Below are 57,523 nucleotides of genomic sequence, written 5' to 3' on the forward strand. Positions count from 1 at the left end.
CGCCAGCCGCTCTACGACCTTGTGGCCGAAGCCGGTTCGCCCCGGCTCCGACACTTCCGGGCCGCCGGACTCTTCCCAGGAGATGTGGAACCGCCGCGCGTCGCTGTCCCGGGGGTCGATCGACCACGTGATGGCGATCCGTCCGGACAGGTCCGACAGGGCGCCGAAGCGCGAAGCATTGCTGGCCAGCTCGTTGAAGGCAAGGCCGATATTCTGGGCCGCCTCCGGGTTGAGGTAGAGGTCCGGCCCCGCGATCGCGATGCGCGATCCCGCCGTGTCGAGGGCGGGCCCGAGCTGCCACCGGACGAGTTCGCCGACGGCGGCGCCGTGCCAGTCCCGCGCCGCGAGCAGGTCGTGCGACGCCGCGAGCCCGCGCAGCCGGGCCGAGAAGCGCTGCTCGAATTCAGCCGCCGTGATGCTGTCCTTCACGGTCTGCCGCGCCATGGCCTGGATGATGGCCAGGAGGTTCTTCGAGCGATGCGTCACCTCCCGCATGAGGAGGTGCATGTGGGTTTCGCGCTGCTTGCGCGACGTCACGTCCCGCGCCGTGCCGATGATCTCGAGCAACCCGTCCCCGTCGGGGCCGGTCCCGTAGCGGCGGCCGTTCAGGGCGATCCAGCGTTCGGCACCGTCGCTGAGGCGTCGGATGCGGAACTCCAGCGCGCATTGGTCGGGACCGGAGGGGCTGGAAGCGCGGCGGAGTTCGTCGAAGATCCGGTCCCGGTCCTCGGGCAGGAGCGACTGCTCCAGCACCTGCGACGTCAAGGCCTCGCCCTGGCGAAGCCCCCACAGGATCGAGGCGCCCCGGTCCCCCACGAAGGCCTGAGCCGGCCCGTCCCAACTCCAGATCCCGGTGCCGCCCACGTCGAGGGCGAAGCGGATGCGGTCGGCGCGCAGGCGGATGTCGTCCATCTCCGGATCGAGGTTGCGCTCCTCGTCCGTCCTGGCCCCGTTCATGCTGCACCCATCGCGGGGTCTGTCGAACCTGGCTCCGGATTGACGAACGCGAGGCCGACCCGATCGTGTCGATCAATCATTCGCGGAACTCGCACTGTCACCCCTGGGGAGGGATGAGGTTGGCGCCGAATTCTCCGGATCCGCGAAGTCCCGGTCGCCACGGGGGCGCCGGGATCACCGGAGAACTCGCATCGCTTCGGTTCGTGTGAACGCCAGACCGGAGCGTAGGTTCCCCGGGGCCGGCGACGGCGCCCGGGACGACAGGTGCATTCGGCTTCAGCTCGCCATCGGCAGGAACATGTTCTTCAACTTCTTGACGCGGGTCGCGAAGGCGTGGCGGCGCTGCTCGTTGGCGACGACGTCGACGCCCGTCACCCAGTTGAGCTGTATGGCGCGGCGTTGTCCCTTGAAGGTCTTGTGGCCATGCCACGAATTGTCCGACCGGCGGAAGACCAGCAGCGTGCCGCCGTTGGGCGACACTTCGGCGACGGGGTTGTCGAGGCTGTCGTTCGAGCGCAGCAGGCGCAGGCGGCCGCCCTCTTCTTCCCAACCCTCGTTCAGGTAGAGCAGGACGGTGATGATCTTGGTCTTCGAGTCGGTATGGATATGCCCGTCGCGGTCCGAAACGAAGCCCCGCACCGTGTACATGGTGGGCCGGCCCGACAGGTCGATGTCGAACTTGCGCTCGACGGCGGACCGGAAGGCCGGTCCCTCCATCTCCTCCATCAGGGTCTTGAACCGGCCCTTGATGGAGAGTTCCGCGGGCGGATGGGACCCGGGACCGGGGATGCGGGGGAAGTCGGCGAGGACCGGCTTGAATTCCGCGGGCCGGATGAAGTTCTCGACGATGGTGAAGTCGAACGGGTCGCGGGTCAGCGGTGTGGCGTCGAAGGCAGCAAGGTCGAGAAGGCTCACATGGGTCTCCTGGGTCGAGGGCCTGGGGGCGAAGGTCTGGGGGCGAGGGTCTGGGGATCGAGGGTCGGGCCGCGCGGGCGGCGCCATCTCTGTCGCCGCCGACCATGGCCGAACCGGGGCGCGAAGGCAACGCGAGGCGCCGCGGGGGGAGCGGGGTGCCGGCCTGGCGCCGGACGGGCGGCCCGGACGTGGCCGGGGCTATCGTCAAAGGCATGCGGCCCCGCGGCAGGCCGGATTCACCAACCCGCACAGGCGGATGACGCGATCGGCGGTGGACAGCCGCGCCGGCTCCCCGGTCGCGATTGACAATCCGTGGTTCCGTCTCGCAAAGTCCGGCAACGGCTTCGGACAAGGCAAGCCGCGAAGCGTCGGGGGATGACGAATGACAGAGGCGCGAGCCCGCACCCCTGATGGCGTGCCGATCCTCGAGATGCGCAACATCTCGAAGACGTTTCCGGGCGTCAAGGCGCTGTCGAACGTCAACCTCACCATCTATCCGGGCGAGGTTCACGCCCTGATGGGCGAGAACGGCGCCGGCAAGTCGACCCTCATGAAGACCCTGTCGGGCGCCTACCAGGCCGACCCCGGCGGCGAGATCCGGGTGGGCGGCGTGCCGCTCAAGGCCAGCGGCCCCATCGAGGCGCGGGCCGCGGGCGTGTCCATCATCTACCAGGAGTTGGCGCTGTCGCCGAACCTGACGGTGGCGGAGAACATCTACCTCAACCGCGAACCGCGCCGGGGTGGGCTGATCGACCGCGGCGCCATGCTGAGGGGCTCCGAAGGCGTGCTGCAGCGCCTCGGGGCGGCCTTCACGCCGGCGACGCTGGTCGGCACGCTGTCCATCGCCGAACAGCAGATGGTCGAGATCGCCCGCGCCGTGCATGCCGAGTCGCGCATCCTCGTCATGGACGAGCCCACCACGGCGCTGTCGTCCCGCGAGTCCGAGAAGCTCTTCGAGATCGTGCGCCAGCTGCGCCGCGACGGCCTGGCCATCATCTACATCTCCCACCGCATGGCCGAGGTCTACGAGCTCAGCGACCGCGTGTCGGTGCTGCGCGACGGCACCTATGTCGGCACCATCCTGCGGGACGAGATGACACCCGAACTCGTCGTCAAGATGATGGTGGGGCGCGACCTGTCCTCCTTCTACAAGAAGAGCCACCGCTTCAGCCCCGACGCCCCTCCGGTGCTCGAAGTGCGCGGCCTCGGCGACGGCCGGCGCGTCCACGACGTGTCATTCGATCTCCATCCGGGCGAGGTGCTGGGCCTCGCCGGCCTCGTCGGGGCGGGGCGGACCGAGATGGCGCGCATGCTGTTCGGCGCGGACCCGCGCAGCACCGGCGAGGTGCGCCTGGCCGGAAAATCCGTGCAGATCCGCTCGCCGCAGGACGCCATCGACGTCGGCATCGTCTACCTGACCGAGGACCGCAAGGCCGAGGGCGTGTTGCTCGACATGTCGGCCAAGGACAACATCAACCTGATGATCTGCGGCAAGGATTCGCGGGCAGGGATCCTCGACCTGCGCAAGGCCCTGCAGCGCTGCCGCGACGCCATCGCCGCCATGAAGATCCGGGTGGCGGGCCCGGAGATCACCGTCGGGTCGCTGTCGGGCGGCAACCAGCAGAAGTGCCTGCTGTCGCGCCTGCTCGAGACGCGGCCGATGGTGCTGATTCTCGACGAGCCGACCCGCGGCGTCGACGTCGGGGCGAAGTCCGAGATCTACCGCATCATCGACGACCTCGCGAAGTCCGGCGCCGGCGTGCTGGTGATCTCCTCGGAACTGGCCGAGGTCGTCGGCGTGGCGGATCGCGTCATCGTGATGCGCGAGGGCCACCTCGAGGGCGAGGTGACGGGCGACGACATCGACCAGGAGAACATCATCGCCCTGGCGACGGCTGCCACCCGGGTGTCGCCCGTCGCCGGAGCAGCGGGTGGCTTCGACCTCGGCGACGCGGCTCCGGCCGGGCAGGTGGCGGTGGGCCACAACCCCGGCGCGTCCCGTCCGACGGCGCACTGACGTCCCGACCAACGAGACCAAGAATCAACAAGGGGTAGGAATCGTGAGCACCGCCACTCCCGCCAAGACCGAGGCGCGCTCCTCGGCCGTCGCCAAGCAGCGCATGCGATCCTTCATGCAGACGGCCGGCATGCTGCCGGTGCTGGTGCTGCTCGCCATCCTGTTCCAGTTCCTGAGCGCCTACGGCGATACCGGCAGCTTGCATTGGGAGGCCGGCCGTTTCCTCACCTCGGCGAACCTGCCGGTGGTGGCGCAGCTGGCCTCGATCAACGCCGTCCTGGCGACCGGCATGACCTTCGTGATCCTGACCGGCGGCATCGACCTGTCGGTCGGCTCGATCCTGGCGGTCTCGGCGATGTCGGCCCTCATCGTGGCGACCGGCGTGAACTACAGCGTCGTCACCATCCCGGTCGGCCTCCTGGTCGGGGCCGGCTTCGGCCTCGTCAACGGCACGCTGATCGCGGCCCTGAAGCTGCCGCCCTTCATCGTGACGCTGGGCTCGCTGACGGCGGTGCGCGGCCTCGCGCGGCTGTTCGGCAACGACACGACGGTGTTCAACTCCGACCTGTCCTTCGCCGGGATCGCGAGCAACTTCAGCACGCCCATCGGCGACATCTCCTGGCTGACGGTGATCGCGCTGGCCGTGGTGGCGCTGGCCTGGTTCATCCTGCGCCGCACGGTGCTGGGCATTCACATCTATGCCGTCGGCGGCAACCCGGCGGCGGCCCGGCTCAGCGGCATCAAGGTGTGGTTCATCCTGCTCTTCGCCTACGGCACGTCGGGCCTTCTGTCCGGCCTCGCCGGCTTGATGCAGGCCGCGCAGCTGCAGTCGGCCAACGGGCTGCAGCTCGGCACCGGCTACGAGCTCGACGCCATCGCGGCCGTCATCCTCGGCGGCACCAGCTTCGTCGGCGGCGTCGGCTCGGTGATCGGCACGCTGATCGGCGCCCTCATCATCGCGGTCCTGGCCAACGGCCTCATCCTGGCCGGCGTGTCGGATGTTTGGCAGTACATCATCAAGGGCCTCGTCATCATCGGCGCGGTGGCGCTCGACCGGCTGCGGAACCAGGGCGGCGCCCGCACCTGAGGCCGTGGCGTCCACAGGCTCGGGCCCTCGCCTCTCCCCCAGGCCTTTCGCCTGGGGGAAGCGCGTGCCATCACGGCAGTTCCACCGGCTTCCGGCCGGTCAGGAAGGAACGGTGCCTGCCGGGCGCCGGCAACGACACATCTTTAGGGAGTCACCATGTTGAAGAAGATCCTCCTCGCAGGCGCCGCGCTGGCGCTCGTGGCCGGCACCGCCCAGGCCAAGGAGCTCAAGTCGATCGGCATCTCGCTCGGCTCTCTCGGCAACCCCTTCTTCCAGGCGCTCGCCAAGGGCGCGGAGTTCGAGGCCAAGAAGACCAACCCGAACGTCAAGCTGCTGACTTTCGGCTACGAGTACGACCTCGGCAAGCAGGTTCAGCAGATCGACAACTTCATCGCGGCGGGCGTCGACCTCATCCTGCTCAACCCCGGTGACCCCCACGCCCTCAAGCCCGCCATCGAGAAGGCCCAGAAGGCCGGCATCAAGGTGATCGCGGTCGATACCTACGCGGACGGCGCCGACGCCGCCGTGACGACCGACAACGTCCAGGCCGGCACCATCGCGTGCCAGTATTTCATCGACAAGCTCGGCGGCAAGGGCAACGTCATCATCGAGAACGGCCCGCACGTGTCGTCGGTGATCGACCGCGTCGACGGCTGCAAGGCCGCCATCGCCAAGGCTCCGGGCATGAAGATCCTGTCGTCCGACCAGGACGGCAAGGGCCAGCGCGACGCCGGCCTCAACGTGATGAAGAGCCTGCTGACCCGCTTCCCCGACGTCCAGGCCATCTTCGCCATCAACGACCCGCAGACGCTCGGCTCCGAACTCGCCGCCAAGCAGCTCAATCGCACCAACATCATCATCACCTCGGTCGACGGCGCGCCCGACATCGAGGCGGCGCTGAAGGACCCGAAGACCCCGATGATCCAGGCCTCGGCCAGCCAGGACCCCTATGCCCTGGCGCGCAAGGGCGTCGACATCGGCGTCGACCTTCTGAACGGCAAGGCCCCGAGCCAGAAGATCACCCTGGTGCCGTCGACCCTCGTCACCCGCGACAACGTCAAGGACTACAAGGGCTGGCAGGCCGACCGCACCGGCGGCTGATCCCGCCCGCGGTCTTCACGGCACCGTCGCAGGCCCGTCCCGCTCCCGGCGGGGCGGGCCTGTCGCTTTGCGGGCTCCCGCCCGTTCAGCCGCGACGGCCGTAGCTGCGCGCCACGGCGAGGCCGCGGCGCAGGTCGTCGCCACCCGCCAAGCCCTGGGGCAGCGCGGAGGCGGCGGCCGCGAAGGCACGGCCGACGTCGGAGGCCGGGTCCGCCGGCGACCGGCCCCGGCCGAGGTCATGGTCGAGCGTCGAGAGTTCGCTGCCCCCACCCGTCCCGTCGAGCGCCAGGCCGAGCGCCAGCATGGCGAAGCTGGCGGGCGGCGCCCCGTCGAGGCGCGGATCGGCACGCGCCACCCGGTAGCCCTGCACGAAACGCTCGACCGCTCGCGGCATCCCGCCCGTGAAGGGCGCCAACCGACCGACGACCTCGGCCTCGAAAGGCTCGAAGGGCCGGTCGAGCGACGAGCGGGCGGGATCGGCCGTCCGCGCGCCGCGGGTCTCCGCCGGGCCCTGGACGAGCAGCCGCTGGGCCAGCGGGCCGGCCTCGGGCGTGACGGCGCCGAGGTCGTAGGAGATCTGCACCATGCGGTCGAGCCGGGCCGCGGCGGCCGCGGGGTCGAACTCGCCGAGCGCGGCCGCGGCGGCGTCGCGCTCCAACCCCGCCACCCACACGAAGCCGGGCCGGGCCAGCAGCCGATGTGCCGTGGCCAGGAACCCCGCCAACTCGGCCGGAGCCAGGCCGTCGAGCCCGTCCACCGCCACCACGATGCGCTGCGGCGCGTCCTCCCGGCCCGCCGAGATGCCGGCGCTCAGCGTGGCGAAGAAACGCTCCGCCGCCTCGGCCGGGCTGCGGACGAGGCCGAACAGGTCGGCCGCCAATGCCGCCCCGTGGTCCGACAGCCCGGCGCTGCGATGGCCCTCGGCCCGGCGTTGGGCCGCCTCGGCGCCGCGCCCCGCCGTTTCGACGTCGGTCGCCAAGGCGTCGACCCGGCGGGTCTGGTGCGCCAGCAGGCCGTCGAGGTCGCGGCGCCGCGCCCCGAGGTCGCCCTTCAGCAGCGCGATGCCGCGGTAGACCGGCCCGAGGAAGCGTGCCGCGCGCACCAGCACGGCCAGGAGAGCCAGGACGGCGAGGGCCAGCGCGATGCGGCTCACCGGCTGGAGCAGGTCGAGATGGCCCCGGGCCCAGTCCGTGACGGTGGTGAAGTGGTCGCCGAAGCCGGACAGCCACGCCGACACGGTCGCGGGATCGTCCGCCCAGCTGCCCGCCGCCCAGCCGACGGCCGCCAGCAGCACGGCGACGGCGATGAGCGAGCCCTGGCCCTTGAAGCGCCAGATGGCCCCGAGCGTCAGGCCGAGGCGCGAGCGCGGCCCTCCGGGCTCGGCGGCGTCCCGCACCAGCTCCTTGAAGGACCGGATGGGATCGGACGCCGGCAGGCCGAAGGCGCGGAGCCGGCCCTCGATCCGCGCCCGGTTGGCGCGGACGAAGGCGTCCACCCGCGACCCGGCGCCGTCGAAGAGCACGGATTCGGTGAGGCGGGCGCGGCGCGCCGTCACGTCGTCGAGCGCCTGCCGCTCGCCGTCGAGCTTGCGCCGCAGGGCGTTCACCCGCTCGCCGGCGAGGCGCTCGGCTTCGCGCGGGTCGCCGCCGGCATGGACGGCATCCTCGGCGAAGCCGGCATGGCCCGCGCCGAGGGCGTCGAGCAGGCCGCCGACCAGGCTGGCGGCCGGCTCGCGGCCCGGCATGGGGGAGACGCGCGCCACCACGACGTCGGCCACGAAGGGACCCGCCGCCGCCCGGTTCCGCGCGCCCTCGGCCAGCCGGGTCGCGGTGTCGAGCATGTCGGCGATGAAGCGGCTCTTGCCCGAGCCCGCCGGCCCGAAGATGCCGACGGCGAGGGGCGTGGCGGCCCGCCGGTGCAGGGCCGCCTCGGTCAGCACGGTGGCGGCGCCGCGGGGTTCGACTCCGTCGGCGGCGTCGGTGTCGGCGGGGAGGACCGGCAGGGCATCCGCGGCACCTCTGGCCTGGCGCGGGGCCGACCCGGGCGGGGGCGGCTGGAGGGATGCGGTGGCGGTCGAGGTCACGAGCGTCTCCTGACAAGATGACGGGCGAGCCGATAGGGCCGGAGCAAGACCGATGTAAGGCGGGTGAGCGGGCGCCGTCTCACCCGCCGAGGGGGCGCGTCGTGCTGCGCTTGAACCGGCGCCGGGGGGCTGCTACCTGTCGCGCCAATTCCTCATCCTCCTCGCGCGCGACGGCCCATCTCCCATGGCAGCCAATCAATTCGTCTATCACATGCAGGGCCTGACCAAGGCCTATCCGGGCGGCAAGAAGGTGTTGGACAACGTTCATCTGTCCTTCTACCCGACGGCCAAGATCGGCGTCCTCGGCATCAACGGCTCGGGCAAGTCGACGCTGCTGCGCATCATGGCGGGGATCGACAAGGAATTCGCCGGCGAGGGCTTCGTCGCGGAGGGCGCGCGCGTCGGGTACCTGCCGCAGGAGCCGCACCTCGACCCGGAGATCGGCGTGCGCGGCAACGTCATGCTCGGCGTCGCCAAGAAGCAGGCTATCCTCGACCGCTACAACGAACTCGCCATGAACTACTCGGAGGAGACCGCCGACGAGATGACGGCGCTCCAGGACGAGATCGAGGCGCAGAACCTGTGGGACCTCGACGCCCAGGTCGACCAGGCGATGGACGCGCTCGGCTGCCCGCCCGAGGATGCCGACGTCGACAGCCTGTCGGGCGGCGAGCGCCGCCGCGTGGCGCTCTGCCGGCTGTTGCTCGAGAAGCCCGAGATGCTGCTGCTCGACGAGCCCACCAACCATCTCGACGCCGAGACGGTGTCGTGGCTCGAGGGGCACCTGCGCGCCTACCCGGGCGCCATCCTGATCGTGACCCACGATCGCTACTTCCTCGACAACGTCACGGGCTGGATCCTCGAGCTCGACCGCGGCCGCGGCATCCCCTACGAGGGCAACTATTCGAGCTGGCTGAAGCAGAAACAGAAGCGCCTGCTGCAGGAGGGCCGCGAGGACGAGGCCCGCCAGCGCGCGCTGGAGCAGGAGAGCGAGTGGATCGCCTCCTCGCCCAAGGCCCGCCAGTCGAAGTCCAAGGCCCGCATCCAGCGCTACGAAGATCTCGTGGCGAAGAGCGAGGAGCGCGTGCCCTCGATCACCCAGATCGTGATCCCGGTGGCGGAGCGTCTCGGCCAGAACGTCATCGAGTTCGAGGGGCTGAAGAAGGGCTTCGGTGACCGGCTGCTCATCGACGATCTGTCGTTCAAGCTGCCGCCCGGCGGCATCGTGGGCATCATCGGGCCGAACGGCGCCGGCAAGACCACGCTGTTCAAGATGATCACCGGCCAGGACAAGCCCGACGCCGGCACGATGAAGATCGGCGAGTCGGTCCAGCTCGGCTACGTCGACCAGTCGCGCGACACGCTCGACGGCAAGAAGAATGTCTGGGAGGAGATCTCGGACGGCAACGAGATCATCTACCTCGGCAAGAAGGAGATCAATTCCCGCGCCTATTGCTCGGCCTTCAACTTCAAGGGGGGTGACCAGCAGAAGAAGGTCGGCATGCTGTCGGGCGGTGAGCGCAACCGCGTGCACCTCGCCAAGATGCTGAAGCAGGGCGCCAACGTCCTGCTGCTCGACGAGCCCACCAACGACCTCGACGTCGACACGCTGCGGGTGCTGGAAGACGCGCTCCTGGCCTTCGCGGGCTGCGCCGTCATCATCAGCCACGATCGCTTCTTCCTCGATCGCATCGCCACCCACATGCTGGCCTTCGAGGGCGACAGCCACGTCGAGTGGTTCGAGGGCAACTTCGCCGACTACGAGGAGGACAAGAAGCGTCGCCTCGGCGTCGACAAGCTCGTCCCGCACCGGATGAAGTACAAGAAGTTCTCGCGCTAACCCGCAGGGACAGATTGCCTTTTCCGTCTCGGGACTGATGGCAGCCCCCGAGGCAGTCTCCCGTACTGCTCCCGGCCCTGGCCGGTCTAAACGCCCTTCTGTCGCCAGAAGGGCGTTTCGCGTCTTCGGCACGGGCCGGGTATATCTCTGAAGATTGTACAATCCATACACCACACGTCAAACGTGCAAAACGCCGCGTGTAAGCTAGATCACGTCGCATCGTCAGCTTCCACGGTCATGCCTGTCACTACCATGAATCGTTATGAGCAACGATTCGCACGCAAAACGAGCAAAGCCACTCGACGCCTTCATCCGCCGCTGGCAGGGCAGGCAGGGAGGGCAAGAGCGGGCCAACTACGGTCTCTTCCTGGTGGAGCTCTGCGACGCGCTCGACCTGCAGCGGCCAGAGCCGGCCGAAGCCGGGGCGCGGGCCAACGACTACGTCTTCGAACGCGTTCTCAGCAAAAGGGACCGGGACGGCGTCGTCAGCCATCCGCGGATCGACCTCTACAAGCGAGGTTGCTTCATCCTCGAAGCGAAGCAGTCCCGGTTCAAGGGCGCCCGCAACGAGATCCTCGGGCAGCTGGCGCTCCCGGCCATGCCGACACCGAGCCAGGGACGGCGCAGTGCGGACCGGGCCTGGGACGTGCTGATGGTCAATGCCCGCCAGCAGGCCGAGGCCTATGTCCCGCTGCTGCCGGTGGACCATGAACCGCCGCCGTTCCTCATCGTCTGCGACGTCGGCCATTGTTTCGAGATCTACGCCAATTTTCGGCGTGACGGGAAGGTTTACGACCAGTTTCCCGACCGGCGCAGCTTCCGCATCTACCTCGACGAACTGCGTCAGCCCGAGATCCAGGCGCGGCTGAGCGCGATCTGGGAGGACCCGTCCTCGCAAGATCCGGCGCGCCACGCCGCGCGCGTGTCCCGCGCCATCGCGGAGCGCCTCGCCGCCGTCACCAAGGCGCTGGAAACCGCCGGCCACGCGGCCGACGACGTGGCCATGTTCCTGATGCGCTGCCTGTTCACTATGTTCGCGTCCGACGTGGGCCTGCTGCCGCCGGCCTCCTTCAAGATCGCGCTGGAGCGCTGCGAGGCCGATCCCACCCGTTTCGTGCCGATGATCGAGCAGCTCTGGGCCGCCATGGATGCGGGCGGCTACGCGCACGCCGTCGAGGGCCACGTCCGTCGGTTCAACGGCGCCTTCTTTAAGCAGCGCAGCGTTCTGCCGCTGGGGCGCGAGGAGATCGGCGAACTGCGCCGCGCCGCCAGCCACGATTGGCGGGATGTCGACCCCTCGATCTTCGGGACGCTGCTGGAGCAGGCTCTCGAGCGGGACGAGCGCCGCCGCCTCGGTGCCCATTATACGCCGCGCGCCTACGTTGAGCGCCTCGTCGTCGCGACGGTCATCGAGCCGCTGCGGGCCGAATGGCTCGCCGCCTATTCCACCGCCGAGCGCCAGAAGACCGAGGGGCGGACCGCGGAGGCCCGCCGCACCGTGGCGGCCTTTCACGATCGGCTCTGCGCGACGCGCGTCCTCGACCCCGCCTGCGGCACCGGTAATTTCCTCTACGTGGCCCTGGAATTGATGAAGCGGCTCGAGGACGAGGTGCTCGAAGCCCTGGCGGCCCTCGGGGGCCAGGAGGCGCTGTCGGGCCTCGAAGGCCACACGGTGGATCCGCACCAGTTCCTCGGTCTGGAGATCAACCCGCGGGCCGCCGCCATCGCCGAACTGGTGCTCTGGATCGGGCACCTGCAGTGTCACCTGCGCACCCGGGGCGGGTTGCCCAACGATCCGGTGTTGAAGGACTTCCACAACATCCGGGTCCGGGACGCCGTGCTCGACGGCGACGCCCCCCGACCCCGCAGGCCCGATTGGCCCGTCGCGGAATTCATCGTCGGCAATCCGCCCTTCATGGGCGGCAAGGACGTCCGGGCGAGATTGGGCGACCGCTATGCCGAAGCGCTCCGGGCGGCCCACCCGGCGATGAACGAGAGCGCCGACTACGTCATGTATTGGTGGGACCACGCCGCCTCCCTCCTGACCCAGCCCGGCACGGTGCTGCGGCGCTTCGGCTTCGTCACCACGAACTCCATCGGCCAGGTCTTCCAGCGTCGAGTCATCCACCGCCACCTGTCGGCAGCGCGCCCGGTTTCCATCGTCATGGCGGTGCCCGACCATCCCTGGACCAAGGTGTCGCGAGACGCGGCGGCAGTGCGCATCGCCATGACGGTCGGGGAGGCCGGCGTCGTGCAAGGCTCGCGTCGCACGGTGGTCAGCGAGGCCGGGCTCGACACCGACACGCCGCTGCTCGTGCTCGACGAGCGCCAGGGCCGCATCAACGCCGACCTGACCGTCGGGGTGGACGTCACCATCGCCCAGCCACTGCGGGCCACCCAGGGCCTGTGCTCACCCGGCGTCAAGCTGCACGGGGCCGGCTTCATCGTGACGGACGCCGAGACGCGCCACCTGGGGCTCGGGCGCCGAGCGGGGCTCGACCGCCACATCCGGCCCTACCGCAACGGACGCGACCTGACCTCCCGGCCGCGCGGCGTATCGGTGATCGACCTGCACGGCCTCGACATCGACGACGTGCGGAGGCGGTTTCCCGAGGTGTACCAGCACCTGTTGCTGTGCGTCGCGCCCGAGCGTGCGGACAACAACCGGGCCGTCTACCGCGACGCCTGGTGGATCTTCGGCGAGCCACGGCGGGAATTGCGCCCCGCCCTTGAGGAACTGCCGAGGTTCATCGCCACCGTCGAGACGGCGAAGCACCGTGTATTCCAGTTCCTCGACCGCGAGATCCTGCCTGACAACATGCTGGTGGTGGTGGCCTCCGCCGACCCCTTCGTGCTCGGGGTCCTGTCGTCGCGGCTGCATGGCCTTTGGTCGGCGGCGAGCGGCGGCACGCTGGAGGACAGGCCCCGCTATTCGAAGTCCCGCACCTTCGATCCCTTCCCGTTCCCGGCGGCCGAGGAAGCCGGGCGGCGCGGCATCGGCGCCATCGCCGAGGAGATCGACCGGCATCGCAAGGCCGTCCTCGCCGACGGTCCTCATCTGACCCTGACCGGCCTCTACAATGTCCGCGACCGCCTCCGGGCCGGCACGTTGCCGGCAGAGCTGACGGCCGGCGAGCGCCGCATCTTCGACGATGGGCTCGTGCTGATCCTGGCCGAGCTGCACGACCGGCTCGACCGCGCCGTGGCTGCCGCCTACGGCTGGCCGGCGGAACTGGACGACGAGGGCGCCCTCGACCGGCTCGTGGCCTTGAACGCCGAACGGATCCGCGAGGAGGCACGGGGCGTCGTGCGCTGGCTCCGGCCGGACTACCAGGTGCCGCGCTTCGCCATGCCGAACGACCGCGCCGACCTCGCGCTCGTCGGCGGCATGCCGCGGGCACCCGCCGTCGCGGCGGCCCCGAAGCCCTCCTATCCGTCCGAGGACGCCGCCCAGACGGCTGTCGTCATGGCGGCGCTGATGCGGGCCTCGGGAGCGCTCGACGCCGGCAGCATCGCCACCAGCTTCAAGCAGGGGCGACGCGTCGCCCCCAAGGTCGCCGCGGTGCTGCTGTCGCTCTACCGCATGGGGCTCGTCGCCACGGTGGACGGCGGGGACAGCTTCAGGCTGCAGCGGTATGGCTGAGCCGCATGCGCTTGGCGCCGCAGCCTGCGACCCTATAACCCATGTGTGGCCGGCCTGATCGGCCACGCAGGGAGGACGACAATGCGTTCCACGATGTTCCTGGCCGGGATGGCTTTCGCGAGTTCCATCGTCCTGTGCCTGGCCGCCGCGCCGGCCGACGCCGAGACGGTCCACTACAAGGCCATGATCATGCCGGCCAGCGAAGTGCCGCCGGTCAAGGACAGCAAGGCCACCGGCCAGCTCGCCGCCACCTTCGACACCGTCACCAAGGTGCTGAGCTACGACGTGACCTATGCGGACCTGACCGGCCCGGCTTCGGCGGCCCATTTCCACGGCCCGGCCCCGGTCGGCACCAACGCCGGCGTGATGGTGCCGATCAAGGGCGAACTCGCCAGCCCCATCAAGGGCGAGGCGACGCTGACCGACGCGCAGGCGAAAGCGCTGACCGACGGCGACATGTACTTCAACATCCACACGGCCGCCAACAAGGGCGGCGAGATGCGGGGCCAGGTGCTGAAGGGGATGTGACGGGGGCCGCCCGCGCGGCGCACCCGGCCCTCGGCGGGGCCGAGGGTCGCCTCCGGATCAGAATCGACCGGGTCCCGCCGAGCCGGGGCCCGCGCCGGCTGGTCAACTCGCCGGGCAGCCTTCGACGGGACCCATGACAGACCGACAGCCCAATATCCTGATCGTGATGGTGGATCAGCTGGCGCCGCGCTTCCTGCCCATCCACGGCCATCCGCTGGTCCGGGCGCCGAACCTCCAGCGGCTGGCGGCCCGGGGCACGGTCTTCGAGCGCGCCTATTGCAACAGCCCGCTCTGCTCGCCCTCGCGCACCGCCTTCATGACCGGGGCCTTGCCGTCGCGCACCGGCGGCTACGACAACGCGGCCGAGTTCCGGGCCGACATCCCGACCTTCGCGCATTACCTGAGGCGGCTCGGCTATCGCACGGTCCTGTCGGGCAAGATGCACTTTTGCGGACCGGACCAGCTGCACGGCTTCGAGGAGCGGCTCACCACCGACATCTATCCGGCCGACTACGGCTGGACGCCCGATTGGGACAGGCCGGACGAGCGTCCGAGCTGGTACCACAACATGTCCTCCGTGACGGAGGCCGGCCTGTGCATCCGCACCAACCAGATGGACTTCGATGAGGAGGTCGCCTTCGCGGCCGAGCGGGCGATCTACGACCACGTCCGCGGCAAGGACCGCCGCCCGTTCCTCATGGTGGCGTCCCTCACCCACCCCCACGACCCCTTCGCCATCACGCGGCCCTTCTGGGACCTCTACCCCGAGACGGCGATCGACATGCCGCGGGTCGGCCTCGGCGACGTCCCGCTCGACCCGCATTCCGCCCGCATCCGGCACGTCTGCGCCATGGATGCCCAGCCGGTGTCGGACGCGCAGGTCCGCGACGCCCGGCACGCCTATTACGGCGCCATCTCCTTCTGCGACGCGCAGCTCGGCCGCCTGCTGGACGCGCTCGACGCCACCGGCCTCGACGACACCGCGGTGCTGTTCCTCGGGGACCACGGCGAGATGCTGGGCGAGCGCGGCCTCTGGTACAAGATGAGCTTCTTCGAGGGCGCCTGCCGGGTGCCGCTGGTCGTCTCGGTGCCGGGGCGCTTCCCCGCCGGCCGCAGCGCCGCCGCCGTGTCGCTGGTCGACGTGTTGCCGACCTTGGTCGAACTCGCCGGCGGCGACGTCGCCCGGCTCGCCAGCCCCGTCGATGGGCGCAGCCTGCTGCCGCACCTCGCCGGGCAGGGCGGCCACGACGAGGTCCTGGGCGAATATCTGGCCGAGGGCGCGGTGGCGCCGCTCGTCATGGTGCGGCGCGACCGCTGGAAGTTCGTGCACAGCCCGGCCGATCCGGACCAGCTCTACGACCTCGATGCGGACCCCGAGGAACTGACCAACCTCGCCGCCGCGCCCGACCAGGCCGACCGCGTCGCGGCTTTTCGCGCCGAAGTGGCGGCCCGCTGGGACCTGTCGGCCCTCGACGGCGCGGTGCGCGAAAGCCAGCGCCGGCGCCGGCTCGTCGACGCCGCGCTGATGACCGGCTCGACCAAGCCCTGGGACTACCAGCCGTTCCGCGACGCCACCCGGCAGTACATGCGCAACACGATGGATCTCGACGACCTCGAGGCCATGGCGCGTTTCCCGCGCGTGGCGGCCGGCACCGGAGGCACGGACCCCTGAAGCGGCCGTCCGGCCGGCAGCGGGCTGCCCGCGCTTCCGGTCCGGCCGCGCCCCGCGGAGCCCGCGTGCCGCGTCAGGCCTTGCCGGACTTGCACTTGCGCATGAAGGCCGAACGCGGCTTGCCGTGCACGTTGGCGGCATCGGCCTTCTTCGAGCATTCGAGCGACTGGGCCGTGCGGGGCTTCGGCGCCTTCTTGGCCATGGGGGCCATCGGGGCGGCGCTCATCGGGGCGGCGGGGGCGGGCGCCGACGGCGCGGCGGCCGTCTGGGCGAAGGCGCCGCCGGACGCGAGGGCGATCGCCAAGACGGCGAGGAGCGGGAGTCTGCTGGTCATGACCTGTCCATCCGTGGTTTCGTCGATCCGGCGCCGACCTCGAATCGCCGAGCGGCGTCACCGGAAGGGTAGGGTGGTGCATGTCCCCCACAAGCCACGCGTTGCAACCGGCGCATGTCCGGCTGTGGATTGTGATGCGAACGTGGCGCGCCGGCCACAGCGGTGAGCGGCACTCCCGCCCGCGCCTGGCCGGGCGGTCGCGGCGCGGCGCCGCTGCTCTCGTCCTCCTCCTGGCGGCGGGGCCCGACCTGGTAGCGGGCTCCGACCTGGCGTCGGCCCGCCCCCGGCCCAAGGCCGAGCCCGCCCCGCCGGTGCGGGCCTGCCCCGAGATGGGCGACGGCTTCGTGCGGCTGCCGGGATCAGACACCTGCGTGAAGCTGGGCGGCAGCGTGCGGGTCGAGTTCATGAAGCAGGGCGGCGGCGCTGCCGACCGCTGACAGGGCGTCGACGGGCTGTTAACGCTCGTCGCCGAAAGTGCCCCGCCGAAACAGGGAAACGCGATGCTCCACCGTCAAGCCTGCCGCGTGTTGGCGCTGCTCATCGTCGCTGCGGCGTTGAGCGGCTGCGACAAGTGCGCCGATTACTTCATCGCCAACCCCTTCGGCACCAAGCCGCCCGGCACCTGCCCGTCCGGAGCGCTGCCGAGCAACCGATAGGACGGGGACGGGCCCCGTCGCAAGGAGAGCCCGCGCGAGGGTTCTCGAACGCCGGCACGGTCCGCGGTATCGCTCGAACGTGAGATCTTGCAACGGGTTGCCCGGAAGCGCGAAAGCGGTTCCGAGCGAGCCGGTCCTGCCCGAGACGGCGCCTCGCCTCAGTAGGCGCAGTCGCGGAAGGCCGGGTCGACGCTGCCGTTCCAGTCGCCGTGGAAGCGCTCCAGCAACAGGTCGGCCCGGGTCTGCCCCCGGTCGACCAGCGCTTCGAGCGGCGCGAGGTAGACGGTCTCGTCCTGTCCGGCGGCGTCGCGCCGCGCGCGCCGCGCGAGGCCGCCCCGCGCGATGGCGAGCATGTCGCGCGCGATGTCGCGGAAGCTGCGGCCCGCCACGACGGTGCGGAAGCCCTGGGTCGGCACGGCGTCCCGCATCGCCTGGCGAACCCCCGCCTGGTCGGCGCCCGACCAGGGCGCGGCGAGGTCGGCGGCGGCGTCGAGCGCCACCGGATCGTAGAGCAGGCCACCGAACAGGGCGCCGAGCGCCACGATCATGTCGGCCGAGCCGACGTCCTCGCCCCGCATCTCGAGGTAGCGCTTGAGGCGGACCTCGGGGAAGATGGTCGACAGGTGGTTGGCCCAGTCCGACAGCGTGGCGCGCTCGCCGGGCAGGGCGGCGAGGCGCCCGTCGAGCAGGTCCCTGAAGCTCGCGCCGCTGACGTCGTGGTAGCGCTCGCCCCGCTTGACGAAATACAGCGGCACGTCGAGCGCGTAATCGACGTAGCGCTCGAAGCCCATGCCGGATTCGAAGGCGAAGGGCATCATGCCCGAGCGGGCCACATCGGTGTCGAGCCAGATGTGGGCCCGCTCGGACAGGAAGCCGCTGGGACGGCCGTCCTTGAAGGGCGAATTGGCGAAGAGCGCCGTCGCGACCGGCTGCAGGGCGAGCGACACGCGCAGCTTGCGCACCATGTCGGCCTCGCTGGCGAAGTCGAGGTTGGCCTGGACCGTCGAGGTCCGGAACATCATGTCGAGGCCGCGCGACCCCACCTTCGGCATGTAGCCCGCCATGATGCGATAGCGCCCCTTGGGCATCATGGGCGTGTCGGACAGGCTCCATTTCGGGCTCGAGCCCAGCGCCAGGAAGCCGATGCCGAGCGGCTCGGCGACGGCCTTCAGGGCGCCGAGGTGGGACGCGAGCTCGTCGCGGGATTCGTGCAACGAGGTCAGCGGGGCGCCCGAAAGCTCGAACTGCCCGCCGGGTTCGAGCGAGATCGCCCCGCCCGTCCCGGCATCGTCGGCGAGGCCGATCGGACAGCCTTCCTCGACGATCCGCTCCCATCCCTGCAGCTCAGCCAGGCCGTCGAGCAGGGCCCTGATGCCGCCGCGCCCGCCCGCCGGGTCGCCCTCGTAGGGGACGGGGCTCAGCGTGTCGCGGTAGAACGGCAGCTTCTCGTTCTCGATGCCGATGGCCTGGCCAGGCTTGCAGCCGGCCTCGAACCAGCCGACGAGATCGTCCCGCGTCTCGATCGGCGTCGTGTCGGTGGTGTCGCGGGCCATGCAGTGCTTTCACGCCTGGGACCGCCCCGCCGGGGGCGGCTGGAATGGCCGTGCGGCCGTGCCATCAGTTAGGCAAGAGCGATCGAACTGGCAACGTGCTGCTTTTGCATCACGGCGGCGGAATCGCCCGCAGCCTGGGGACGGAATCGCCCCGGCGTCGGAACTTACGGGAAACTAACCTGAGTCCGATGCGTTTCATGCCAGTCGAGCCATGCCCGGCACCATGCGCGCCGGGTCCGGTCGACGAAGAAAGGGAGACATCATGAATTCGCTCAAGAAGACCATCGCCCTGGCCTGCGCCGCCTCCGTGCTCGGCTTCGGCGTCGCCGTCGCCCAGACCGCCCCGGCCGCTCCCGACGCCGCTGCCCCTGCCGCCGGCGATACGGCCGCTCCGGCCGCCGATGCGCCCGCGACGAAGCCGATGAAGCCGATGAAGAGCATGAAGATGTCCAAGAAGACGTCGCACAAGGCGTCGACTCACAAGAAGAAGACCATGTGAGTCGACGGCGGCCTCGTCCCGCCGCTGCCGCCCCAGGTGATCGCCCCGGGGATGCTGCGGGCGGAGCCGACGATCTCGGCGGGTCGCCGCCGAAACTGCTGCCTCCGCCCCGCGCTGGCGCGGGACGGGGGCATGGGAGTCGCACACGGATGTGGCGCCCGAATGTGGCGCTGGGCACGGCGCCTGGGCTCGGGACGGGGTCGGCGCCATCGCGTGATGCCGGTTGCAGCCGATCACGATTTCCCGGCTGGGTGAGGATATCGGTGGCTTGCCGCGGTTCCCGCCGCCCATAGGGCCGAATCGTTAAGGGTCTATCGTCATCCTGCGGTCTTCATCGAGGGGGACCGCGCCCGTGTTGATCCGCTTTTGGCTGAACCGGCGCGGCGCCACCGCGATCGAATATTGCTTGATCGCCGGCGTGGTCTCCATCGCCGTGGTGGTGGGCGCCACCAGCATCGGAACGAAGTTGCAGAGCCGCTTCTTCGTCCCCGTGGCCGCCGGCCTCAGCTGACCGCCGCCTCGGACGGGCCGCCCTTGTCGCCGGCGGCCGAAAGGTTGTCGAGGCTCGACACGATGTGCCCGGCGAGGGCGTCGCAGAGCGGGGACGGGTCGGCGCGGTTGCGCACCAGGGCGATCTTGCAGGAGGGCAGGGTGGGGAAGTCGTCCGCCGGTCCCAGCACCCGCATGCCGGACCGCAGTGCGCTTTCGGGCAGCACCGAGACCGCCAGGCCGGCGAGCACGGCCGCCCCGACGGCCGTCGAATTCCAGGACGAATAGAGCACCCGGTAGGGTTTGGTCCGGCCGTCGAGCGCCGCAGTCGCGGCCTGGCGCCAGGTGCAGAAGGTCCGGCCCAACGCGAGCGGCAAGGGCGTCTGCTCGTGAACGGCGTGGCGCGCCGACGTCACCCAGAGCAGGCGCTCGCGCCGGATCACCGAGGCCGACCCGCGGGACGAGACGTGGGTGATGATGGCGAGATCGAGGTCGGCATGCTCGATCCGCTCCATGAGCATGGGGGTCGGCTCGCACACGACCGTGACCTCGACCCGGGGATTGGACTGCGAGAACCGCGCCAGGATCTCCGGCAGGTAGCGCTCGGCATAGTCGTCCGGGAGGCCGAGGCGCACCCGCCCGGCCAGTTCCGTCTCGGCGAAGCTCGCCAGGGCCTCGTTGGAGAGACGAACGATGCGGCGGGCGTAATCGAGCAGCCGCTCCCCCTCGTCGGTCAGGCGCGACGCGCGGCCGTCGCGCTCGAACAGGGGGCGGCCAACCGTCTCCTCGAGCTTCTTGATCTGCATCGAGACGGCGGACTGCGTCTTGTGGATCGACTCCGCCGCCCGCGTGAAGGTGCCGGTGTCGGCGATGGCGATGAAGCTGCGCAGCTGGTCGATATCGAGGAGGGCCGCCATGGTGTCCGTCCGTCATTCGGCCCGCCGCCCGCCCGCGCCGGACCATCGTCGACCTATGACAGATTGAGATGGCAGACATCAAGAACATTCGTTTTTCTGATTCGGCGAGATGCGCTAAGACGGTGTCACCCAACAAGGAAACAAGACTATGCGCGCCCCCAACTCCGCTGCCTCCAACCCCGTCTCCACGGTCGTGGCGGCCGTCCTGCGCTTCGGCACGATGATCCGGACGGCCGGCGAGCGCCGCCGCGTGGTGCACAGCCTGGCGTCGCTCGACGACCACATGCTGCGCGACATCGGGCTGACGCGCTTCGACGTCGAGGCCGCCATGGTGGAGCCGGCCGGCACGGATGCCACGCTGGTCCTGGCCGAGCGGGCCCGCGAACTCCGCCAGCATCAGCGCGCCCTGGCCCAGGAAGCCCAGGCCTGGGGCGGCGAGACCCCGACCGGCGTGGTCCGCTCCTTCCCCAAGCGGGTCGCCTGACCAACCCGCCTGTCGATATATGAAGAAATGATGAATGGGGCTCGGCACCGGCGTTTTCGCGATGGGTGCCGGGCCCTCCTGCGGTTTCGGCCTCAGGTCCCCTCGCGCAGGGCTGCCGGCCCGGGGTCCCGGCGCGTGTGTGCGGCCGTGGTCCGCGCCATCCGTCCCACCACGCCGTAGGCGGTGACGACGGCTCCGACACCGAAGACGGCCGCGCCGACCGCCATGCCCACCATGCCGCCCTCCACGCCGCCGACATGCGCGCCGAAGGCCACGCAGGGCAGCGTCCCGAGCGTCGCCCGTCCCCAGTTGAACAGCATCGACAGCAGCGGGAAGCCGAGGTTGTTGAAGGCCGCATTGGCCACGAACAGCATGCCGATGAACAGCCATGCCGAGACGCCCCAGCGGCAGAAGAAGCCGAGGTAGGCGGCCGTCTCGGGCGAGGCGCGGAACAGCGCGGCTATGCCGGGCCAGGCGAGGGCCAGCACGAGCCACACGGCGAGCGCGTAGGCCAGAGTGACGACGAAGCAGCGCGTCAGGGTTTCCGACACGCGGGCGTGGAGCCCGGCGCCGAGGTTCTGCCCCAGGATGGGGCCGATCGCGCCCGTGAGGGCGAAGATCACGGCGAAGCCCACGTAGACGGTGCGGTCGATGATGGCGGCCGCCGCGACGGCGGCGTCGCCGTAGCCCGCGTAGACGTGCAGCGCGTAGCCGTTGCCGAAGGGCGTGGCGAGGTTGGCGGCCACGGCGGGGACCGCGACGGCAGCGAGGATCCTGGCGTCGAGCCCGAGCGTGCGAAGCCGCGGCCATTGCAGCAGCCCATGCACCCGCCCGACGCCGTGGAGCCCCACCCCGAGCAGCACGAAGCGCGACGCCAACGTCGAGATCGCGGCGCCGTAGATGCCGAGGTGGAGCCCGAAGATCAGCAGCGGGTCGAGCACCGCCACCACCAGCCCGCCCGCCAACGTCACCATCATGGCGCGCCGGGCGTCGCCCACGGCCCGCAGCACGCCCGACAGCGCCATGCCGAGGGCGAGCGGCACGTTGCCGGGCAGGGCGATGAGCAGGAACCGCTCCGCCACGTCCCGCGCTTCGCCCCGCGCCCCGAACATCGCCAGCGACGGGGCGGCTCCCAGCAGCGCCGCCACCGCCACGGCGGCGCCGATCACGCCGGCGATGAGCAGGCCGGAGGCGGCGATGCGTCGCGCCCGCGCCCGATGGCCGGACCCGAGCGCGCGCGACACCGCCGCCGTCACCGCGATGGTGATGCCGATGTCGACCGCCACGGGATAGACCAGCACCTGCGTGGCGAAACCCGCCGAGGCCTTGAGCTCCGTGGAGCCGAGCCGCGACACGTAGATGAGCGACAGGAGGTCCACGGCGAAGATCGACAGGGTGCCGACGGTGCCGGTGAGCGTCATGACGAGCACGTGGCGCAGGATCGACCCGCTGGTGAAGCGCGCCTTGGCCTGCTGGGCGGCCTTCCCGGCGGCGCGCGGCGTCGCGGCGGAACCGGGCAGGGGATCGCGGCCGGCGGCCGGCGGCGCGTCGATGCCGCGCGTCACGGTGAAGACGTCATGGGAGGAGCGCTCGCCGGTGGTGTCGCGCCGACCCGGCGCCGACGCCCGCTCCCTGTAGCGCGAAACCCCGTCCGCTCGCCAAGGGCGTTCCCCGCCCTTCTTCCGCCCGACCCGCACGCCTATATGCCGGGCAGGCTGGAAAGTCGTGGTTGCGATCGAGCGTCGGCTTGACCCTCGCCCGTCGTTCCCGCAGAAACCCGGTCAGATGTCGCCCGGAAGAGATCGATGACCAAACCGCCGCTGCAAGTCCTGCTCTGCGCTCCCCGGGGGTTCTGCGCCGGCGTCATCCGCGCCATCGACGCCGTGGAGCAGGCCCTGTCGATCTACGGTCCGCCGGTCTACGTGCGCCACGAGATCGTGCACAACAAATACGTGGTCGAATCCTTGAAGAAGAAGGGCGCGATCTTCGTCGAGGAACTCGACGAGATTCCCCCGACCGACGCACCCGTCATCTTCTCGGCCCATGGCGTGCCGAAGGCCGTGCCGCTCGAAGCCAGCTCGCGCAAGTTCTTCGCCATCGACGCCACCTGTCCGCTGGTGACCAAGGTCCACCGCGAGGCCGAGCTGCACTACCGCCGCGGCCATACCATCATCCTGGTGGGCCATGCCGGCCATCCGGAAGTGGTGGGCACGCTCGGACAGCTGCCGGACGGCGCCGTGATCCTCGTCGAGAACATCGCCGACGTGCACCGCTTGGCCGACGAGGCCTCGCCGGAATTCCTGGCGAAGAAGCTCGCCTTCGTGACGCAGACGACCCTGTCGGTCGACGACACGCAGGGCATCGTCGAGACGTTGAAGGCCCGCTTCCCCGACATCGTCAGCCCCCACAAGGAAGACATCTGCTACGCCACCACCAACCGCCAGGAGGCCGTGAAGCAGATCGCGCATTCCGTCGACGCCATGCTGGTGGTGGGCTCGGCCAATTCGTCCAACTCGCAGCGCCTCAAGGAAGTCTCCGAGCGGGCCGGCTGCAAGAACAGCCAGCTCGTGCTCCGCGCCTCCGACATCGACTGGGCGCCGCTCGGCGACATCCGCACCATCGGCATCACGGCCGGCGCTTCGGCGCCGGAGGTGCTGGTCGAGGAGATCATCGATGCCTTCGCGGAGCGCTACACGATCGAGGTCGAGACGGTCGCGACCGTCACCGAAACCATGTTCTTCCCGCTGCCGCGCGAGCTGCGCGCCATCCAGGAACCCATGGTGGCCTCCGTCGCGCATTGATCGGCGGGTGAGACTGCAATCCTTGGATGAAGTCCATTGATCGCCATCGAGGTCCCGAGGTAGCATTGCGGGCGGTCCCACCGGGGCCGCCCGCGATGTTTTGGGGACCGGAATGCCGTCCGCGATGCGCCAGACGCCGGTTCCCGCCGCAGCCTGTTTCGCCGCGGCCTGCATGTCGGCACTGGCCCTCGCATCGCCGGCGGCTGCGGACCGCGCAGCCGTGCCTGCCGCCGGGGTGGCCGAAGTCGGCGCGCTCGCGCCGGACGGGGCCGACGGCTACGCGCAGCGCGCGCGGTTGCGCCGCCAGCAGGGCGACGTCACCGGGGCGGTCGAGGATTTCAGCCAGGCGATCCGTCTCGCGCCCAAGACAGCCCGGCTTTGGCGCGAGCGTGCCTTGGCGCTTCACGCTGCAGGCCGAGACGAGGAGGCCCTCGCGGATCTCACCCAGGCCGTCGCGCTGGCACCGGGCGAGGCGCTTGGCCATGGCGAGCGTGCGCAGCGGTTGGCCGCCCTCGGGCGGTCCGATGAAGCCCTGGTCGAGGCCGACGTCGCGCTCCGGCTGGCCCCGATGGAGCCGTGGTTCTACGAGGTCAGGGCGGATCTCCGGGCGGCGGCGGGCGACCTGGCGGCTGCCCTGGCCGACATCGACGAATCCGTGCGGCTCGACCCCGGCTCAGCTTGGCGTCGCAAGCGTCAGGGGCAGGCCTATCTGCTGCTCGGCCGCAAGGGCGAGGCCCTGGCCTCCGTCACGGCAGCCATCGCCATAGACCCGAAGGACGCCAGGAGCTGGAGTGCCCGGGCCTTGCTGCTGGCTGAGATGGGGCGGGGCGATGCCGCCCTGCCGGATGCCGAACAGGCGGTGCGGCTGGCAGCCGCGCAAGGCTTCGCCTGGCACACGCGCGGCTTCGTCCACGCCGCCCGGGGCGAGGTCCGGATGGCCTCATCCGACTATGCCGAGGCAGCGCGCCTCGGGGAGGACTCGCGGGACTTCTGGCATCACCGGCGCGACCTGTTCTCCCGCGAGAGCGACGTCGCCGGCATCGTCCTCGCCGACACGGCGCTGATCCGCCTGGATCCCGACGACAGCGAGGCCCTCGTCGACCGTGGGATCGTCTTCGGTCGGCTGAAGGCCTTCGACGACGCCAAGGCCGATTTCGATGCGGCACTGAAGCTCCACCCCGGCAATGTCGACGCGCTCAGCGACCGCGGGCTCCTGTTCGAGCAACACGGCGACGTCGCGGCCGCCATCGCCGACTTGAAGCGTGCCGTGACGCTGAAGCCTGATTTCGCGATCGCCTGGTTCAACCTCGCCGTCGCGTACCGGGCCGGGCGCTTCGACAGCATGGCGATCCTGTGCGACGACGAGGTGCTGAGACTGACGCCCCGGGACGGTGGCGCCCACACGGCGCGGGCCAATGCGCGGTTGGCGCTCGGCGACCATGCGGGCGCGATGGCGGATTACGACGCGGCCTTGGCCATCGATCCCGATGACCGCATGGCGCTCTTCGACCGCGCGCTGGAGCACGAGAAGGCCCACCGCTACACGGCGGCGATCGCCGATGCCGAGGCCTTGCTGCGCCTGTCGCCGGATGACCGCGGTGCGGCCCGCATCCGCGACAGGGCGCGGTCCGCACGCGAGGCCGGACGATCAGCGCCGCCGCCAGCGGCGAGCGGGTACCGCCCGGCGCCCTGAGCTCCCGCCCGTTTGACCTCCCGGTGGCGCGCCGGTAACACGGCCGCACCCCCGCGGCGGCGCAGCGCGCCGGGGACCTCCCGTCCTCGCCCGGATCTTTCGATGGCCGTCTACACCGACGTTTCCGACGCCGACCTTTCGGCCTTCCTCGGCCGCTACGACGTCGGGAGCCTGCTGTCCTGCAAGGGAATCGCGGAAGGCGTCGAGAACTCGAACTATTTCGTCCACACCGAGGGCGGCAACTTCATCCTGACGCTCTACGAGAAGCGGGTCGCCGTCGCCGACCTGCCGTTCTTCATCGAGCTCATGGACCATCTGGCCACGCGCGGCCTGAACTGCCCGAGGCCCGTGCGGGACCGCGAGGGCCAGGCGCTCGGCACCCTCGTCGGGCGGCCCGCCGCCATGGTGACGTTCCTCGACGGCGTGTGGATCAAACAGCCGGGCGTCGACCATTGCGGCGCCCTGGGCGGCGCCCTGGCGCAGCTGCACCTCGCGGGTGCCGACTTCGGCATGCGGCGGCCCAACAGCCTGTCGGTGGAGAGCTGGCCCGGCCTCTTCGCGGCGGCGGGACCGCGCGCCGACGGCGTGGCGCCGGGGCTGTCGGCCCTGGTGGTCGAGGAACTGGCCTGGCTCGCCGAGCGCTGGCCGCGGGGCCTGCCGCAGGGCGTGATCCACGCCGACCTGTTCCCCGACAACGTCTTCTTCCTCGGCGAGCGCCTGTCGGGCCTGATCGACTTCTACTTCGCCTGCACCGACGCCCTGGCCTACGACCTCGCCGTCTGCCTCAACGCCTGGTGCTTCGCGCCGGACGGCGGCTTCGACCCCGCCCGCGGCCGGGCCATGCTGGACGGCTACCGGGCGATGCGGCCGCTGGCGCCCGAGGAGGTCCGGGCCCTGCCGGTGCTGGCGCGCGGCGCCGCCCTGCGCTTCATGCTGACCCGCCTGGTGGATTGGCTGAACGTCCCGCCCGGCGCCCTGGTGAAGCCCAAGGACCCGCTCGAGTACCTCGCCAAGCTGCGCTTTCACCGAACGGTAAGCTCCGCCGCCGCATACGGCCTGTCATGACCGAAACCATCACGATCTGGACCGACGGCGCCTGCTCGGGGAATCCCGGCCCCGGTGGCTGGGGCGCGATCCTGCGCCTCGCCGGCGCCGACCGCGAACTCAACGGCGGAGAGGCCGCCACCACCAACAACCGCATGGAGCTGACGGCGGCCATCTCGGCGCTGCGGACGCTCGACGAGCCCAGCGACGTCGACATCCACACCGATTCGCAATACGTGCGCGGCGGCATCACGGGGTGGATGGCGGGCTGGAAGCGCAACGGCTGGCGCACCGCCGACAGGAAACCCGTGAAAAACATCGAGCTCTGGCAGCAGCTCGACGCCGCCGCCGCCCGTCACACCATCCGTTGGCACTGGGTCAAGGGCCATGCCGGCCATCCCGAGAACGAGCGCGCCGACGAACTGGCCCGGCGCGGCATGGCGCCCTTCCTGCGCCGCTGAACGCGCCCCGCCGCCTCGCCAAAGGCGCGGCGGCGCTGTAGGCTCGCGCCATGACGCCAGCCCTGCTCTTCGACATGGATGGGACGCTCGTCGATACCGAGCATCTCCACTTCGTGGCCTTCCAGACCATCCTGGCGCCGCATGGCGTCGAGCTGAGCTGGGCCGACTATCGCCGCTTCATCATGGGCCATCCCAACCACGCCATCGCGGCGCGTTTCCTGCCTCACGTTCCCCAGGGCCGCCATGCCGGCCTGATGGACGACAAGGAGGCGCATTACCGCTCGCTCGTCACCGATGTTTCGCCCGCCGAAGGCCTCATGGCGCTGCTCGACTGGGCCGACCGGCGCGCCATCCCCTATGCGGTCGTCACCAACGCGCCGCGCGCCAACGCGGAACTGGTGCTCGAAGCGCTGAAGATCCGCTCCCGCTTCAAGGCCGTGGTGGCGGGGGACGAGGTCGCCGACCCGAAGCCCCACCCGGGACCCTACCGCACGGCCGCGGCCGCCATCGGGGCCGACCCCGACCGGACCGTCGCCTTCGAGGATTCGGGCTCGGGCGTGGCCTCGGCCGTCGCGGCGGGATTGGCCGTGGTGGGGATCGCCGGGCCGCTGGACGAGAGCGGCCTCAAGGGGCGCGGGGCGGCGCTGCTCGTGGAGGACTATCGCGACCCCATGCTGCTCGGGTTCCTCAATCGCCATCTGCGCCTCGACGAGACGCCGGCCGGGGCCTGACGGACCGCGACGCGGCGGGCGCGACGCCCGCGACGCTGTTTTCCAGCTTCGGCGGCGCGGTTTGCGGCACATCGCACGCGGGCGCGCTTTCCTTTCGGGGGCCGGGGCATTACCTGTGGTCCGGCGGTCCGAAGAAAAAGGCCTCGACGGTTCAGATGCGGTTGTCCCAGGTTCTCGTTCTGCTCGCTGCCGAGCCTGAGGAGCGTATCAGCTTCCGCGACATCCTCGCTATTCTGAGCGAGAGATCATTCGCGATCCTCGTCGTCCTGCTCGGCCTGCCCAACTGCCTGCCGATGCCGCCGCCGATCCCCACGATCTCGTCGCTGCTGCTCATCATGCTCGCCGTGCAGATGCTGGTGCGGCGGCCGGAACCCTGGTTCCCCGGCGTCGTGCTGCGCGGGTCGGTGGCGCGGCGCGACGTGCTGCGGGCCGTGAAGCGGGCCCTGCCCATCGTCAGCGTGCTGGAGCGCTGGTCGCGCCCGCGGCTCATCATCTTCGACCGGCGCACGGGATCGCTGCTCGGCGCCATGCTGCTGCTCACCATGTCGATCGGCATGCTGCTGGCGGCGCCGCTCGTCGGGCAATTGCCCTACGGGCTCGCCGTCTGCCTCTTCGGGCTCGGGCAGATCGAGCGCGACGGCGTGCTGGTGCTGAGCAGCATGGTGGCGGGCGCCGTCGGCGTGGTGCTCAGCGCCAGTTTCATCTACGGCGTGGTGCTCGGCATCCGCAACCTGCTGTTCTGAACCCAGAACCGGTCGTCCCCGTTGCCCGGCATGGCCTGTCCCCTTCCGGGGCCGGCCGCGAGGGACGATCATGAAGCTCTACTGGGGCAAACACACCTGTGCCATCGGCATCCACGTCCTCCTGGAGGAGGTCGGCCAGCCCTTCACGCTGGAGGAGGTCGACGTGCTCGGCCAGGAGAACCGGCGGGAGCCGTTCCGGGCGATCAATGCCAAGATGAAGGTCCCGGTGCTGGTCCGCCCCGACGGCTCCAAGCTGACCGAATACGGCGCCATCGCGTCCTGGCTGGCCCTGACCTACCCCGACAAGGGCCTGATCCCGGCCGCGGTCGAGGACCGGGTGCGGGCACAGGAGATCATGGATTATGCCGTCGGCACCCTGCACGGCCAGGCCTTCGGGCGGGTGTTCATGCCGACGAAGTTCGAGCCCAAGGACCTTCTGCACAAGGCCGGGCTCGGCCAGTCCAGCACCAAGGCGGAAGGGCTCGCCATGGTCAAGGACGGCTTCGCCATCCTGGACCAGCAACTCGAAGGACGGCCCTACGCGGGCGGGCAGGCCTTCTCGATCGCCGATTCCGCGCTGTTCTACTGCGAGCGTTGGGCGCCTGAGACGGGCGTCGCGCTGCCGCCGAACGTTGCCGCGCATTGCGACCGCATGAAGGCGCGCCCCTCCGTCAAGCGCGCCCTCGAGGTGTACGGCGAAACGCCGTGACGCAGCCCCTCCGCCCGCCTTCGGCGGAGCCGGCAGCGGCGGAGGGACCTTGAGAAAGAAACCGTCGCCGTCCGCCCGGGGATCAGATCCGGGCGGGGCGGCGGAGGTCCAGTGTCATGGGGAACTCGCCCGGGCGCTCTTCGGCCGGCAGCACCAGGGTGCCGCTGGTATGGCCGAGCCCGCTGAAACGGGCGCGGCGCCGAGCCTCCGCCTCGAAGGCGTTGACCGGGAATGTGTCGTAGCTGCGCCCGCCGGGATGCGACACGCCGTAGACGCAGCCGCCGATGGACCGCCGCGACCACAGGTCGACGACGTCGAAGGTGAGCGGGGCCTGCACCGGCACGAAGGGCTGCATGGAGCGGGACGGCTGCCAGGCCTTGAAGCGCACGCCGGCGACGGATTCGCCCGCCACGCCCGTCGGCACCAGCGGCACGAACCGTCCATTGCACAGCACGGCATGGCGCCCGTGCGTGGCGCCCGACAGCTTGACCTGCACGCGCTCCACCGATGAATCCACGTAGCGGGCCGTGCCGGCCGCCGTGCCCTCCTCGCCGAGCACGTGCCAGGGCTCGAGCGCCTGGCGCAGTTCCAGCGTCACGCCGTCCCGCTCCACCGTCCCGTAGTGGGGAAAGCGGAACTCGCGCTGCGCGTCGAACCAGGTGGGGTCGAAGTCGTAGCCGGCGCCGGCGAGGTCGCGCAGCACCTCGGCGAAGTCGCGCTCCACGAAGTGCGGCAGCATGAACCTGTCGTGGAGCGAGGTGCCCCAGCGCACCAGCGGCCCGTCGAGCGGCTCGCGCCAGAACCAGGCGATCAGCGCCCGGACCAGCAGCTGCTGGGCGAGGCTCATCCGGGCATCCGGGGGCATCTCGAAGGCGCGGAACTCGACGAGGCCGAGGCGGCCCGTGGCGCTGTCGGGCGACCACAGCTTGTCGATGCAGATCTCGGCGCGATGCGTGTTGCCGGTGACGTCGACGAGCAGATTGCGGAACAGCCGGTCCACCATCCACGGCCGGATGTTCGGCTCTTCCGGCCCGGGGACCTGGCTCAGCGCGATCTCCATCTCGTAGAGACCGTCGTGGCGGGCCTCGTCGATGCGCGGCGCCTGGCTCGTCGGGCCGATGTACATGCCGGAGAAGAGCATCGACAGGCAGGGGTGGCGCTGCCAGTAGAGCACGATGCTCTTGAGCAGGTCCGGCCGGCGCACGAAGGGCGAGTCGTTCGGCGTGGCGCCGCCCAGCACCACGTGGTTGCCGCCCCCGGTCCCGGTGTGGCGGCCGTCGGTCATGAACTTGTCGGCGCCGAGCCGCACCGCGCGGGCATCCTCGTAGAGGCCGCGCGTGATCTCGACGGCATGGTCCCAATTCGCCGCCGGCTGGACGTTGACCTCTATCACGCCGGGATCGGGCGTGACCTTGATGACATTGAGGCGCGGGTCGTAGGGCGGGTCGTAGCCCTCGATATGCACGGTGAGGCCGAGGTCGGCGGCGGCGCCTTCGAGCGCGGTGAGCAGTTCGAGGTAGTCCTCGAGCCGGTCCACCGGCGGCATGAACACGCAGAGCTGGCCGTCCCGCGGCTCGACCGCGAGGGCGGTGCGGACCTCGGGGTCGTTGCGGTTGCCGTCGGCCGGCCGGACGGAGAGCGGCTTGGCGGCGCGCGATGCCGTGATGGTGGTGAGCTGGTCCGGGTCGGGCAGCGGAGCGCGGGGTTCGGTGGGGTCCTGCGGGGCCGCATAGGGGAAGCGGCTCGGCGGGATGTAGTCGAGGGCGTCGAGCGGCAGCCGGAAGCCGACGGGGGAGTCGCCCGGCGTCAGGAAGATGTGTTGGCGCCGCGTCTGCCAGAGCTCGCTGGCCCAGTCCCGACCCCAGCGGGTGATCGGCATCACGTAACCGGCGGGCGTGCCGAGGCCGCGCGAGAAGACGCGGGCGATGCGGGCGCGCTGCTCGACGGTGCCGACCGGGGCCTGCAGCGCGTCGATCTCGCGCGGCAGGCCGGCCTCCTGCAGCAGCCAATGCGCCGGGTCCTCGTAGGCGGCCTGGACATATTCGTGTTCGAGGCCCAGGCGATGCGCCAGGGCCTGGGCGAGGCGGCGCGCATCCTCGATCCTGGCGGCGCGCGGGCCCGTCTCGCTGGCGATGAGGTCCGGGTCACGCCAGATCGGCTTGCCGTCCTTGCGCCAGAACAGCGAGAAGGCCCAGCGCGGCAGGCTCTCGCCAGGGTACCACTTGCCCTGACCGTAATGCAGGAAGCCGCCCGGGGCGAAGCGCGTCCGCAGGCGCCGGATCAGGCTGTCGGCGAGGCCGCGCTTGGTCGGGCCGACCGCCTCGGCGTTCCATTCCGGCGCTTCGAAGTCGTCGATGGAGATGAAGGTGGGTTCGCCGCCGGTCGTCAGGCGGACGTCCTGCGCCTTGAGGTCGACGTCGACGCGGCGGCCGAGCGCGTCGAGCGCGGTCCAGGCGTCGTCGGAGAAGGGCAGGGAGATGCGGGGCGCTTCGGCGACCCGCGTCACCGTCATGGTGTGGTCGAAGGTGATCTCGCAGGGGTCGAGCGCGCCCGAGATCGGCGCGGCCGCGCGGTAGTGCGGCGTCGCGGCGAGCGGGATGTGGCCCTCGCCGCAGAGCAGGCCGGAGGTGGCGTCGAGACCGATCCAGCCGGCGCCCGGCAGGTAGACCTCGGCCCAGGCGTGGAGGTCGGTGAAATCGTGACGCGTGCCGAGCGGGCCCGAGACGGGGTCGATATCGGCCTTGAGCTGGATCAGGTACCCCGACACGAAGCGCGCCGCGAGGCCGAGGCCGCGCAGGATCTGCACCATCAGCCAGGCGGAGTCGCGGCAGGAGCCGGACTTCAGCGTCAGCGTGTCCTCGGGTTCCTGCACGCCGGGCTCGAGGCGGATCACGTAGGAGATCTCGCGCGACAAGCGCTGGTTGACGTCGATCAGCACGTCGATCGAGCGCTTCGGCTCGCGCGCCATGGCGTCGATGAAGGCCTGCACCCGGGGCGTGGGCGGGGTGGCGTCGAGGTAGGCGGCGACTTCCGCGCGCGTCTCGGCGTCGTAGGCGAAGGGAAAGGTTTCGGCGGCGGGCTCGACGAAGAAGTCGAACGGGTTGATCACCGCCATCTCGGCGGTCAGGTCGACCTCGATGCGCAGGTGCTGGGTCGTGTTGGGAAAGACCAGCCGGGCGAGCCAGTTGCCGTGCGGGTCCTGCTGCCAGTTGATGAAATGGTCGGCCGGCGTGACCGTCAGGGCATAGCTGGGGATCTCGGTCCTGCAGTGAGGCGCGGGCCGCAGCCGGACCACCTGCGGACCGAGCGAGACGGGCCGGTCGTAGCGGTAATCCGTCACGTGGTTGATCGCGGCGCGCACCGGCATCGCGGTCTCCTTCGAGGTCTGTCGTGGGATGAATGTGCCGTTGGGCCTGTTTCGTGGCCTACGGCCCGCACCCCCTCTGCGTCAACCGCGGCGCGTGCTGAAATTATGGGCCTTCGTCACGCGCGCTGTTCAACCCGGGCGGGCAGGGGCGCCGCCCCCCGGCCTGCGCGGCCGAGCCATGCACCCAAAGCGGGCCGGCGACGGTTTGGCTGGCGACAGCAACGCCCCGGAAGCCTCGACGATGACCACCGAACTCACCTACCTCGCCTGGACGCTGGTGCTGGCGCTGGTCTACATCGGCCTGCCGTCCCAGCTCCGGACGCTGGAAACCGGCACCGCCTACAATGCGAGCGCCCGCGACACGGCGGGCCCCCCGGTCGGCCTCTACACGGGTCGGCTGCAGCGCGCCCAGGCCAACCTGTTCGAAACCCTGCCGCTCTTCATCGGGGCGGTGCTGATCGCCCACCTGGCCGGGCGCGACGGCTGGCTCACCGGATGGGGCGTGACGCTCTACTTCTGGGGCCGGGTCGTGTACCTGCCGCTCTACGCCTTCGGCGTACCCTACGCCCGGTCGCTGGTGTGGCTCGTGTCGCTGGTCGGCCTCGTCATGCTGGTGGTGGCCGACCTGCACGGGTGAGGGTGGGGCCGCCCCGCGCGCGGAGCGCGGCGCGGCCCGTGGCAGGCGTCAGCGGTAGCGCGCGAGCCAGTGGGCGTAGGGGGCCGGCAGGGTCGCCCAGGCCGGGTTCTCGACGCCGAGGGCCTTGGCGGCCATGTAGGGCCAGTGCGGATCGGCCAGCAGCGGCCGTCCCAGCATGACGAGGTCGACCTTGCCGTCGCGCACCAGCGCGTCGGCCTCCTCGGGCTTGGAGATGTACCAGCTCGTCGTGCCGGGCAGCTCGGTCTCGCGCCGCACCCGTGCCGCGATGTCGCCCATGAAGTTCGGCCCCCACGGGATCTTGGCGTCCGGGGTGTTGAAGCCGATCGACACGTCGACGAAGTCGAGCCCCTCGGCCTTCATGCGCCGCAGCAGCGCGATGGCTTCCTCCAACATGGCGTCGTTGCCGTCGAACTCGACGACGCCGAGCCGCACCGTCAGGGGACGGTCGGCGGGCCACACCGCCCGCACCGCCACCAGAGTCTCGAGCAGGTAGCGCGCCCGGTTCTCGGCCGAGCCGCCGTAGCCGTCCTTGCGGTGGTTGGAGATCGGCGAGAAGAAGTTCTGCGCCAAGTAGCCGTGCGCCATGTGGAGCTCGAGCCAGGCGAAGCCGAGGTCGCGGGCGCGCTCCACCGCCGCCACCGTGTCGGCCTGCACGCGGGCGATGTCGGCGAGGCTCATCTCGGCCGGCACCCGCGGCAGGCCGCCGCCGAAGGCGAGGGGCGAGGGCGCGATGGTGGTCCAGCTGTTGGTTTCGCCGTCCGGTATGTGGTCGTCGCCCTCCCAGGGGCGGTTGGCCGAGGCCTTGCGTCCGGCATGGGCGATCTGGATGCCCGGCACGGCGCCGGCCTCGCGGATGCCCTCGACGATCGGGCGCAGCGCTTCCGCCTGGGCGTCGTTCCAGAGGCCGACGTCGCCCCAGGTGATGCGGCCCTCCGGGGCGACCGCCGTCGCCTCCACCACGACGAGCCCGGCGCCGCCCCGCGCCAGCGAGGCGTAATGCACCCGGTGCCAGTCGCCCACCACCCCGTCCCGCGCCATGTACTGGCACATGGGCGAGACGGCGATGCGGTTGCGCAGCGTGACGCTCTTCAGCTTATAGGGATCGAACAGGTTCGGCATTGTGCCCCTCATCGGTGGACGTGCCGGTCTTAGTTCGACATTCATCGAACAAACGCAAGGGCGGCGACGCAGGAAGGGGGTCCCGGGGTGACGAGGGAGCAGAAGCCGCCGGGACCCTTGAGGCTCGAACGAATCCTGCACGCGCTCGGCGACCCCGTGCGGCTCGGCATCGTCCGGCAACTGGCGCGCGAGGGGGACAGCAGCTGCGCGGCGCTCGACGGGGGACGGCCGAAATCCACCATGTCGCATCACTTCAAGGTGCTGCGCGAGGCCGGCTTGGTGCAGACGCGCAACCAGGGCGTGACGCACATGAACGCGCTCTGCCGCGCCGCGGTCGACGCCGAATGCCCGGGGCTGCTCGACGCCGTGATCGGGGGGAGGGCGAGCGACGGGGGGTGACGTCCGCGGTCGCGTCGCCACCGGGAGTCGACCCGTCGAAGCCGCGGCGCGCGCCGCGGCCGGATCACATGTTGGGGTAGTTGGGTCCGCCGCCGCCCTCGGGCGGCACCCAGGTGATGTTCTGCGACGGATCCTTGATGTCGCAGGTCTTGCAGTGCACGCAGTTCCCCGCGTTGATCTGGAAGCGCGGCTCGGTCTTCTTCGCCTCGTCGCCGTAGACGACCTCGTAGACCCCGGCCGGACAGTAGAGCCGGGCCGGTTCGCCGTAGATCGGCAGGTTGCGGGCGATGGGGATCGACGGGTCGGTGAGGACGAGGTGAGCCGGCTGGTTCTCCTCGTGGTTGGTGCCCGACAGGTACACCGAGGACAGCTTGTCGAAGGACAGCACGCCGTCGGGCTTGGGATAGGCGATGGGCTTCACCTCGGCGAGCGGCTTCAGCGTCGCGTGGTCGGGCTTGCCGTGGGACAGCGTGCCGAAGGGCGAGCCGCCGAACAGCTGATGGGACCACATGTCGAGCGCGCCGAGCGCCACGCCCGGCATGGTGCCGAACTTCGACCACAGCGGCTTGACGTTGCGCACGCGCCTGAGGTCCGTGCCGATGGCCGAGGCGCGCCACGCCGCCTCGTAGGCGGCGAGCTCGTCGTTGGCCCGGCCGGCGTCGAGCGCCTGGGCGACGTGTTCGGCCGCCATCATGCCGCTGAGGATGGCGTTGTGGGAGCCCTTGATGCGGGGCACGTTGACGAAGCCCGCCGCGCAGCCGATCAGCGCGCCGCCCGGGAAGGAGAGTTTCGGTACCGACTGCCAGCCGCCCTCCACGATGGCACGCGCCCCGTAGGCGATGCGCTTGCCGCCCTGCAGCGTGTCGGCGATCATCGGGTGGGTCTTGAAGCGCTGGAACTCGTCGAAGGGCGAGAGCGTGGGGTTCTCGTAATTGAGGTGGACGACGAAGCCCACGCTGACGAGGTTGTCCTCCATGCCGTAGAGGAAGGAGCCACCGCCGGTGCGGTTGCCGAGCGGCCAGCCGAAGGAATGCTGCACGAGGCCGGGGCGGTGCGTCTCGGCCGGCACTTCCCACAATTCCTTGAGCCCGATGCCGTATTTCTGCGGGTCGCGGCCCTCGTCGAGCTTGAACCGGCGGATCAGGCCCTTGGCGAGCGAGCCGCGGGCGCCCTCGGCCACCAGCACGTATTTGGCGCGCAGCTCCATGCCCCGCGTGTAGCCCTCGGTGACGGCGCCGTCCTTGCCGACGCCCATGTCGCCGGACGCGACCCCGACGACCTCGCCGTCCGCGCCGTAGAGCACCTCGACGGCCGCGAAGCCCGGGTAGATCTCCACGCCGGCGGCCTCGGCCTGGCGGCCGAGATAGCGCGCCACGTTGGCGAGCGAGCCCACGAAGTTGCCGTGATTGCTCATCAGCTTGGGCATCAGGGCATTGGGCAGCCGCATGCCACCGGCCGGGCCCAGGTAGTAGAAACGGTCGTCCGTCACCGGCACCGTCAGGGGCCGGTCGTCGTGGCGGCGCCACTCGGGCAGCAGTGCGTCGAGCCCCATGGGATCGACGACGACGCCGGACAGGATATGGCCGCCGACCTCGGAGCCCTTCTCCAGCACCACCACGGACAGGTCGGGCTGGAGCTGCTTCAGGCGGATCGCGGCCGCGAGCCCGGCAGGCCCGGCCCCCACCACCACGACGTCGAACTCCATCGCCTCGCGCGCCGGTGACTCGAACCCGCCCGCCGCGCCCTTGACCTCCGCCATGGCGGTTCCACTCCCTGCTGGCCCGCCCGACCGGTTTCGGTCGCGGCGGGACCGGATCGACGACCCCGAATCGACGGGACCGCCCCCGCATCCGCGTAGCCGCGCATGCGCCGAAGGCGAAGCGCCCTGGAACGCTTTATGTAGAGGCCGGGCGCCGGTGGCGCAAATGCGGCACGAGGGCGCCCGACGGCACCCGTCTGCCCGTGGTCTCGGCCTACCCTCGCCGGAATTACAACAGAAATCGCTCTATGTTAACAATTTGGCGACCGTCTTTCCGGCAAATTGGCTAAATTAGCTCAAATTGATGAGGTCGCCGTGTTCGACTGGTATATCAGGAAGGTCCCGATCAAGCACAAGCTCGCTTTGGCCTTCGGCACCATCGGTGTCGTGGCGGTCGGCGTCACGGCGGCGGTTTGGTGGCGGGAGATCACCATCGCGTCGACCCTGCAGGACCCCGCCCATCGCCAGGCGCTCGACACCCTGGCCAACCTGTCGCTCGTCGCCCTCGCGATCGAGGTCGCCATCATCGCCGCCCTGGCGGTCACCTTCATCAGTTGCATCGGCACGCCCTACGTCACCACCGTGCTGCGCATGGAGGCCCTGGCGCGCGGCGACCTCGACAGCCCGGTCCTGTTCACCGACTACCAGGACTGCGTCGGGCGGATCACCCGCGCCATGCAGACCTTCCGCGACGCCGCCGTCGAGCGCGCCGCGCTCCACGCCGCGGCCGCGGGCCACCAGGTGGAACTCGACGGACGGCTGCGGGCGACCGAGACGGCCTTCGAGGCCCGCGGCCGGGACCAGAAAGCCGTCGTCGACGCCCTGGCGCGGGCCCTCGCCGCCCTGTCGTCGGGCGACCTCGCGACGCGGATCGAGGGCGAGGTCGCGCCGGACTACCGCAAGCTGCGCGACGACTTCGACGGGGCCGTCGCGGCGCTCCAGGACGCCATGACGGCGGTCGCCACGCATGTCGGCAGCATGGGGAACGGCGTCGTGGAGATCGCCCAGGCGGCCGACGAGCTGTCGCGGCGGACCGAACGGCAGGCGACCTCGCTCGAGGAGACCGCCGCCGCCATCGACGAGGTGTCCGCCACGGTGCGGCACACCGCCGATAGCGCCGGCCGCGCCCGGGGCGTCGTCGCCGAGGCCCGCGGCGCCGCCGAACGGTCGAGCGCCGTGATGCAGGAGGCCGTCGCCGCCATGAACCGCATCCAGACCTCGTCGCGCGAGATCGGCCAGATCATCTCGGTCGTCGACGAGATCGCGTTCCAGACCAACCTCCTGGCGCTGAATGCCGGCGTGGAGGCGGCGCGGGCCGGCGAGGCGGGCCGGGGCTTCGCCGTGGTGGCCTCCGAAGTGCGGGCCCTGGCCCAGCGCTCGGCGGATGCCGCCCGGGAGATCAAGGGCCTCATCTCGACCTCCACCTCCGAGGTGATGAGCGGCGTCGACCTCGTGACCCGCACGGGCGACATGCTGGGCCGCATCGCCTCGCAGGTCGGCTCCATCGACGTGCTGGTCGGTGAGATCGCCGCCTCGGCGGCACAGCAGGCCTCGGCCCTCGGCGAGGTCAATGCCTCCGTCAACGAGATGGACCAGGTGACGCAGCAGAATGCCGCCATGGTGGAGCAGTCGACGGCCGGCAGCCACCGGCTCGCCGGCGAAGCCGCCGAACTGACGCGACTCATCGGCGCCTTCCGGGGCCTCGGCCAGACGTCCGCCCCGGAGCGGGCCCCGGCGTCCCGGCCCGCTCCGGTGCCGGCGAGGCCCGCCAAGCCGTCGCGCGCCCGGGCCGTGCTGGCGGCCGTGCGCGGGGGCGGGGCGGCCCGCAAGCTCGAAGCCGCGGTGAGCGGGGACTGGGCGGAGTTCTGACGGCGTGCCATCGGCCGACCGCGACGAGGGGCCATCACCGCCCCGGTCGCGGCGAGCACGCCTAACCCGTTCGGCGCCTCGGCTCCAGCTCCGAATCGAGAGCAGTTTCATCGGCTTGAAATCGCCGCGGCGATTCCAACACGGCCGATGATGCTTTAGACAGGGAGCCATGACCCTCGATGCCGCCACCCGCGACGAACTCGAAGCGCTGCTGCGCTGGTACGTCGACATGGGCGTCGACATCGCGGTCGATGCCGTCCCCCACGACCGCTTCGCCGAGGCCGCAGCGGCCAGGCCCGAGCCCCGCGCCGCCGGAGCGGCCGCCCAGCCCTCCGCTGCCGCGGGCCTGCCAGGGCTCGCCGCGCCAGCTCTCCTCGGCGGCACCGCCGCACCATCTCTCCTCGGCGGCGCCGCCGCATCATCGCTCCTCGGCGGCGCCGCCGCACCATCTCTTCTCGGCGGCGCCGCCGCCCTGTCGGCCGATCTGGCGGCGCGGTCGGCCCGCGAGGCCGCGGCGGGTGCGGCGACGCTCGACGAGCTCAAGGCAGTGCTGGAAGCCTTCGAGGGCTGCAGCCTGAAGGCCACGGCGACCCGGCTCGCCTTCTCGGACGGGGATCCCGGCGGCCGCGTCATGGCGGTGGGCGAGGCGCCCGGGGCCGAGGAGGACCGGCAGGGACGACCCTTCTCGGGCCGTTCCGGCCAGCTCCTCGACCGCATGCTGGCCGCCATCGGCCTCGATCGCAGCCAGGTCTACGTGGCCAACGTCGTGCCGTGGCGCCCGCCCGGCAACCGCACGCCCACTCCCCAGGAGGTGGCCATCTGCCGCCCCTTCATCACCCGGCAGATCGAACTGGCCGATCCCGATTTCCTGCTCTGCCTGGGAGGCCCTTCGGCGCAGAGCCTGCTCGGCTCGAAGGAGGGCATCATGCGGCTGCGCGGGCGCTGGCACGACTTCGACTCGGGGGCGCGCGTGGTGCGCGCCATGCCGATGCTCCACCCCGCCTACCTGCTGCGCCAGCCCGCCCACAAGAAGCTGGCCTGGGCCGACCTGCGCGCCCTGCGCAAGGCGATGGACGCCGCCCCGCCCTGACGGCGACACTGTCGTGGGGCAGGCAGGCCGACGGGGACGCGGCGGCTCGGGGTTGCAGGCTCGGAGCTGCAGGCCCGGAGCTGCAGGCCCGATGATGCAGGCTTGGAGGGACAGGCATGGCGGGGCAGGCATTGCCGGAAGGCACGCGGGAACTGCTGCTGTTCCTGGGGACCGCCGGCATCGCCGTCCCGCTGTTCAGCCGCTTGCGCGTCAGCCCCGTCCTGGGCTTCCTCATCGCCGGCGTCGCGCTCGGCCCCTTCGGTCTCGGCGCGCTGGCGTCGGCCGTGCCGGCCCTGTCGCTCCTGGCCATCACCGAGGCGCACCGGCTCGAAGGCATCGGCGAACTCGGCGTGGTCTTCCTGCTCTTCATGGTGGGGCTGGAGCTGTCGTTCGAGCGCCTGTCGCGGCTGCGGCGCCTCGTGTTCGGCTTCGGCGCGCTGCAGCTCGCCGGCTCGGCCGCCCTCGTGGCCCTGCCGGCCGCCCTGCTCGGGCTGCCGCCCGCCGGCGCGATCGTCCTCGGACTCGCCCTGGCCCTGTCGTCGACGGCCGTGACGGTGCCGGTCCTGGCGGAGCGCAAGCACCTCAACTCGACGGCGGGCCGCACGGTCTTCTCGGTCCTGCTGTTCCAGGACCTCGCCGTGGCGCCGCTGCTCTTCACCATCACGGCCCTGTCCACCCCGCGGGGCGGCGGGCTCGGGGTGGAACTCCTCGTCACGCTGGGTCCGGCCGTGCTGGCCTTGGGGTTCATCGTGCTGCTCGGGCGCCTCGTGCTCCGCCCGCTCTTCCACGTCGTGGCGGCGACGCGGTCGACCGAGTTCTTCATGGCGGCCTGCCTGCTCGTCGTCATCGGCACCGGCGCCGTTGCGGTGGCGGGCGGCCTCTCCATGTCGCTCGGCGCCTTCCTGGCCGGCCTGCTGCTGGCCGAAACCGAGTTCCGGCGCGAGATCGAGGTCACGATCGAGCCGTTCAAGGGGCTTCTGCTCGGCCTGTTCTTCGTCACCATCGGGGTCGGCCTCGACCTCGGCGCCGTCCTGGCCCGGCCCGACCTCGTCCTGCTTCTCGGGCTCGGCGTCGTCGCCGTGAAGGCGCTGCTGGTCTACGCGGCGGGGCGGCTCTTCCGCCTTCCCCGGGGCGTTTCCGCCGAGGTGGCGCTTCTGCTCGGCCCGAGCGGCGAATTCGCCTTCGTCCTCGTGGGTCAGGCCGCCGCGGCCGGCCTGCTGCCGGCGTCCCTGGCCCACATCACCACCGTGTCCGTCACCCTGACCATGATGCTGATCCCGGCGCTGGCGCGGTTCGGCGAGCGGCTCGGCCGCAGGCCCGCCGCGCCCCAGCTGCCGGCGGAACCGCCGCCCGAGGACGGCGAGGCGCGCGTCATCATCGTGGGCTACGGGCGCGTCGGTCGCCTCGTCGGCGAGATGGTGGCGCTGCACGGCCTGCCGTTCATCGCGGTCGACGGCGACGCGCGGCTGGTGCGCCGCGAGCGTGACGCGGGGGTGCCGGTCTATTACGGGGACGCGACGCGGCACGACTTCCTGGCGCGATGCGGGCTCGACACGGCCCGGGGCCTCGTCCTCACCCTCAACGACCCGCGCGTCGCCGAGGAGGTGGTGACGGCTGCCCGGGCCGCGCGCGCCGACCTCACCATTGTGGCGCGGGCACGCGACGCCGAGCAGGCCCGCCGCCTCTACGACCTCGGCGCCACCGATGCCGTGCCCGAAACCATCGAGGCCAGCCTGCAGCTCAGCGAGGCCGCCCTCGTCGACATGGGCGTGCCGGCCGGACTCGTGATCGCCTCCGTCCACGAGAAGCGCGACGCCTTCCGCAAGCTGCTGAACGAGAAGCAGCCCGACGGGCGCGAGCGCCGTGCCATCCGTCGCGCGGTGCGGCGTGGGTGAGCCGAGGCTCATTCGTCATGGCCCTGTCGCCCGTCCTGCGGCACAAGGGACGGCATGATCACGCTCTACGATTCGGCGGTCCGTCCCCGCGAGGTCGCGACCCACGCCCCCACCCTGGCGCTGCCCCAGGGGACCCTCTGGGTCGACCTGATCGACCCGTCCGACGACGAGGACGCCCGCGTCGAGCGCGCCACCAACCTCGTCCTGCCGCGTGCCCAGCAGCTGGCCGAGATCGAGACGTCGAGCCGGCTCGTCGTCGAGGGCGACGTGCTGCTGATGTCGACCCCGGTGCTCTACCGTGAAGAGGGCGAGCTGCACACCATCCCGGTCGGCTTCGTGCTGGGGCAGCATCTCGTCGTGACGGTGCGGGCCCATGCGCTGAAGAGCTTCGCCGACTACGTCGAGGGCCGGCGCGGTGCGCTGGCGCTGGAGGGGCCCGTCGACGTCCTGCTGGGGCTGCTCGACAGCATCATCGCCCGCATGGCCGACGGCATGGAGGCGGTGGGGGCGGAGCTCGATTGCGTGTCGAGGGAGATCTTCGGTCTGTCCCATGCCGAGGACCGGCACAAGCCGGTGCGCACCGAGCGGCGCCTGAGCAACACGCTGCAGACGATCGGGCGCGGCGGCGACACCACCTCCCACGCCCGCGACAGCCTGCTCGGCCTCAACCGCCTGCTGACGTTCCTGGCCACCAAGGGCGGGGATCGCATCACGCCCGACCACCGCGAGCGCATCGAGGTGCTGAGGCAGGACGTGGCGGCGCTCGGCGACTACGAGACGCGGCTCACCGACAAGGTGCAGTTCCTGCTCGATTCGACGCTGGGCTTCGTCAACATCGAGCAGAACCGCACCTTCAAGCTGCTCACCATCGCTTCCGTCATCGGCATCCCGCCGACCTTCGTGGTCGGGCTCTACGGCATGAACTTCAAGAACATGCCCGAACTCGACTGGCACTACGGCTACCAGTGGGGTCTGTCGCTGACGCTGATCAGCATCGTGGTGCCGGTCGTGTGGCTGAAGGTGAAGGGCTGGTTCTGAGCCGGCACCGTCACAGGCGGGCCAGGGTGGCGGGATCGGGCTCGCCGCCGAAGAACCGTTGCAGGGCGGCGGGGAACCGGGCATCGCCGGGGGCGGCCCGCCCGAACAGCGTCATCGACGACCTGAACTTCACGTCGTCGGGCGACCCCAGGATGGCGGTGATGCCGCGCCCCTCGACGGCCAGCACGAGCTCGGTGCAACGCCCGAGCCGGGCGCCCAGGACGGGATGGGCGTGATAGGCCTGGGCCTCGGCCAGCGAGCCGATGGCGAAGCGCTGCGCCATGGCGCTGAAGCCGAGGCCGGCGACCTGCGGGAACACGAACCACATCCAGTGGCTCCGCTTCCGCCCGGCCGCGAGTTCGGCCAGCACGGTGTCGATGACCGGCGCCTGCGCGTCGAGGAAGCGTTCGAGACCGTGGGGATCGACGTCCATGGCTGGCTCCCGCCCGTTGACTGGAGCCCAACGCCCGCCACCGGCGTCGCGTTGCTTGACAAAGCCGGGCCCGGGCGCGAAGGCGCGCGTTCACCGGCGCCCGGACCCGACCCGACATGATTCCCACGCTCGACCGCTTCCGCCGGATCGTCATCAAGGTCGGCTCGTCGCTCGTGGTGGATGCCGCCGCCGGCACCCCCCGACGCGCCTGGCTCGAGGCGCTGGCCGACGACATCGCGGCGCTGCACCGCTCCGGCGCCGACGTCGCCGTGGTGTCGTCGGGCGCCATCGCGCTCGGGCGGCGGGTGCTGAGGCTGCCGGCCGGCGCGTTGAAGCTCGACGACAGCCAGGCGGCGGCGGCGGTCGGCCAGATCGCGCTGGCGCGCACCTGGGCCGAGGTCCTGGCGGCGCGGGGCATCACGGCCGGGCAGGTCCTCATCACGCCGGGCGACACCGAGGAGCGCCGCCGCTACCTCAACGCCCGCGCCACGATGGGGCGCCTGTTCGCGCTGCGCGCCGTGCCGGTCATCAACGAGAACGACACGGTGGCGACGAGCGAGATCCGCTACGGCGACAACGACCGGCTGGCGGCGCGCGTCGCCACCATGGCGTCGGCCGACCTCCTGGTGCTGCTCAGTGACATCGACGGCCTCTACACGGCGCCCCCCGCCCAGGACCCGGCCGCCACGCTGATCCCGCTGGTGGAGCGCATCGACGCCGCCGTCGAGGCCATGGCGGGCGGCGCGGCATCGATCGATTCGCGCGGCGGCATGCGCACCAAGGTGGAGGCCGCCAAGATCGCGACCTCGGGCGGCACCCACATGGTGATCGCCGATGGCCGGGTGTTCCAGCCGCTCGCCCGCATCCGCGAGGGCGGCCGCTGCACCTGGTTCACCACGGCCTCGAATCCCCGCACCGCCCGCAAGGTGTGGATCGGCGGCACGCTGGAGCCGCGCGGCACCGTGGTGGTCGACGAGGGCGCGGCGCGGGCCCTCGGCCAGGGGGCGAGCCTGCTGCCGGCCGGGGTCGTCGCCGTGACGGGCGACTTCGTCCGCGGCGACTGCGTGCGCATCCTCGATCACCTCGGCAACGAACTCGGCCGCGGCCTGTCGGCCTATGACGGCGAGACCGCGACGCGGCTCATCGGCCACAACAGCCGTGACATCGAAGGCCTGACGGGCGCCAGCGGCCGCGCCGAGATGATCCACCGCGACGACATGGCGCTTCGGGCCGACTGACCGGGGGCATCATCCTTCCAGCACCCGGACCGGCGTGCCGGCCCGCCAGGCCGCCACGGCCTCGACCATCTGGGGAAAGGCCGCCGCATAGGTGGCCTGGCTGACGTAGCCGATGTGCGGCGTCGCCAGGACGTTCGGCAGCGTGCGGAACGGGTGATCGAGCGGCAGCGGCTCCGTTTCGAAGACGTCGAGCCCCGCGCCGGCGAGCCGCCCCGCGCTCAGCGCCGCGATCAGCGCCGCCTCGTCGACGATCGGCCCGCGCGACGTGTTCACGAGATGCGCCGAGGGCTTCATCAGGGCGAGTTCGCGCGCCCCGACGAGCCCGCGCGTGCGCTCGCCGAGCTTGAGGTGCACGGTCAGCACGTCGGCTTCGCGGAACAGCGCGTCCTTGTCGACGCGCTCGACCCCCACGGCGGCGGCGTCCTCGGCCGCGAGGTTCTGGCTCCAGGCGATCACGCGCATGCCGAAGACCCGGCCGAACTCCGCCACCCGCCGGCCGATCTTGCCGAGCCCCAGCACCGCCAGCGTCCTGCCCTTGAGGTCCGTCCCGAGCCCGACCTGCCAGGCGCCGGCCCGGACCGAGGCCGCCTGCCGGACGATGCCGCGCGTCGAGCCCAGCACGAGGCCCCAGGTCAGCGCCGGCGTGGCGTCGGGGTCGCCGCCCGCCGTGCCGCAGACCGGGATGCCGCGCGCCCGGCATGCCGCGACATCGATCGCGGCGTTCCACAGCCCCATCGTGACGACGAGCTTCAGCCGGGGCAGGGCGGCGACGAGCGCCGCATCGAGCGGCGTCCGCTCGCGGATCAGCACCAGGACGTCGAAGGGGGCGAGGCGCGCCGCCAGCGCGGCCCGGTCCTCCACATGGTCGTGGAACGCCACGACCTCCGCGCCCGCGAGGTCGTCCCAGTCGGCGAGGCTCCGCGCCACGGCCTGGTAGTCGTCGAGGATGGCGATGCGCAGCGGAGTCGGGTGGTCGGTCATGGGGCACCGGGCTGGACGGGCCGGCGCGGGACGTGCCGGACGCTCCGTCAACGCCCGTCCGGCCCCGGCGGATCGCCCGCCGCCACGGCGGCTGCCGGGCCACGGAATTGCCCAAGCCTTTCCGAAGCTTGACGCACCCGGTCTGCGACGAAAAAACCGCGAGAAAAGTCTTGTGCCGAGGGGCCGTTTTCCTTATCTGTCGCCTTGCCCAATTTCGCACGTGCCTGTGGTCGCGTGTCGGTTGGCGGGGTTCGGACAAGAGGCCGATAAACCGTCAGATCCAACCGGCAGCCGGAGGCGAACCGGCGAACCCCGTCTCAAACGGGGGACGCGACTTAAAGCAACGACGGACCGGGCTTTTTCGTCTCTGTCGACCCTCCAAAGGTCGACGTACCGAAGAGGCTTGTCTTTCTTGCCGGGCGTGCGGAAGGGACTCCCCTTCCAATCGATGGCTCTTCACGGAACGGCGTTTCGCCGTGCCGCGTCTTGCCAACGGCGCAGCATCTGATCGGCACGTCGCCGATCCACGTTCCGCGTGGGTCGTCGGTCCGGCCGGTCGCGGTTGGCCATGTCTTGTTGCCGCTCGCGTCCTCCACCGCGCGTGCGAACGGCGATGTATGTCCCCGCACCCTTTCCCAGTCAGTTCGGCGCCTCGCGGCGCCAAAAGGGATGCCGCCATGACCGACCGTATCGTCGACTTCCTCCGCCGCCGCAACGAAGACGGCCCCTGCATGGTGCTCGACCTCGATGTCGTGCGCGACAACTATTCGTCCTTCGCCAAGGCGCTGCCCGACACGCGCGTCTTCTACGCCGTGAAGGCCAACCCGGCCCCCGAGGTCCTGGACCTCCTGGCCCGTCTCGGCTCCTGCTTCGACACCGCTTCGGTGGTCGAGATCGAGCAGGTGCTGGCCGCCGGCGCCGCGCCCGACCGCATCTCCTTCGGCAACACGATCAAGAAGGAGCGCGACATCGCCCGCGCCCACGCCCATGGCGTGTCGCTCTTCGCCGTGGATTGCGAGGCCGAGGTCGAGAAGATCGCCCGCGCCGCGCCGGGCGCCAAGGTGTTCTGCCGCATCCTGTGCGACGGTTCGGGCGCCGAATGGCCCCTGTCGCGCAAGTTCGGCTGCGCCCCCGACATGGCGGGCCGCGTGCTGGAACATGCCCATCGCCTCGGCCTCGTGGCCTACGGCCTGTCGTTCCACGTCGGTTCGCAGCAGCGCAACCCGCGCATGTGGGACGGCGCGCTGGCGGCCTCGGCCGCGATCTTCAAGGACCTCGCCGAGCGCGGCATCGCGCTCCAGATGGTCAACCTCGGCGGCGGCTTCCCCACCAAGTACCTGAAGAACGTCCCGGCCGTGCGCCAATACGGCAAGGCGATCTTCGAGGCGCTGCGCAAGCATTTCGGCAACCGCATCCCGGAAACCATCATCGAGCCGGGTCGCGGCATGGTGGGCAATGCCGGGATGATCGAGGCCGAGGTGGTGCTGGTCTCCAAGAAGTCCGACGAGGACCGGATGCGCTGGGTCTATCTCGACATCGGCAAGTTCAACGGTCTCGCCGAAACCATGGACGAGATGATCCGCTACCCGATCCGCACGGAGTTCGACGGCGACGCGACCGAGCCCTGCATCATCGCCGGCCCTACGTGCGACAGCGTCGACGTGCTCTACGAGAAGGAGCCCTACGAGCTGCCGGTGTCGCTGGCGATCGGCTCCAAGGTGCTGATCGAGGGGACGGGCGCCTATACGACGACCTATTCGGCCGTCGGGTTCAACGGCTTCCCGCCGCTCAAGTCCTACGTCATCTGACGGGCGACGCCCCGCCGGACCGAACCGTCCCGGCCGCCGCATCCCGGCGGCCGGTCCCGACCGCACGGGTTGAGGACACGCCGTGATGGACCACCAGACCCTGCCCGCCCTGGCGGCGATCGCTTCCGCCGCGACCCTCGTCCGGTTCGTGCGTCCCCAGGCGTTCCGCATCCGCGACGAGCGCCCGCGCGATGCCGACGCGCGCGAAGCCCTGCTCGATGCCAGCTTCGGCCCGTCCCGCTTCGCCAAGACCTGCGAGCGGCTGCGCGAGCATCGCGCCGCGGCCGAGGGCCTGAGCTTCGTGGCGGTGGACGGCGCCCGCATCGTCGGCACGCTGCGCTTCTGGCACGTCGAATGCGGCCGCACGCCGGCCCTCATGCTCGGCCCGCTGGCCGTGGCTGGCAGCCATCGCTCCGCCGGGATCGGCGGCGCCCTGATCCGGCACGGCCTCGCGCGCGCCGCCCGGCTCGGCCACGGCGCCGTGATGCTGGTGGGCGACGCGCCCTACTACGCGCGGTTCGGCTTCGCGCCGGCGCCCGTCGAGAAGCTCACCCTGCCGGGGCCGGTCGACCGCGCGCGGTTCCTGGGCCTCGCGCTGCGGTCGGGCGGCTTCGCCGGCGCCGAGGGCCGGGTGGTCGCCTCGGGGCTCATCGTGGAGCGCCGCGCAGAGGATCCCCTCCGCCGGGCTGCGTGAGCCGCCCCGGCCTGTCCGCGCAAGGCCCTGCCGTCGCAGCCGCTTCGCCTCCGGCGGACTCGCTCCGAACCGGCAGCGAGGGCCGCGACAGCCAGTTGCACTTGTCGGAGCGGGTTCCAACCGGCGAGATGGCGATCTAGTGTGGCGAGACCTCGCGTCGGTGCCGTTTCGGCACCCTCGCCCGAGGCCGGGAGATCCGTCATGCGCTGCATCGCCCTCGCCATCCTCGCAACGGGGCTGGCCTCAGCGGCCCCGGCGGCCCGCGCCGACGACGCGAGCCGCCTCAAGGTGGCCCGCGTCGTGGTGGAGACGTCCCACGCCGCCGACAACATGCGGGCGGTGATGCCCCTCATGATGAGCCAGATGCGCGGCGTGCTCGTCCAACAGTTTGCCGGCGACGCCAAGGGCATCGACGGTTACCTCCAGCGCTTCCAGACCAAGTTCGAGGCGAGCGTCCCCGGCTTCGTGGACCTCGTGGCGGAGGTCTACGCCCAGGAGTTCACCGAGGCCGACCTCAACGACCTCCTGGCCTTCTACAGGACGCCCGCCGGGCAGCACCTCCTGGACAAGCAGCCCGAGATCGCCAAGGGGATGATGACCGTCGGGCAGCGTTGGGGACAGAACATCGCCAAGGAGGTCCTGGCGGAAATCCAGAAGGAAAAGCAGGCCGCCCCGGCTCCCAAGCTGTGAGCCGGGTTGCCTCGCGCGCCGCGATGTCGGAGGCCGCTACCGCTTGACCATGACGGCCCCCTTCGGTCTATGGCGCCGATACCGCACCGCACCCGAGGAGTTTCCCATGGCCGATCACCCGGTCCACGCCCGTTTCGACGGTCCCATCGTGATGATCGGCTTCGGCTCGATCGGCCGGGGCACGCTGCCCCTGATCGAGCGGCACATCGCCCATGACAAGGCCAAGTTCACCGTCATCGCGCCCGACGACGCCGACCGCAAGCTGCTCGACGAGCGCGGCATCCGCTTCGAGCAGATCGCCATCACGCGCGACAACTACCGCGACGTGCTCACCCCGCTGCTGACGGCGGGCGGCGAGAAGGGACTGGTCGTCAACCTGTCGGTCGACACCTCCTCGGTCGCCCTCATCGACCTCTGCAAGGACATCGGCGCGCTCTACATCGACACGGTGGTGGAGCCCTGGCCGGGCTTCTACACCGACACGCGCCTCAGCGTGTCGCAGCGCTCCAACTACGCCCTGCGCGAGACGCTGATGGACCTGCGCCGCCGCCGCCCGGGCGGACCGACCGCCGTCTCCACCTGCGGCGCCAACCCCGGCATGGTGTCGTGGTTCGTCAAGCAGGCGCTGCTCGACGTGGCCGAAGCCGTCGGCCATGCGGCGCCCGAGCCCACCACGCGCGAGGGCTGGGGCCGGCTCGCCATGCAGCTCGGCGTCAAGGGCATCCACATCGCCGAGCGCGACACGCAGCGTGCCAAGACCCCGAAGCCGATGGGGATCTTCGTCAACACCTGGTCGGTCGAGGGCTTCGTCTCCGAAGGGCTGCAGCCGGCCGAACTCGGCTGGGGCACCCATGAGAAGAAGCTCCCCGAGGAGGGGCGCCACCACGATTTCGGCCCCGACTGCGCCATCTACCTGATGCGGCCCGGTGCCGGCACGCGGGTGCGTTCGTGGACGCCGACGGCCGGCGCCCAGCACGCCTTCCTGGTGACGCACAACGAGGCGATCTCCATCGCCGACTACCTGACCGTCACCGAGGGCGGCAAGGCCGTCTACCGGCCGACCTGCCACTATGCCTACCATCCGGCCGACGATGCCGTGCTGTCGCTCGACGAGATGGCTGGAAAGGCCTGGACGCGGCAGGAGCACTTCCACATCCTGAACGAGGACGAGATCGTCGACGGCATCGACGAGCTCGGCGTCCTGCTCTACGGCCACGGCAAGAACGCCTATTGGTACGGCTCGCAGCTCTCCATCGAGGAGACGCGCCGCATCGCCCCCTACCAGAATGCCACCGGCCTGCAGGTGACCTCCGCGGTCCTGGCCGGCATCGTCTGGGCGATCGAGAACCCCGAGGCCGGCATCGTGGAGGCGGACGAGATCGATTTCCGGCGCTGCCTCGCCGTGCAGACGCCCTATCTCGGCCCCGTCGTCGGCGCCTACACGGACTGGACGCCCGCCGACGGGCGCGGCATCCTCTTCCCCGAGGACGTCGACACCGACGATCCCTGGCAGTTCACCAACGTCATCGTGCGCTGACCCAATAGGCCCCAGAGGAGACACCGCCCGTGAGCCGCATCACCCTGTACCATTCGCCCCAGACTCGCTCGACCGGCGCCATGGTGCTGGTCGAGGAGCTCGGGGCGGATGTCGACACCGTCGTGCTCGACATGAAGGCCGGCGAGCATCGCCAGCCGGCGTTCCTCGCCGTCAACCCGATGGGCAAGGTGCCGGCCCTGCTCGACGGCGACGCGCTCGTCACCGAACAGGTCGGCGTCTTCCTGTTCCTGGCGGACCGCTTTCCCGAGCGTGGCCTGGCGCCGGCGATCGGCGACCCGCTGCGCGGCCCCTACCTGCGCTGGATGGCCTTCTACGGCTCGTCCTTCGAGCCCGCCTGCATCGACCGGGCGATGAAGCGCGAGCCGGGGAACCGGGGCATGTCGGCCTACGGGGACTACGAAACGGTCCTCCGCACGCTGACGGACCAGCTCGCCCGCGGCCCCTACCTGCTGGGCGAACGCTTCACGGCGGCCGACGTTCTGTGGGGCGGGGCACTCGGCTGGCTGACGATGTTCGGCATCGTCGAGAAGACGCCGGTCATCGCCGCCTATATCGAGCGGGTGACGTCCCGTCCGGCCCATCGCGCCGTCACGGCCCGCGACGCCGAACTCGCCGCCGCCCTGGAGGCCCGACGTACGGGTGGTGCGCCGGCCTGAAGCGAGACCGCCGACCTCCGCCCGCACGTCCTCCGTCGGCGTGTCTCGCGCGGAGCCTCGCAGTCGGAGATCGCATGCGGGACGGGGCGTGATGGCTCGCCGCCGATGCCGTGAGCCGGGCCCGGTGGCCCTTGCCCCGTCTTGCCAAAGGGCCGTCGCCAGCTAAGCTCCCGCCGATAGGAAACGTCGGAGGAGATGCGCCATGGCGATGGAGATGAAGGGCGAGGTCGTGCTCCCGGCCGACCGCATGACCGTCTGGACCAAGCTCAACGACCCCGAGGTGCTGAAAAGCTGCATCAACGGCGTGCAGACGATGGAGCGGACGGGCGAGAACACCTTCGCGGCATCGGTCAAGATGAAGATCGGCCCGGTCAGCGCGGCCTTCAAGGGCAACGTCGAGCTGTCCAATATCGACGCGCCCAACGGCTACCGCATCAGCGGGGCCGGGGAGGGCGGCATCGCGGGCTTCGCCAAGGGCGGGGCCGACGTGCGGCTGACCGAGGTGCCGGAAGGCACGCTGCTGTCCTACGACGTGCAGGCCACCGTCGGGGGCAAGATCGCCCAGATGGGCGCGCGGCTGATCGACGGCGTCGCCAAGAAGACCGCCGACCAGTTCTTCGCCAGCTTCGCCGCGGCCTGTGCGGCGGAGCCGGTGGTGGAGACCGCCGTTTGAAGGCGTGAGCCGCGTCGAGCCCGGCGTGACGGCGAAGGCGGACGTCGCGTTTCGGTCGACGAGGCATTCCGATTGCTGTGCCGAGTCGGCCCCTGGCCCTCGGGACGTCGACGCGGAACGCGTTGGGCGCCGGGTTCGCTTCCGCCCAAAAGCACCAGCCTTCGCCCGCTCTCCCTCGCGACCACCCCTTTCAAGGCCTCGCGGACTTTCCGTGATGCCGGTCAGCTCCTGGGCTCGTGCGCGGAGTTCATCGTCCAACGGCGCTGTGGTCCGCATGGCGCATCCTCGGTCTCGCGCATGAGAACGACCGTCGAGCGGTGCGGGCAACGATGCCGGTCCCGGTGTCGCGGCCCGTGCCGCAGCCCAACATCGGCTTGACCCCCGCTTGGAGCCGTTCCAGACTATGTGAAACACAACCGAGCCGATGCCCATGGGCGCCGGGCCGGGACAAAGATGCGGGAGGGTTCATGCCGACGGTCTCCATGACGGTGAACGGCAAGACGGTGCGGCGGGACGTCGATCCCCGCACGCTGCTGGTCAATTTCCTGCGCAACGACCTGCGGTTGACCGGCACCCATGTCGGCTGCGACACCAGCCAATGCGGTGCCTGCGTGGTCCACGCCGACGGTCGCGCCATCAAGTCCTGCACGTCGCTCGCCCTGTCCTGCGACGGCATGGCGGTCACCACCATCGAGGGCCTGGCGACGGGCGCCGACCTGCACCCGATGCAGGAGGCCTTCCGCCAGCACCACGGCCTGCAGTGCGGCTACTGCACGCCCGGCATGATCATGACGGCGATCGACCTCGTGGCCCGCAAGGGCCACCACCTCGACGAGCATACGATCCGCGAGGAGCTCGAGGGCAACATCTGCCGCTGCACCGGCTACCACAACATCGTGAAGGCCGTGGCGGCCGGCGCCGAGGCCATGAAGGCCCCGGCCGAGGTTCCCGCCATGGCGGCCGAGTAGCCCGCGCCACAGCCTGCCCTGCCGGAGCCGCGGACCCGAGGCCGGATCGGCCGAGAGTCCCCGAAAAGCGCGCCCGGCGCCCCACGTTTCGGAGGACACCATGAGTGCAACCGGCATCGGCGCCCCCGTCCTCCGTCGCGAGGACAAGCGCTACATCACGGGCAAGGGCCAGTACGTCGACGACGTGAACCGCTACGGCCAGGCCCACGCCTTCTTCCTGCGCTCGCCCCATGCCCATGCCCGCATCCTGTCGATCGACACGGCCGAGGCCGAGGCCGAGCCGGGCGTCGTCGCCGTCTACACCGGCCAGCACCTCGCCGACGACAAGGTGGGCGGCCTCATCTGCGGCTGGATGATCCATTCCAAGGACGGCTCGCCCATGAAGGCCGGCCCGCATCCGGCCCTGGCCCAGGGCAAGGTGCGCTACGTCGGCGACCACGTCGCCGTCGTGATCGCCGACACCTACTCGGAAGCCAAGGACGCGGCCGAGAAGATCGTCGTCGACTACGAGGTGCTCGACGCCGTGGTGGACACGGCCGGCGCCCGCACGGCCGGCGGCGAGCCCGTGCACGAGGTCGCGCCCGACAACACCGTCTTCGAGTTCCACCTCGGCAACCGGGAACCGACCGAGGCCGCCTTCGCCCGCGCCGCCCACGTGACCAAGATCGACCTCGTCAACAATCGGCTGATCCCCAACGCCATGGAGCCGCGCGCCGCGGTGGGCGACTGGGACGCCGGCACCGACACGTTCACGCTCTACACGACGAGCCAGAACCCCCATGTGGCGCGGCTGGTGCTGTCGGCCTTCATCGGCATCGCGCCCGAGCACAAGCTGCGGGTGATCGCGCCGGATGTCGGCGGCGGCTTCGGCTCCAAGATCTTCATCTACGCCGAGGAGACGGTCTGCGTCTGGGCCGCCAAGAAGGTCGGCCGTCCGGTGAAATGGTGCGCCGAGCGCACCGAGGCCTTCCTCAGCGACGCCCACGGCCGCGACCACGTCACCCACGCGGAGCTCGCCACCGACGCCGGCGGCCGGGTCATCGGCCTCAAGGTCCACACCGTCGCCAACCTCGGCGCCTACCTGTCGACCTTCTCGTCCTCGGTGCCGACCTATCTCTACGCGCCGCTGCTGTCGGGCCAGTACGACATCCCCGCCATCTACGTCGAGGTCGACGCCGTCTATTCCAACACGGCGCCGGTCGACGCCTACCGGGGCGCCGGGCGGCCCGAGGCGACGTTCGTCATCGAGCGCCTCATGGAGGTGGCGGCGCGCGAACTCGGGAAGGACCCGGCCGAGTTCCGCCGGCAGAACTTCGTCACGAGCTTCCCGCACCAGACGCCCGTCATCATGTGCTACGACGTAGGCGACTACGCCGCCTCGCTCGACAAGGCGCTGGCCACCGTCGACTACGTGGGCTTCCCGGCCCGCCGTGCCGAAAGCGAGCGGCGCGGCATGCTGCGCGGCCTCGGCTTCTCGGCCTATATCGAGGCCTGCGGCATCGCCCCCTCGGCGGCGGTGGGCTCGCTCGGCGCCGGCGTCGGCCTGTGGGAATCCGCCGAGGTCCGGGTCAACCCGGTCGGCACCGTCGAGGTGCTGACCGGCTCGCACAGCCACGGCCAGGGCCACGAGACCACCTTCGCCCAGCTCGTGTCGGACCGGCTCGGCATTCCGATCGACAACGTGTCCATCGTGCACGGCGACACCGACAAGGTGCAGATGGGCATGGGCACCTACGGGTCGCGCTCGGGCGCCGTCGGCATGTCGGCCATCGTGAAGGCGCTCGACAAGATCGAGACCAAGGCCCGCAAGGTCGCCGGCCACGTGCTCGAGGCCGCCGAGGGCGACATCGAGTTCAAGGACGGCAAGTTCACCGTCAAGGGGACCGATAAGTCCATCGACTTCGCGTCCGTCGCCCTGCAGGCCTATGTGGCGCACAAGTTCAACGGGCAGGAGCTGGAGCCGGGGTTGAAGGAGGGGGCCTTCTACGACCCGACCAACTTCACCTTCCCGTCCGGCGTGCACATCTGCGAGGTCGAGATCGACCCCGACACGGGCGTGACCCGCATCGAGCGGTGGGTGGCGGTCGACGACTTCGGCGTGCTCATCAACCCGATGATCGTCGAGGGCCAGGTGCACGGCGGCATCGCCCAGGGCGTCGGCCAGGCGCTGTTCGAGGGCACCGTCTACGACAGCTCGGGCCAGCTGCTGACGGCCAGCTACATGGACTACCAGATGCCGCGCGCCTACGACTTCCCGCGCTTCTCCGTCGAGACCACCGAGACGCGCTGCCCGTCGAACCCGCTCGGCATCAAGGGCTGCGGCGAGGCCGGCGCCATCGCGGCGCCGCCGGCCGTCATCAACGCCATCACGGACGCGCTCGGCCACGAGGACATCGCCATGCCGGCGACCCCCCGCGCCGTGTGGCGCGCCATCCGCCGCACCCCCCAGAAGATGGCGGCCGAATAGCCGCCGGCGCGACGCTTCCCCTTCTTCCCCGGGGGAGAAGGGCCGGCCGGCCCGCCCCGGCACCTCCGCCACTCCCGCCCGTCCGGAGACCCCCTCCATGTACGCCTTCAACTATCACCGGCCCGCGAGCCTCGCCGAGGCTTCGGCCGTGCTCGTCGCCAACGCCGATGCCAAGTTCATGGCCGGCGGGCAGACGCTGCTGCCCGCCATGAAGCTCCGCCTCGCCAACCCGTCGGACCTCGTCGACCTCGTGGCGCTGCGGGCTGAGCTGTCGGGCATCCGCCGCGAGGGCGACCGGGTCGTCATCGGCGCCATGACGCGGCACGGCGAGATCGCCACCTCCGACGTGCTGCTGGCCGCCATCCCCGCGCTGGCCGGCATGGCGGCCATCGTCGGAGACCCGGCGGTGCGCTCGCGCGGCACCATGGGGGGGTCGCTAGCCAACAACGATCCGGCCGCCGACTACCCGGCCGCCGCCCTGGCGCTCGGCGCCACGATCGTCACGGACCGGCGCGAGATTGCCGCCGACCACTATTTCCTCGGCCTCTTCGAGACGGCGCTGGAGGAGGGCGAGATCATCACCGCCATCGCCTGGCCGATCCCTAAGCGCGCCGGCTACGAGAAGTTCCGCAACCCCGCCTCGCGCTACGCCATGGTGGGGGTCTTCGTGGCGGAAAGGGCCGACGGCGCGGTGCGGGTGACGGTGACGGGGGCCGGCGCGTCCGGGGTGTTCCGGGCGACGGATTTCGAGACGGCGCTGACGGCCGACTTCTCCTCCGCGGCCCTCGCCGGCGTCGCGGCCTCGCCCGAGGGCCTCAACACCGACATCCACGCCGATGCCGAATACCGCGCCCACCTCGTCGGCGTCATGGCGCGGCGGGCCGTGGCGGCGGCGACGGCCTGAGCGGGCGGTGCCGCCACGGCTTCTCCGCCGCGCCCCTTCCGGTGTAGGGTCGGGCCCGGCGCCGGCCGCGTGCCACCGAGACGCCTGACGCAGCACCCATGAAGCAGCACAGATGACGCCGCCCACCGTGACGCCGCTTCCCGGCTCGATCGACGAGACGCTGGCCCTGCTGGCCTCCGCCCGTTACGTGGGCGACCGGGCGCTCGCCACCGTGCTGTTCCTCAGCCTGCGGATGGGCCGCCCCCTCATGTTGGAAGGGGAGGCCGGCGTCGGCAAGACCGAGATCGCCAAGGTGCTGGCCGCCGCGTTGGGCCGCAGGCTCATCCGCCTGCAATGCTACGAGGGGCTGGACGTCGCCAGCGCGGTCTACGAGTGGAACTATGCCGGCCAAATGATGGCGATCCGCCTCGCCGAGGCGGGCGGCGAGACCGACCGGGACCGGCTGCAGGAGGACGTCTTCTCGCCGCGCCACCTCGTCAAGCGTCCGCTGCTGCAGGCTCTGGAGCCGCAGGCGGGCGGCCCGCCGGTTCTGCTCATCGACGAACTCGACCGGACCGACGAGGCCTTCGAGGCCTTTCTGCTGGAGATCCTCTCCGACTTCCAGGTGACGGTGCCGGAACTCGGCACCATCGCGGCGGCGGCGCCCCCCATCGTCATCATCACGTCGAACCGCACGCGCGAGATCCACGACGCCCTGAAGCGACGCTGCCTGTACCACTGGATCGACTATCCCGATGCCGAGCGCGAGCGCCGCATCGTCGCCGAGAAGGCGCCCCACGCCGCCTCTGCCCTGACGCGGGAACTCGTGGCCTTCGTGCAGCGCCTGCGCGGCGAGGACCTGTTCAAGGCGCCGGGCGTCGCCGAAACGCTCGACTGGGCCAGCGCCCTCACCGAACTCGACGCCGTGGCGCTCGATCCCGCCACCGTCGACGACACGCTCGGCGTGCTGCTCAAGTACCAGGACGACATCGCCCGCATCAGCGGCTCGCGCGCCCGGGCCATCCTCGACGCGGCGCGGGCCGAGGCGAGGCTCGAAGCGTGACGGAGACCACGGCCGCCCAGCCCAAGGGGCCGGCGCTGGTGCCGGGCCGCTCCTGCGGGACCTGCACGGTCTGCTGCAAGGCCTTCGGCATCCCCGAGCTCGACAAGGGGCCGGGCCAGTGGTGCCGCCACGTCGTGCAGGGGCGCGGCTGCGGCATCCACGAGGCGCGGCCGGCCACCTGCCGGCTGTTCTTCTGCCACTGGATGGCCAACGCGTCCCTCGGCCCGGACTGGCGTCCCGACCGGGCGAAATTCGTCATGTATACCGAGATGGAGGGGAAGCGCCTCGTGGTGGCGCCGGACGTCGGCGCCCCGGCGTCCTGGCGGCGAACGCCCTATTACGCGCAGTTCAAGCGCTGGGCGGCGCTCGGTGCCGGGCAGGGGCGGCAGATCCTGGTCTTCCTCGGAGACCGCGCCACCGCCGTCCTGCCCGACCGCGACCAGGATCTCGGCGTCGTGATGCTGGGCGACCGCATCGTCTACCGGGTGGCCGGAGGCCGCATCGAGGTCGACAACCTGCGCCGGGATTGAACCGCCGTGGCCGCCGATGCCGACCTGCCGCCCGGCCGCCTGCCCGAGAACATCCTGTATTTCGCCCGGGCGCTGCGGGCGGCGGGCCTGCCCGTCGGGCCCGGTGCCGTGCTCGACGCGGTCGCGGCCGTCACGGCGGCGCCCTTTACCACCCGCGCGGATTTCCGCGCCGTGCTGCAGGCCGTCTTCGTCAAGCGCCGCGAGCAGATCGCGGTCTTCGATGGGGTCTTCGCCGTCTTCTGGCGCCGGCGCGGCTTCCTCGAGCAGCTGATGGGGGCGATGTCGCCCAAGGCGCCGCCGAAATCGGAGCATCGGCCCAAGGCCGCGGCGGGGGCGAGCCGGGTCGCCGATGCCCTCTACGGGCGACGTCCCGGCGCGGCGGACCCGCAACCCTCGCTCGACCTCGACGCGCGCTTCTCGGTCTCGGCCGAAGAGGTGTTGCGGGCGAAGGACTTCGCCCAGATGTCGGCCGAGGAGATCGCGGCCGCGACGGCCGCCATCCGGGCCCTGCGCATGCCGCGGGATGTTCGCCGGCTGCGGCGGCTCGCGCCCGACGCGCGCGGCACCCGCCTCGACCCGCGGCGCTCGTTCCGCCGTTCGCTGCGCGGCGGGGGCGACGCCATCGATCTCGCGCGGCGGAGCCCCGTCGAGCGGCCGCCGCCGGTCGTGGCCATCTGCGACATCTCGGGATCGGTCGCCGACTACACCCGCGTCTTCCTGCACTTCCTGC

The 57,523-nt window shown here is 71.0% G+C and carries 50 protein-coding genes (2 of these 50 running past the window's edge); 38 read left to right on the plus strand and 12 right to left on the minus strand.

What is annotated here, in order from left to right; genetic code table 11:
• Together D3272_RS06350 and D3272_RS06355 are read right to left on the minus strand one after the other, a co-directional pair.
• Window positions 1-957: the 5' portion of a sensor histidine kinase gene (locus tag D3272_RS06350; protein ID WP_129218305.1), read on the minus strand. The gene continues 117 nt to the left of window position 1, outside the view; the window shows 957 of its 1,074 coding nt (coding positions 1-957); it begins with the start codon at window positions 955-957; its stop codon lies beyond the left edge, outside the window.
• A gap of 276 nt (window positions 958-1,233) precedes the next feature.
• Window positions 1,234-1,872, minus strand: coding sequence for a 2OG-Fe(II) oxygenase family protein (locus D3272_RS06355; protein WP_207210141.1), 639 nt, complete (start codon window positions 1,870-1,872; stop codon window positions 1,234-1,236).
• 382 nt (window positions 1,873-2,254) lie between these two features.
• On the opposite strand from D3272_RS06355, the gene D3272_RS06360 reads away from it, so the two are divergent.
• From D3272_RS06360 to D3272_RS06370, 3 genes are all read left to right on the plus strand, one after another.
• Window positions 2,255-3,889 (plus strand): sugar ABC transporter ATP-binding protein, encoded by a 1,635-nt coding sequence (locus D3272_RS06360; protein WP_207210142.1) that lies wholly within the window; start codon window positions 2,255-2,257, stop codon window positions 3,887-3,889.
• A 103-nt stretch (window positions 3,890-3,992) separates the two neighbouring features.
• Window positions 3,993-4,976 carry an ABC transporter permease subunit gene (locus tag D3272_RS06365; protein WP_129218417.1) on the plus strand — a complete coding sequence of 328 codons (984 nt, stop codon included), beginning with the start codon at window positions 3,993-3,995 and terminating at the stop codon, window positions 4,974-4,976.
• 156 nt (window positions 4,977-5,132) lie between these two features.
• On the plus strand, window positions 5,133-6,077 hold the full coding sequence (locus D3272_RS06370) for an ABC transporter substrate-binding protein (protein WP_129218307.1): 945 nt from the start codon (window positions 5,133-5,135) through the stop codon (window positions 6,075-6,077).
• Between the two features lie 85 nt (window positions 6,078-6,162).
• Here D3272_RS06370 and D3272_RS06375 read toward each other — a convergent pair whose 3' ends face one another.
• A complete protein-coding gene (locus D3272_RS06375; protein WP_129218308.1) occupies window positions 6,163-8,160 on the minus strand; it encodes a hypothetical protein in 1,998 nt (665 codons plus the stop codon).
• A 184-nt stretch (window positions 8,161-8,344) separates the two neighbouring features.
• On the opposite strand from D3272_RS06375, the gene ettA reads away from it, so the two are divergent.
• The 4 genes from ettA (at window position 8,345) to betC (ending at window position 15,843) form a co-directional block, all read left to right on the plus strand.
• Window positions 8,345-10,000, plus strand: a complete 1,656-nt coding sequence (gene ettA, locus D3272_RS06380) for an energy-dependent translational throttle protein EttA (RefSeq protein ID WP_129218309.1) — start codon at window positions 8,345-8,347, stop codon at window positions 9,998-10,000.
• A gap of 262 nt (window positions 10,001-10,262) precedes the next feature.
• Window positions 10,263-13,643 (plus strand): class I SAM-dependent DNA methyltransferase, encoded by a 3,381-nt coding sequence (locus D3272_RS06390; RefSeq protein WP_165361249.1) that lies wholly within the window; start codon window positions 10,263-10,265, stop codon window positions 13,641-13,643.
• Between the two features lie 81 nt (window positions 13,644-13,724).
• A complete protein-coding gene (locus D3272_RS06395) occupies window positions 13,725-14,171 on the plus strand; it encodes a CHRD domain-containing protein (RefSeq protein ID WP_207210143.1) in 447 nt (148 codons plus the stop codon).
• A 133-nt stretch (window positions 14,172-14,304) separates the two neighbouring features.
• Window positions 14,305-15,843, plus strand: coding sequence for a choline-sulfatase (gene betC, locus D3272_RS06400; protein WP_129218312.1), 1,539 nt, complete (start codon window positions 14,305-14,307; stop codon window positions 15,841-15,843).
• A 73-nt stretch (window positions 15,844-15,916) separates the two neighbouring features.
• On the opposite strand, the gene D3272_RS06405 is transcribed toward betC, so the two are convergent.
• Complete coding sequence (locus D3272_RS06405) at window positions 15,917-16,177, minus strand: PsiF family protein (RefSeq protein WP_129218313.1); 261 nt, start codon at window positions 16,175-16,177, stop codon at window positions 15,917-15,919.
• Window positions 16,178-16,311: 134 nt separating this feature from the next.
• Between D3272_RS06405 and D3272_RS06410 the strand changes: the two genes are divergently transcribed.
• On the plus strand, window positions 16,312-16,614 hold the full coding sequence (locus D3272_RS06410; RefSeq protein ID WP_165361250.1) for a porin: 303 nt from the start codon (window positions 16,312-16,314) through the stop codon (window positions 16,612-16,614).
• A gap of 63 nt (window positions 16,615-16,677) precedes the next feature.
• Window positions 16,678-16,833: a hypothetical protein gene (locus D3272_RS27200; protein ID WP_165361251.1), complete on the plus strand. Its 156-nt coding sequence runs from the start codon at window positions 16,678-16,680 to the stop codon at window positions 16,831-16,833.
• A 158-nt stretch (window positions 16,834-16,991) separates the two neighbouring features.
• Here D3272_RS27200 and D3272_RS06415 read toward each other — a convergent pair whose 3' ends face one another.
• Window positions 16,992-18,386 (minus strand): glutamate--cysteine ligase, encoded by a 1,395-nt coding sequence (locus D3272_RS06415; protein WP_129218315.1) that lies wholly within the window; start codon window positions 18,384-18,386, stop codon window positions 16,992-16,994.
• A gap of 262 nt (window positions 18,387-18,648) precedes the next feature.
• On the opposite strand from D3272_RS06415, the gene D3272_RS06420 reads away from it, so the two are divergent.
• Entirely contained in the window at window positions 18,649-18,885 is a 237-nt protein-coding gene (locus D3272_RS06420) for a hypothetical protein (protein ID WP_129218316.1), read from the plus strand.
• A 352-nt stretch (window positions 18,886-19,237) separates the two neighbouring features.
• Window positions 19,238-19,396, plus strand: coding sequence for a Flp family type IVb pilin (locus tag D3272_RS06425; RefSeq protein WP_129218317.1), 159 nt, complete (start codon window positions 19,238-19,240; stop codon window positions 19,394-19,396).
• Here the strand turns inward: D3272_RS06425 and D3272_RS06430 are convergent.
• Window positions 19,389-20,291 carry a LysR substrate-binding domain-containing protein gene (locus tag D3272_RS06430; RefSeq protein WP_129218318.1) on the minus strand — a complete coding sequence of 301 codons (903 nt, stop codon included), beginning with the start codon at window positions 20,289-20,291 and terminating at the stop codon, window positions 19,389-19,391. The genes D3272_RS06425 and D3272_RS06430 overlap by 8 nt on opposite strands.
• A gap of 148 nt (window positions 20,292-20,439) precedes the next feature.
• Between D3272_RS06430 and D3272_RS06435 the strand changes: the two genes are divergently transcribed.
• Window positions 20,440-20,775, plus strand: a complete 336-nt coding sequence (locus D3272_RS06435) for a DUF1127 domain-containing protein (RefSeq protein ID WP_129218319.1) — start codon at window positions 20,440-20,442, stop codon at window positions 20,773-20,775.
• A gap of 92 nt (window positions 20,776-20,867) precedes the next feature.
• Here the strand turns inward: D3272_RS06435 and D3272_RS06440 are convergent, their stop codons facing one another.
• Window positions 20,868-22,340 carry an MATE family efflux transporter gene (locus tag D3272_RS06440; RefSeq protein WP_245496417.1) on the minus strand — a complete coding sequence of 491 codons (1,473 nt, stop codon included), beginning with the start codon at window positions 22,338-22,340 and terminating at the stop codon, window positions 20,868-20,870.
• Window positions 22,341-22,580: 240 nt separating this feature from the next.
• Here D3272_RS06440 and ispH point away from each other — a divergent pair, with 240 nt between their 5' ends.
• From ispH to D3272_RS06475, 7 genes are all read left to right on the plus strand, one after another.
• Window positions 22,581-23,576 (plus strand): 4-hydroxy-3-methylbut-2-enyl diphosphate reductase, encoded by a 996-nt coding sequence (gene ispH, locus D3272_RS06445; protein WP_129218320.1) that lies wholly within the window; start codon window positions 22,581-22,583, stop codon window positions 23,574-23,576.
• Between the two features lie 220 nt (window positions 23,577-23,796).
• Window positions 23,797-25,269 (plus strand): tetratricopeptide repeat protein, encoded by a 1,473-nt coding sequence (locus D3272_RS06450; protein ID WP_165361252.1) that lies wholly within the window; start codon window positions 23,797-23,799, stop codon window positions 25,267-25,269.
• 102 nt (window positions 25,270-25,371) lie between these two features.
• Complete coding sequence (locus tag D3272_RS06455; RefSeq protein WP_129218322.1) at window positions 25,372-26,334, plus strand: homoserine kinase; 963 nt, start codon at window positions 25,372-25,374, stop codon at window positions 26,332-26,334.
• Complete coding sequence (rnhA, locus tag D3272_RS06460) at window positions 26,331-26,774, plus strand: ribonuclease HI (RefSeq protein ID WP_129218323.1); 444 nt, start codon at window positions 26,331-26,333, stop codon at window positions 26,772-26,774. Before D3272_RS06455 ends, rnhA begins: the two co-directional genes overlap by 4 nt.
• 50 nt (window positions 26,775-26,824) lie before the next feature.
• On the plus strand, window positions 26,825-27,505 hold the full coding sequence (locus tag D3272_RS06465; protein WP_129218324.1) for an HAD family hydrolase: 681 nt from the start codon (window positions 26,825-26,827) through the stop codon (window positions 27,503-27,505).
• A gap of 161 nt (window positions 27,506-27,666) precedes the next feature.
• A complete protein-coding gene (locus D3272_RS06470; protein WP_245496418.1) occupies window positions 27,667-28,248 on the plus strand; it encodes an exopolysaccharide biosynthesis protein in 582 nt (193 codons plus the stop codon).
• A gap of 70 nt (window positions 28,249-28,318) precedes the next feature.
• A complete protein-coding gene (locus tag D3272_RS06475; RefSeq protein ID WP_129218326.1) occupies window positions 28,319-28,957 on the plus strand; it encodes a glutathione S-transferase family protein in 639 nt (212 codons plus the stop codon).
• Window positions 28,958-29,039: 82 nt separating this feature from the next.
• Here D3272_RS06475 and D3272_RS06480 read toward each other — a convergent pair whose 3' ends face one another.
• Entirely contained in the window at window positions 29,040-32,324 is a 3,285-nt protein-coding gene (locus D3272_RS06480) for a transglutaminase family protein (protein WP_129218327.1), read from the minus strand.
• Window positions 32,325-32,565: 241 nt separating this feature from the next.
• Between D3272_RS06480 and D3272_RS06485 the strand changes: the two genes are divergently transcribed.
• Entirely contained in the window at window positions 32,566-32,961 is a 396-nt protein-coding gene (locus D3272_RS06485; protein ID WP_129218328.1) for an MAPEG family protein, read from the plus strand.
• Between the two features lie 48 nt (window positions 32,962-33,009).
• Here the strand turns inward: D3272_RS06485 and D3272_RS06490 are convergent, their stop codons facing one another.
• Window positions 33,010-34,101, minus strand: coding sequence for an NADH:flavin oxidoreductase/NADH oxidase (locus D3272_RS06490; RefSeq protein WP_129218329.1), 1,092 nt, complete (start codon window positions 34,099-34,101; stop codon window positions 33,010-33,012).
• A 117-nt stretch (window positions 34,102-34,218) separates the two neighbouring features.
• Between D3272_RS06490 and D3272_RS06495 the strand changes: the two genes are divergently transcribed.
• On the plus strand, window positions 34,219-34,500 hold the full coding sequence (locus tag D3272_RS06495; protein WP_245496419.1) for an ArsR/SmtB family transcription factor: 282 nt from the start codon (window positions 34,219-34,221) through the stop codon (window positions 34,498-34,500).
• A gap of 64 nt (window positions 34,501-34,564) precedes the next feature.
• Here the strand turns inward: D3272_RS06495 and D3272_RS06500 are convergent, their stop codons facing one another.
• Window positions 34,565-36,259, minus strand: coding sequence for an electron transfer flavoprotein-ubiquinone oxidoreductase (locus D3272_RS06500; RefSeq protein WP_245496420.1), 1,695 nt, complete (start codon window positions 36,257-36,259; stop codon window positions 34,565-34,567).
• A gap of 315 nt (window positions 36,260-36,574) precedes the next feature.
• On the opposite strand from D3272_RS06500, the gene D3272_RS06505 reads away from it, so the two are divergent.
• The 4 genes from D3272_RS06505 (at window position 36,575) to D3272_RS06520 (ending at window position 42,151) form a co-directional block, all read left to right on the plus strand.
• Complete coding sequence (locus tag D3272_RS06505; protein ID WP_129218331.1) at window positions 36,575-38,128, plus strand: methyl-accepting chemotaxis protein; 1,554 nt, start codon at window positions 36,575-36,577, stop codon at window positions 38,126-38,128.
• Between the two features lie 169 nt (window positions 38,129-38,297).
• Entirely contained in the window at window positions 38,298-39,218 is a 921-nt protein-coding gene (locus D3272_RS06510; protein WP_129218332.1) for a uracil-DNA glycosylase, read from the plus strand.
• A 116-nt stretch (window positions 39,219-39,334) separates the two neighbouring features.
• Window positions 39,335-41,113: a cation:proton antiporter domain-containing protein gene (locus D3272_RS06515; RefSeq protein ID WP_129218333.1), complete on the plus strand. Its 1,779-nt coding sequence runs from the start codon at window positions 39,335-39,337 to the stop codon at window positions 41,111-41,113.
• A 54-nt stretch (window positions 41,114-41,167) separates the two neighbouring features.
• The gene (locus tag D3272_RS06520; protein ID WP_129218334.1) at window positions 41,168-42,151 is read left to right on the plus strand and encodes a magnesium transporter CorA family protein; all 984 of its coding nucleotides are present in this window, start codon (window positions 41,168-41,170) and stop codon (window positions 42,149-42,151) included.
• Window positions 42,152-42,161: 10 nt separating this feature from the next.
• Here D3272_RS06520 and D3272_RS06525 read toward each other — a convergent pair whose 3' ends face one another.
• Window positions 42,162-42,584, minus strand: a complete 423-nt coding sequence (locus D3272_RS06525) for a DUF1810 domain-containing protein (protein ID WP_129218335.1) — start codon at window positions 42,582-42,584, stop codon at window positions 42,162-42,164.
• Window positions 42,585-42,700: 116 nt separating this feature from the next.
• On the opposite strand from D3272_RS06525, the gene proB reads away from it, so the two are divergent.
• Window positions 42,701-43,822, plus strand: coding sequence for a glutamate 5-kinase (proB, locus tag D3272_RS06530; RefSeq protein WP_129218336.1), 1,122 nt, complete (start codon window positions 42,701-42,703; stop codon window positions 43,820-43,822).
• 9 nt (window positions 43,823-43,831) lie between these two features.
• Here the strand turns inward: proB and D3272_RS06535 are convergent, their stop codons facing one another.
• Window positions 43,832-44,803, minus strand: a complete 972-nt coding sequence (locus tag D3272_RS06535) for a D-2-hydroxyacid dehydrogenase family protein (protein ID WP_129218337.1) — start codon at window positions 44,801-44,803, stop codon at window positions 43,832-43,834.
• Window positions 44,804-45,480: 677 nt separating this feature from the next.
• On the opposite strand from D3272_RS06535, the gene D3272_RS06540 reads away from it, so the two are divergent.
• The 12 genes from D3272_RS06540 to D3272_RS06600 all read left to right on the plus strand — a co-directional run.
• Complete coding sequence (locus tag D3272_RS06540) at window positions 45,481-46,611, plus strand: type III PLP-dependent enzyme (RefSeq protein ID WP_129218338.1); 1,131 nt, start codon at window positions 45,481-45,483, stop codon at window positions 46,609-46,611.
• Window positions 46,612-46,696: 85 nt separating this feature from the next.
• On the plus strand, window positions 46,697-47,305 hold the full coding sequence (locus D3272_RS06545; RefSeq protein ID WP_129218339.1) for a GNAT family N-acetyltransferase: 609 nt from the start codon (window positions 46,697-46,699) through the stop codon (window positions 47,303-47,305).
• A gap of 201 nt (window positions 47,306-47,506) precedes the next feature.
• The gene (locus tag D3272_RS06550) at window positions 47,507-47,995 is read left to right on the plus strand and encodes a DUF2059 domain-containing protein (protein WP_129218340.1); all 489 of its coding nucleotides are present in this window, start codon (window positions 47,507-47,509) and stop codon (window positions 47,993-47,995) included.
• Window positions 47,996-48,101: 106 nt separating this feature from the next.
• On the plus strand, window positions 48,102-49,532 hold the full coding sequence (locus D3272_RS06555) for a homospermidine synthase (protein ID WP_129218341.1): 1,431 nt from the start codon (window positions 48,102-48,104) through the stop codon (window positions 49,530-49,532).
• A gap of 29 nt (window positions 49,533-49,561) precedes the next feature.
• Window positions 49,562-50,209: a glutathione S-transferase family protein gene (locus D3272_RS06560; RefSeq protein ID WP_281010656.1), complete on the plus strand. Its 648-nt coding sequence runs from the start codon at window positions 49,562-49,564 to the stop codon at window positions 50,207-50,209.
• Between the two features lie 202 nt (window positions 50,210-50,411).
• A complete protein-coding gene (locus D3272_RS06565) occupies window positions 50,412-50,882 on the plus strand; it encodes an SRPBCC family protein (protein ID WP_129218342.1) in 471 nt (156 codons plus the stop codon).
• Window positions 50,883-51,349: 467 nt separating this feature from the next.
• Window positions 51,350-51,850 (plus strand): (2Fe-2S)-binding protein, encoded by a 501-nt coding sequence (locus D3272_RS06575; protein WP_129218343.1) that lies wholly within the window; start codon window positions 51,350-51,352, stop codon window positions 51,848-51,850.
• A 100-nt stretch (window positions 51,851-51,950) separates the two neighbouring features.
• Entirely contained in the window at window positions 51,951-54,317 is a 2,367-nt protein-coding gene (locus D3272_RS06580) for a xanthine dehydrogenase family protein molybdopterin-binding subunit (protein ID WP_129218344.1), read from the plus strand.
• Between the two features lie 97 nt (window positions 54,318-54,414).
• Entirely contained in the window at window positions 54,415-55,221 is an 807-nt protein-coding gene (locus D3272_RS06585) for an FAD binding domain-containing protein (RefSeq protein WP_129218345.1), read from the plus strand.
• A 112-nt stretch (window positions 55,222-55,333) separates the two neighbouring features.
• The gene (locus tag D3272_RS06590; protein ID WP_207210144.1) at window positions 55,334-56,263 is read left to right on the plus strand and encodes an AAA family ATPase; all 930 of its coding nucleotides are present in this window, start codon (window positions 55,334-55,336) and stop codon (window positions 56,261-56,263) included.
• Window positions 56,260-56,793 carry a YkgJ family cysteine cluster protein gene (locus D3272_RS06595; protein WP_129218346.1) on the plus strand — a complete coding sequence of 178 codons (534 nt, stop codon included), beginning with the start codon at window positions 56,260-56,262 and terminating at the stop codon, window positions 56,791-56,793. Before D3272_RS06590 ends, D3272_RS06595 begins: the two co-directional genes overlap by 4 nt.
• A 6-nt stretch (window positions 56,794-56,799) precedes the next feature.
• Window positions 56,800-57,523, plus strand: the 5' portion of a protein-coding gene (locus tag D3272_RS06600) for a vWA domain-containing protein (RefSeq protein ID WP_207210145.1). The gene runs 506 nt beyond the window's last position; 724 of the gene's 1,230 nt are visible here — the first part of the coding sequence; its start codon is at window positions 56,800-56,802; its stop codon lies off the right edge, out of view.

Source organism: Lichenibacterium ramalinae (assembly GCF_004137085.1).
GTDB classification, from domain to species: Bacteria; Pseudomonadota; Alphaproteobacteria; order Rhizobiales; family Beijerinckiaceae; genus Lichenihabitans; species Lichenihabitans ramalinae.

Coding starts and splice junctions, on each gene's coding strand:
- D3272_RS06435 (WP_129218319.1), top strand. CDS start 20,440: ATGCGCGCCCCCAACTCCGCTGCCTCCAACCCCGTCTCCACGGTCGTG.
- D3272_RS06490 (WP_129218329.1), bottom strand. CDS start 34,101: ATGCCGAACCTGTTCGATCCCTATAAGCTGAAGAGCGTCACGCTGCGC.
- rnhA (WP_129218323.1), top strand. CDS start 26,331: ATGACCGAAACCATCACGATCTGGACCGACGGCGCCTGCTCGGGGAAT.
- D3272_RS06585 (WP_129218345.1), top strand. CDS start 54,415: ATGTACGCCTTCAACTATCACCGGCCCGCGAGCCTCGCCGAGGCTTCG.
- D3272_RS06475 (WP_129218326.1), top strand. CDS start 28,319: ATGAAGCTCTACTGGGGCAAACACACCTGTGCCATCGGCATCCACGTC.
- D3272_RS06550 (WP_129218340.1), top strand. CDS start 47,507: ATGCGCTGCATCGCCCTCGCCATCCTCGCAACGGGGCTGGCCTCAGCG.
- D3272_RS06370 (WP_129218307.1), top strand. CDS start 5,133: ATGTTGAAGAAGATCCTCCTCGCAGGCGCCGCGCTGGCGCTCGTGGCC.
- proB (WP_129218336.1), top strand. CDS start 42,701: ATGATTCCCACGCTCGACCGCTTCCGCCGGATCGTCATCAAGGTCGGC.
- D3272_RS27200 (WP_165361251.1), top strand. CDS start 16,678: ATGCTCCACCGTCAAGCCTGCCGCGTGTTGGCGCTGCTCATCGTCGCT.
- D3272_RS06360 (WP_207210142.1), top strand. CDS start 2,255: ATGACAGAGGCGCGAGCCCGCACCCCTGATGGCGTGCCGATCCTCGAG.
- D3272_RS06540 (WP_129218338.1), top strand. CDS start 45,481: ATGACCGACCGTATCGTCGACTTCCTCCGCCGCCGCAACGAAGACGGC.
- D3272_RS06565 (WP_129218342.1), top strand. CDS start 50,412: ATGGCGATGGAGATGAAGGGCGAGGTCGTGCTCCCGGCCGACCGCATG.
- D3272_RS06580 (WP_129218344.1), top strand. CDS start 51,951: ATGAGTGCAACCGGCATCGGCGCCCCCGTCCTCCGTCGCGAGGACAAG.
- betC (WP_129218312.1), top strand. CDS start 14,305: ATGACAGACCGACAGCCCAATATCCTGATCGTGATGGTGGATCAGCTG.
- D3272_RS06430 (WP_129218318.1), bottom strand. CDS start 20,291: ATGGCGGCCCTCCTCGATATCGACCAGCTGCGCAGCTTCATCGCCATC.
- D3272_RS06480 (WP_129218327.1), bottom strand. CDS start 32,324: ATGCCGGTGCGCGCCGCGATCAACCACGTGACGGATTACCGCTACGAC.
- D3272_RS06555 (WP_129218341.1), top strand. CDS start 48,102: ATGGCCGATCACCCGGTCCACGCCCGTTTCGACGGTCCCATCGTGATG.
- D3272_RS06485 (WP_129218328.1), top strand. CDS start 32,566: ATGACCACCGAACTCACCTACCTCGCCTGGACGCTGGTGCTGGCGCTG.
- D3272_RS06510 (WP_129218332.1), top strand. CDS start 38,298: ATGACCCTCGATGCCGCCACCCGCGACGAACTCGAAGCGCTGCTGCGC.
- D3272_RS06410 (WP_165361250.1), top strand. CDS start 16,312: ATGCGAACGTGGCGCGCCGGCCACAGCGGTGAGCGGCACTCCCGCCCG.
- ettA (WP_129218309.1), top strand. CDS start 8,345: ATGGCAGCCAATCAATTCGTCTATCACATGCAGGGCCTGACCAAGGCC.
- D3272_RS06515 (WP_129218333.1), top strand. CDS start 39,335: ATGGCGGGGCAGGCATTGCCGGAAGGCACGCGGGAACTGCTGCTGTTC.
- D3272_RS06500 (WP_245496420.1), bottom strand. CDS start 36,259: ATGGCGGAGGTCAAGGGCGCGGCGGGCGGGTTCGAGTCACCGGCGCGC.
- ispH (WP_129218320.1), top strand. CDS start 22,581: ATGACCAAACCGCCGCTGCAAGTCCTGCTCTGCGCTCCCCGGGGGTTC.
- D3272_RS06390 (WP_165361249.1), top strand. CDS start 10,263: ATGAGCAACGATTCGCACGCAAAACGAGCAAAGCCACTCGACGCCTTC.
- D3272_RS06520 (WP_129218334.1), top strand. CDS start 41,168: ATGATCACGCTCTACGATTCGGCGGTCCGTCCCCGCGAGGTCGCGACC.
- D3272_RS06405 (WP_129218313.1), bottom strand. CDS start 16,177: ATGACCAGCAGACTCCCGCTCCTCGCCGTCTTGGCGATCGCCCTCGCG.
- D3272_RS06365 (WP_129218417.1), top strand. CDS start 3,993: ATGCGATCCTTCATGCAGACGGCCGGCATGCTGCCGGTGCTGGTGCTG.
- D3272_RS06525 (WP_129218335.1), bottom strand. CDS start 42,584: ATGGACGTCGATCCCCACGGTCTCGAACGCTTCCTCGACGCGCAGGCG.
- D3272_RS06535 (WP_129218337.1), bottom strand. CDS start 44,803: ATGACCGACCACCCGACTCCGCTGCGCATCGCCATCCTCGACGACTAC.
- D3272_RS06420 (WP_129218316.1), top strand. CDS start 18,649: ATGAATTCGCTCAAGAAGACCATCGCCCTGGCCTGCGCCGCCTCCGTG.
- D3272_RS06545 (WP_129218339.1), top strand. CDS start 46,697: ATGGACCACCAGACCCTGCCCGCCCTGGCGGCGATCGCTTCCGCCGCG.
- D3272_RS06455 (WP_129218322.1), top strand. CDS start 25,372: ATGGCCGTCTACACCGACGTTTCCGACGCCGACCTTTCGGCCTTCCTC.
- D3272_RS06575 (WP_129218343.1), top strand. CDS start 51,350: ATGCCGACGGTCTCCATGACGGTGAACGGCAAGACGGTGCGGCGGGAC.
- D3272_RS06465 (WP_129218324.1), top strand. CDS start 26,825: ATGACGCCAGCCCTGCTCTTCGACATGGATGGGACGCTCGTCGATACC.
- D3272_RS06415 (WP_129218315.1), bottom strand. CDS start 18,386: ATGGCCCGCGACACCACCGACACGACGCCGATCGAGACGCGGGACGAT.
- D3272_RS06395 (WP_207210143.1), top strand. CDS start 13,725: ATGCGTTCCACGATGTTCCTGGCCGGGATGGCTTTCGCGAGTTCCATC.
- D3272_RS06590 (WP_207210144.1), top strand. CDS start 55,334: ATGACGCCGCCCACCGTGACGCCGCTTCCCGGCTCGATCGACGAGACG.